This is a genomic window from Lentzea sp. NPDC004789, assembly GCF_053601075.1.
Map to the genome: position 1 here is coordinate 193,501 of NZ_JBSGBE010000013.1, position 52,710 is coordinate 246,210.

Below are 52,710 nucleotides of genomic sequence, written 5' to 3' on the forward strand. Positions count from 1 at the left end.
GCGCGGTCTTCACCGACGGCACGCGCGCCCAGGCCCGCGTCGTCGGCCGCGACCCGAAGACCGACCTCGCCGTCGTCAAGGTCGAGGTCACGAACCCGACCGTGCTGCAGTTCGGCAACTCCGACGAGCTCCAGGTCGGCGACAGCGTGATCGCGATCGGTTCGCCGCTGCAGCTGTCCAACACCGTCACCGAGGGCATCGTCTCCGCGCTGCACCGCCCCGTGACGGCGGCGGGCGAGAACGGCGGCCCCCAGGTCACCTACGACGCCATCCAGACCGACGCGGCCATCAACCCCGGCAACTCCGGCGGTGCGCTGGTCGACTCGCGCGGTGCCCTGGTCGGCATCAACTCGTCGATCCGCACCGAGACCGGTGGTTCGGTCGGCCTCGGGTTCGCGATCTCCGGCAACCAGGCCCGCAAGATCAGCCAGGAGCTGATCCGCAGCGGTCAGGTCAAGCACGCTGACATGAACGTCAACGTCAAGTCCGTGTCCGCGGAGACCTCGGAAGGCGCGCAGGTGCAGAACGTCCCCGCCGGAGGTGCCGCGGCCGCCGCGGGCATCCAGGAGGGCGACGTGATCACCAAGGTCGGCAACCGGATGGTCCGCAACGCCGCCGAGCTGGTGGTGGCGGTTCGCGAGCACGAGATCGGCCAGACGGTCCAGGTCGTACTCGCCCGTCAGGGCCGGGAACTGAAGCTAGACGTCACCCTGAAGAGCGACTGAGCGAAGTAGGCTGGGACCCGTGTTCGAGAACATCGGATGGGTGGAGATCCTCATCATCGTCGTAGCGGGTCTCTTCATCCTGGGACCCGAACGCCTGCCGTCCGCCGCGGCGTGGCTCGGCAAGACCGTGCGCCAGGTCCGCGAGTACGCGACGGGCGCGCGCGAGCAGCTCAAGCAGGAGATGGGGCCGGAGTTCGAGCAGCTCCGCAAGCCGCTGGAGGACCTGCGGGAGCTGCGCAACTTCGACCCGAAGCGCGCGGTCGCCAAGCACCTCTTCGACGACCCCGAGCCGGTCACCAAGACGAACGGCTACCCGACGCCGTCGACGCCGTCCGCTCCCGAGCAGCGGCCGCTGGCGCCGGGCGAGCGTCCGCCGTACGACCCGGACGCGACCTGAGCTTCCGCCGCCCGGCGCAGCTCGGCGGCGATCGCGGAGAGGTCCACCGGGCCGGTGGTGTCGACCTCCACCAGTGGACCGGCGCCCAACGGGCGCACCGGTTCTCCCCACAGCTCGGCCTCGGCGCGTTCCAGGTCCAGATGGCCTTCGTGCCGGCCCGCGGCCCTGACGTAGTAGCGCGACCTGGCCACCTCCAGCGGCACGACGCAGCGCAGCTCCACCACCGGGCCCGGCAACGCCGCCACCAGGGGCCGGGTGTAGTCGAACCACGTGCTGTCCACCACCGCGCCCGGACACCGCTGCGCGATCCGCAGCACCGCGAGGACCGCCGCCCGGCCCAACCGCTGTGACTCGCTCACCGTGCCGGGCCGGCCGAGCGCGTCGGCCAGGGCCTCCTTGACGTCGTCCTTGGCCAGCACGGACAGCCCGAGCAGCGGACCGAGCGCCGTCGCCAGCGTGGTCTTGCCCGCCCCCGGCCAGCCTCCGACCAGCACGAACACCGTGCTGCTAGCGACCGGCGGGGGAGACGTTCAGCAGCCGGCCCGCGAGGCCGCGCGACTTCACGGTCAGCTTCTTCGCCACCTCGCTGAGCACCTGAGCCGCGGCCGAGTCCGGCACCGCCTGCACGATCGGCGTGCCCGAGTCGCCGTTCTCGCGCAACCGCGGGTCCAGCGGCACCTGGCCGAGCAGCGGCACCTCGGAACCGATGGCCTTGGACAGCGACTCCGCGACGGCCTCGCCGCCACCGGACCCGAAGACCTCCATGCGCGAACCGTCGGGCATCTCCAGCCACGACATGTTCTCGATGACGCCCGCGACCCGCTGGCGCGTCTGCAGGGCGATCGACCCGGCCCGTTCGGCCACCTCGGCGGCGGCCTGCTGCGGCGTGGTGACGACCAGGATCTCGGCGTTCGGCACCAGCTGCGCCACCGAGATCGCCACGTCACCGGTGCCGGGCGGCAGGTCGAGCAGCAGCACGTCCAGGTCGCCCCAGAACACGTCCGCGAGGAACTGCTGCAACGCGCGGTGCAGCATCGGGCCGCGCCACACGACCGGCGTGTTGCCCGGCGTGAACATGCCGATCGAGATGACCTTCACGCCGTGCGCCTGCGGCGGCATGATCATCTTCTCGACCTGGGTGGGCTTGCCGTCGGCGCCCAGCATGCGGGGGATCGAGTGGCCGTAGATGTCCGCGTCGACGATGCCGACCGACAGCCCACGCGCGGCCATCGCCACGGCGAGGTTCACGGTGACCGAGGACTTGCCGACGCCGCCCTTGCCGGACGCGACGCAGTACACGCGCGTCAGCGAGCCCGGCTGGGCGAACGGGATGACCGGCTCCTCGGTGCCGCCGCGCAGGGTCTTGCGCAGCTCGGTGCGCTGGGCGTCGCTCATGACGTCGAGGTCGACGCGCACGGACGACACGCCGTCCAGCGCGGACACCGCCGCGGTGACGTCCTTGGTGATCTTGTCCCGCATCGGGCAGCCCGCGACGGTCAGGTACACGCCGACCACGACGACGCCGTCGGCGCCCACCTCGACGTCCTTGACCATGCCGATCTCGGTGATCGGACGGCGGATCTCGGGGTCCTGCACACCGGCGAGCGCCTTGCGGACGTCCTCGACGGTGGGGAGGGGCTGCGTGGTGGTCACCCGGCCATGCTACGTCCGGTTCGCGCCTGTCCTACCGGCTGGTCACTTTCGAGCACAGGCCCAGGTCGTAGCTGGGTGGGAGCTGTCCGTAACATCGACGTCCGTGCCGGAATCGGGTAGTTCCCGGTTGCCCACCCGTGTCGAGCTAGGGGTGTGGCGATCGTTCCTCCGCGCGCATGCACGGATCACGAGGGTCCTCGAGGCCGAACTGATTGCTGAGCAGCGCCTTTCGCTCGCGGCGTACGACGTGCTGGTTCAACTGGCCGAGACGCCTTCCATGCGCATGCGCATGACAGAACTGGCCGATGCCGTCCTGCTGTCCCGCTCTGGCGTGACCCGCCTCGTGGACCGTTTGGAACGGGCTGGTCTGGTAGGGCGCGAACGCGCCGACGGTGACGGACGCGGCATCGTGGCCGTGCTCACACCGCTCGGTGCCGAGCGTCTGCGCAGTGCCTCCACCACCCACCTCGCCGGCGTCGCCGAGCACTTCGGGGAGAGCTTCGGGCCAGGTGAGCTCGAGGCCTTCGGCCGCACGTGCGACCGCCTGGCCGCGGACGACGTGTATCCGTGATCACGGTAGTGGGACTTGTGCACGTCGAGGCTGGCCGCCTCCTCGTTGTGCGCTCACGCAACAAGAAGGCCTTCTACCTCCCCGGCGGCAAGATCGAGCCGGGCGAGTCGCCCGCCGACGCCCTGCGCCGGGAGGTGTGGGAGGAGCTCGGGGTCGAGTTGGAGAGCCCGGTCGTGCTCAAGCGCTACGTCGCCCCCGCGTACGGCGAGGGCGAGGGCGCGATGGTCGACATGACCTGTTTCACGGCCTCGCTGCTGGGCACGCCGCGGCCCACGAGCGAGATCGCCGAGCTGACCTACGTGAACCGCGACGAGTACCGCGCGCACGCCGAGACGGCGCCCGCGATCCACGAGGTCCTGTCGGACCTGGTCGCCAGTGGACGGATCAGCGCGTGATCGGGCTCACGGCCGCACCTTGCGGGCGTTGTTCTGCTCCTTCACCAGCTTCTCCAGCTCACCGCGGATGAAGTCGCGCGTCGCCACCTCGCCGACGGCGAGCCGCAGCGCCGCCAGCTCACGGGCCAGGAACTCCGTGTCCGCCTTGGTCTGCGCCGCCCGCGCCCGGTCCTCCTCCAGCGACACGCGGTCCCGGTCGTCCTGCCGGTTCTGCGCCAGCAGGATCAACGGCGCCGCATAGGCGGCCTGGGTGGAGAACGCCAGGTTCAGCAGGATGAACGGGTACGGGTCCCACTGCAGCGACAGCGCGAACAGGTTCAGCGCGATCCAGACGGCGACGAACAGCGTCTGCCAGAACAGGAACTTGCCCGTGCCGAGGAAGCGGGCGAGCCGCTCGGAGAACTGGCCGAACGCGTCCGGGTCGATCGACAGGCGGAAGCCCCGCGGCCCGCGCGGCTGGTCGAGGCGCCGCCGTGGCAGCAGTTCAGGCATGGCTCAGTCCCGTCTCGCGCCAGTTGTCCGGCAGCAGGTGGTCCAGCACGTCGTCCACGGTGACGGCGCCGAGCAGGTGCTCGGTCTCGTCGAGCACCGGGGCGCACACCAGGTTGTACGTCGCGAAGTAGCGGGTGACGTCGCTCAGCGACGCGTTCGGTGACAGGCGCGCCATGCTCGTGTCGACCACGCCGGCGACGAGGTCGAACGGTGGTTCGCGCAGCAGCCGCTGGATGTGCACGCAGCCGAGATAACGGCCGGTCGGGGTCGCGGACGGCGAGCGGCACACGAACACCATCGAGGCCAGCGCGGGCGTCAGATCGGGATTTCGCACTCGTGCCAACGCTTCCGCGATCGTCGCGTCCGGCGTGAGGATGATCGGTTCCGGGGTCATCAGACCGCCGGCGGTGTCGAACGAGTACTCCAGCAGGCGCCGGACGGGTTCGGACTCCTCCGGTTCCATCAGCTCCAGCAGCCGGTCCTTGGTGCCCTCGGCCAGCTCGGCCAGCAGGTCCGCCGCGTCGTCCGGGTTCATCGCCTCCAGGACGTCCGCGGCGCGTTCCTCGTCCAGGTGCGACAGGACGTCCTTCTGGTCCTCTTCGGACAGTTCCTCGATGACGTCCGCGAGCCGTTCGTCGTCCAGCGCGTCGGCGACCTCGTAGCGGCGCTTGGGCGGCAGTTCGTGCAACGCGTTCGCCACGTCCGCCGCGCGCATGCCCTCGAACACCGCGACCAGTTGCTGTGCGCCCTGCGGCTGGCCCGCGATCTCGTTCACGCTCAGGCCGCCGACCTCCTCCCACCGCCACACCTGCACCGGTCCCTTGAGACCGAACCTGCCGGTGCGCTGCCGGGCGGCGACGCGGACCATCCGCCAGTCACGGGTGCGGGTGAGCTCCATCGCGGCGTCCACCACGACCGCGGTGCTGCCGTCCTCCAGCCCGATCTTGGCGTCGAGCAGCTCGCCGATCACCAGCACCTCGTTGACGCGCTGGTGGAACGGCCGCAGGCTCACCGACCCGGTCGCGAGCGTCACGGCGTTCGGCTCGATCGAGGTGAGGCGCAGCATCGGCACGAAGATCCGCCGGCGGGTCGCCAGCTCGACGACCATGCCGAGCACCCGCGGCGGTTGCCGGTCGATGCGAAGACTGATCACGACGTCGCGGGCCTTGCCGATGGGTTCGCCGTCGGGGCCGAACACGGGGAGTCCGGCCAGCTGAGCGATGTAGACCCGGTTCACAGCCACCACGAGAACCAGGCTAGATCAGGTTCTGATCGACCACCCGGCGATCTCGGCGCAGATCACCGCCAGGTCCGGCAGGTCCTCCTCCAGACACCACGCCCAGTTCACAACCGCTCGATAAAATGTCCAGTCCCGCGCCTTCGCCACGTCGAGCTCGCCCGCGTCGCACAGCGCGAGGAACCGGTCGTTCAGCCCCCTGCGGCCGTCCAGCTCGTCGAACCTGTTCCACAGCAACGGAATCATGCTGTACTCGCGGTCGCCCGACAGCGGTTTCGGGTCGATCATCAGCCACGGTTCGCGGTCGCCGCGCAGCACGTTCTCGTAGTGCAGGTCCTCGTTCACCAGCGTGCTGCCCATCGACCTCGTGTCGGCAACATCACGTGCGGCGTCGAGCATTTTGCGCGGTATCGCCGGATGTTCGCGCACCGTGCCGGCGAACCGGCGAATCTCCGCCGGCGCTTCGAGGTCGCGATGGCGGCGCAGCAGCGAACCGATCACCTCGACGGCCTTCTCGATCGGCTCGTCGAGCAGCGAATGCGTGTGGTCCAGGCGTTCCAGGAGCAGTGCGCCGAGCTCCTCGTCGTGATCGAGCAGTTGTACGGCGCCGTTGCCGTCGTAGAGCTTGAGGGCGAGCGGTTCGTGCTCGGTCTCCTGGTCGACCCAGGTCAGCTTGAGCACCGCCGGATGCCCGTCGGCCCGGCGCACCGGCAGCACCACCGCGCAGAACCCGCTCATCAACGCGCCGTCCGGGGTCAGCCGCCATCGCGAACAGGCCTTCGTGGCCAGTCTTGGCAGGGTGGCCGCCCACTGCTCGGCGCCTTCTCCGAGACCCTCGCCGAAGCCCGCCGGGACGGTGATCATGCGCTGAACTCCAGCCGGTACACCGCTTCCCACTCCGGTTTCGTGTTGAGCCGCGCGGTTTTCAGGGCCTGCGCCGTCTCCTCGTCGGGTTCGGTCAGCCGCGCGACGGCCTCGGCGTCGACGAGGTGCGAGTGCGTGCTGGGGGAGCGCACGGTGACGGTGACCTGGGCTCCGTCGGTCAGACCCGGCACCGTTTGTTCGGTGCCGCCGGTGATGACCCACAACGCGTCGTCACGCCAATGCGCGTGCACGAGACGCGGTTCGTGGCCGGGTGAGGTGATCCACACCGCCGCCGCTTTCCGCAACGCCGCGTCCAGGATTCGAGTGATCTCCACCGGTTCAGCCTGCCAGTGTTGGATGGCCGCTGCTCCGCAGACGGCGGCGAGTTCGCCTGCAAGTCGGCCGTCCGGCCGAATCGCTCACGCCGGATTGGGCTTCGCCGAATCCGGCGTGAGCGGTTGACCGGACGACCGACGCGAACTCGCGTTTGTGAAACGGGACTCAGCGAATATGCGCTCGGAGATGATGCGTGCCACTGTGGCGCACATAGTTACCGGCCGGTACGAGGAGGTACTCCAGTGGTCGATCAGCAGCGTCCCCGTCGCTCGTGTCTGGCGGTTCCAGGTTCGAGCCAGAAGATGATCGACAAGGCGCGCACGCTGCCGGCGGACCAGGTGTTCCTGGACCTGGAGGACGCCTGCGCCCCGCTGGCCAAGCCGGACGCCCGCAAGACGATCGTCGCCTCCCTGAACGAGGGCGGCTGGGGCTCGAAGGCCCGTGTCGTGCGCGTCAACGACTGGACGACGGAGTGGACCTACCGCGACGTCACCGAGGTCGTCGAGGGCGCCGGCGCGAACCTCGACTGCATCATGCTGCCGAAGGTCCAGACGCCCGAGCAGATCGTCGCGCTCGACTTCCTGATCACGCAGATCGAGAAGACCATGGGCTACGAGGTCGGCAGGATCGGCATCGAGGCGCAGATCGAGAACGCCCTGGGCCTCAACAACGTCAACGCGATCGCCACCGCGTCCCCGCGCGTCGAGACGATCATCTTCGGCCCGGCGGACTTCATGGCGTCGATCAACATGAAGTCGCTGGTCGTCGGCGAGCAGCCGCCCGGCTACGACGTCGGCGACGCCTATCACTACATCCTGATGCGGATCCTGATGGCCGCGCGAGCCCACGACAAGCAGGCCATCGACGGTCCCTACCTGCAGATTCGCGACGTCGAGGGCTACAAGCGCGTCGCCGGTCGTTCCGCGGCGCTGGGCTTCGACGGCAAGTGGGTGCTGCACCCCGGCCAGATCGACGCGGCCAACGAGGTCTTCAGCCCGAAGCAGGACGACTACGACCACGCCGAGAACATCCTCGACGCGTACGAGTACTACACCTCCGAGGCGGGCGGTAAGCGCGGCGCGGTGATGCTCGGCGACGAGATGATCGACGAGGCGTCCCGGAAGATGGCGTTGGTGATCTCCGGCAAGGGCCGTGCCGCGGGCATGTCGCGGTCGAACGTGTGGACTCCGCCGGAGGATTGATCTCGTTACGGATTGTGCGCTATTTCACCCCGATCGTTACTGGACGTGTTCGACCGTCACAGGTTGCGTTCAAAACGGGTGAAGTGGCGCACAATCCGTCACCGAGGTTTGCGATCTTGCCCTGTTGCGGGTGCATGCTCATGGGCATGTCACGTTCGAATAACGGTAAGGCGGGCAGACGGCTGCGGCTCTTCAAGCGCCGCGAAGACGACCTGCTCGAGCGCAGCTTCCGCAGCTGCCCGGGATGCGATGCCGACGTCCACGTGTTCGCCGACGTCTGCCGCCACTGCGGTGGCGTTCTGGAGATCGCCCTCGCGGGCTGAGCCCTCCGGCGGCCCGTCAGCGGATCGAGCCGCCCTTGGCCGCCGCGATCACGGCGATGATGATGACCGCCCAGTAGACCAGCCAGCCGACGATGACGAAGTAGCCGATGATCAGGCCGGCGATGGCCATGCCACGCCCGTCCTCCTCGCCCCTCGCCGTCTTCTTCAGCGCGATGTGGCCGAAGATGACGCCACCGATGGCGGTCAGACCGCAGGTGACGAACCCGACGCACGACAGCACCAGCGCGAGGATCGCGTTCTGCTGCGGCTTCGGCTGGGGCGGCGGGTAGCCGTAGCCGTAGTTGGGCTGCTGGCCGTACATCGGCTGGCCGTAGGGCTGGCCCGGCTGCTGGCCGTAGGGCTGTCCCTGGCCGTACGGGTCACTCGGCTGCTTCGGGTTGTACGGGTCGTACGTCATTGCGGCTCCCCCTAGAAGTGGTGAGCCGGGATCTTAAGGTCCTGCGGCGCAGTTCGTCGTACGTGGGTGCGCGATTCCACCAGTCAGGGATGCTGTTTCGGTACAGCGGACGTGCCTGTGTTGCGGAGAGCACAACGCGGTCGCAAACGGGCGTTAACCGGTCCATACTCGCCGGTAACTCAAGCCTTGGAAGGGAAGTGCGATGGCGCGCCTCGCCCAGACCGCGGGTCTCACGGACATCCAGGAAGAAATCCTCGCGACCGTTCGCACGTTCGTGGACAAGGAAATCATTCCGCACGCCCAGACGCTGGAGCACGGCGACACCTACCCCGCCGACATCGTCGAGGGCATGAAGGAAATGGGCCTCTTCGGCCTGACGATCCCGGAGGAGTACGGCGGTCTCGGCGAGTCCCTGCTGACCTACGCGCTGGTCGTCGAGCAGATCGCGCGCGGCTGGATGAGCGTCTCCGGCGTCATCAACACGCACTTCATCGTGGCGCACATGCTCAAGCAGCACGGCACGCCCGAGCAGAAGCAGAAGTACCTGCCGCGCATGGCCGCCGGCGAGGTGCGCGGCTCGTTCTCCATGTCCGAGCCGGAACTCGGCTCCGACGTCGCGGCGATCCGCACCCGCGCGGTCAAGGGCGAGTCCGGTTACACCATCAACGGCCAGAAGATGTGGCTGACCAACGGCGGCACGTCGAACCTGACCGCGGTGCTGGTGAAGACCGACGAGGGCGCCGAGAGGCCGCACCAGAACCTCACGACGTTCCTGGTCGAGAAGCCGGAGGGCTACGGAGAGGTCCTGCCGGGCCTCACGATCCCCGGCAAGATCGACAAGATGGGCTACAAGGGCGTCGACACCACCGAGATGGTGTTCGACGGCTTCGAGATCGCCGCCGACCAGATCCTGGGCGGCGTCTCCGGCCAGGGCTTCCGCCACATGATGGACGGCGTCGAGGTGGGCCGCGTGAACGTGGCCGCCCGCGCGTGCGGCATCGCGATCCGCGCCTTCGAGCTCGCCATCGAGTACTCCCAGCAGCGCAAGACGTTCGGCAAGGCCATCGTCGAGCACCAGGCCATCGCCTTCAAGCTCGCCGAGATGGCCACCAAGGTCGAGGCGGCGCACCTGATGATGGTCAACGCCGCGCGCCTGAAGGACTCGGGTCAGCGCAACGACGTCGAGGCCGGCATGGCCAAGCTCATCGCGTCCGAGTACTGCGCCGAGGTGACGCAGGAGGCGTTCCGCATCCACGGCGGCTACGGCTACTCCAAGGAGTACGAGATCGAGCGCCTGATGCGCGAGGCCCCGTTCCTGCTGATCGGCGAGGGCACCTCGGAGATCCAGAAGACGATCATCTCCCGCGGCCTGCTCCGCGACTACCAGTCGCGCGGCTAGAGGTTCGTCCGTTAGGGGTCATTCTTTCACGGGAGTGGCCCCTAACGATTTCTGCCTGGGAGCCATAGGGTTCGCTCACTTTGAGCACAGATCTGACGCTTCCGAGACCTGTGTCGCCGCCGCACGTGATCCGCCTGGAGCTGGACACGTTCTCCGGTGTCGACCGTCCGGCGCTGGCCACGTGGTTCGGCACCGTCTTCGCCGACCTGCTGGCGCCGCTCTGCCCCGCCTCGGTGGCGGAGCTGGTCGCCGTCGCCCGCGACTACCGGCCATCCGATACAACTCCGTGGGGCCCACCCGGTTACGCCCGTCTGCTGCTCTCTTCGGGTGACTTCACCGTTCCGTCGTGGGAATCGGCGCTGGCGGACCTGCCGTCCTTCCTGCGCGTGCAACTGGTCCAGCTCGACTCGCAGGGCCTGCCGCTGGTCGACGGCGGCTGGTGCGCGGAGATCCTGCTGAAGGACGACCCGGCGTTCCCGCACCAGATCGTGGTCACCGCGTCCCGCTCCCTGTTCCGCGGCTGGATTTCTCATGCCACGCAACAGGATTGGCTGTCGATGTTCCGTTCAGGGGCGTCACTGGTGCGCGCGTCGGGCGGCTGGATCACCCTCGACCGCGTCGGCGTCCGAACCGCACACGAGATCTCCGCCGGCGTCGGCCTCGACGAATCCCTTTTCACCGCAGCGGAGTTCGCCCGCGGCCCGCACTGGGCAACGCTGCTCGGTCCACGTCAAGTCGCCGCTTTGGGTGGTGTGCAAGAGGTTTGCGCCACCGCACCCTGCGTCTGGGTCGAACACCTCGGCGGCGGCCGAATCCTGTTGCAGCTCACCGAACACCTCGACGACGTGCCCGCGGACGCGGTGCAGAAGCTGACCGAGTTCCTCACGCCCGTCCTGCACTGACCGGCCATCGGTGGGACTCTGTCGTCCGTGAGGCCATCTCCCAAAACCGACGTGCTGGTAGCCGTGGACACCGCCCTGCGCGGGACGGGTTTCGTCCGGCGCGGCCACGTCTGGCTCCAGGACCGGGAGGACGGCTGCTCCGGCTGGCTCGGCTTCGGCATCACCGCCGCCCTCGACCTCACCCCGCTGGTAGGCGTGTGCTTCCGCCGCTACGACGAGGTCTGCCGCGCCCTCGGCGTGGGAATCCCCGGCACCCCGCTCGTGTCGACGCCGCTGGGTCACCTGATGGGGGAGAAGCCGGTCTGGCGGTGGACGTTCGAGCCGGGCGGCGACCACGCACCCGTCGCCGCGTCGCTGGTGGACGCGTTCTCGAAGCACGGCGTGCCGTACATCGACAAGCACGCGAAGTGGGACGCGCTGGCGCGTGAGCTCGTCGCGAAGCCCGAGTCGTTGCTCGACTTCGAACGGGCGCGCAAGCTCTCGATCATCCACGTGCTCAACGGTGACGCGCGGGCGGCCGGTGAGGTGCTGACGAAGGAGCGGGAGCGGGTGGCGGACAGCACGGACGTCTACGCGCGGTCCTATCGGGCCTTCGCGCACAGGTTTTCTCTGGTGTTCTCCACGCCGGGATGACCTAGAGTTGCGCTCCTGACCGCTCTGCCTGGGGGATTCTGATGCGTGCAATTCTTGCGATGACGGCTGCCGTCATGTCGCTCTGCTTCACGACGAGCGCCGTCCACGCCGACGCGCCGCTCGCGAGCCACTGGCGGCTCGACGAGGCATCCGGCACGACCACCACCGACGCGGTGACGGGCGCGACCGGCACGTTGTCGGGCAACGTCGCGTTCGGGCCCGGCAAGTCGGGCAACGGCGTGGCGTTGACCGGTGGCACGGTCACCGGGCCGCTGCCGGTCGACACGGCGAACAGCTTCACCGTGTCGGCGTGGGTCAACCTCTCGGCGAAGTGCCCCGAGCGAGCCTGCAAGTACACCGCGGTGAGCGGCGACGGTGTCCGCAGCAGCCGTTTCTCGCTCGGTTACACGAAGAGCCGGGACCTCCCCGGCGACTGGTCGTTCGAGGTGACGGAGTCCGACACGGACCGCGCCCCGGTCACCGTGCTGGCCGCCGGCCCGGAAATGGACGAGGTCGGCCAGTGGACGTACCTCGCGGGTGTCTACAACGCCGAGGAGCACCGGACCTACCTGTACGTCATGGGCACCTTGGTCGGCGGAGGCGTGACCAACACGCAGTGGAGCGGCACGGGCGGCTTCACCATCGGCGCGGCGCGCAAGGCGGGTGCCACGACCGCGTTCTTCCCCGGTTCGGTCGACGAGGTCCGCTTCTACGACACCGCCTTCACCATGGACGAGGTCTTCCAGCTCTACGCCGGCGAGCGGGGATGATGGCGCTTCGCAGCCATGACCGGGTCATTGCGCCGGGGGACGGCAGGGTCGTGGCGATGGTGGGTCGTGATGTTCTGGAGGAGCTGAAATGCAGGTTCGGCGACTTGATACGACCCAAGAGATGGAATTGACGGGGACCGCCGAAGAACTGACTGACCTGGCGGGTCAGCTGATCTCCGGCCACGGGTCCGTGGATCTCGATCATGTCGGCGAACCTTCGCCTCATGGTCGATGTCTGTCGCGTGTCGATGTCGTCCGGGCATCGGCTGGACATCCGGGGAGGTTCTGCTCAGCTCGTTCTGCACGTCGACTGCTTCCCCGAGCACGACTACCTGGACGAGTCCGCGGAACCGTTGGTCATCGCACTCACACGCTGACCTCGAACGGTGAACCCGGCAAACCACCCGTAGGCGTCTCAGCACACCGGACCGGGCTTTGGCAGGATGGAACGATCAGCGCGTCGCGACAGAGGTGGTCCCTGTGACGAGTCCGTTCGCCAACCCGAACCGGCCCGGCGTCCCGCCCCGCCTGCCCACCCCGCCCACGGGGTGGCCGATCGGCTCGTACGCCACGTACGAGGAGGCCCAGCGCGCGGTCGACTTCCTCGCCGTCGAGGACTTCCCGGTGCAGGACATCACCGTGGTCGGGGTCGACCTGATGCTGGTCGAACGGGTCACGGGCAAGCTGACCTGGGGCCGCGTCCTGGCGACCGGGGCGGCGTCAGGAGCCTGGTTCGGTCTGTTCGTGGGGCTGCTGCTCACCCTGTTCAGCCCTGAGCCGGGGGTCACGGTCGGGCCGGTGCTGACCGGTCTGGTCACCGGTGTGTTCTTCGGGCTCGTGTTCGCGGCGGTCGGGTACGGGTCCGCGCGCGGCAAGCGGGACTTCCAGTCGGCCAGTCAGCTGGTTGCGGGCAGGTATGACGTGCTGTGTCAGCCGAAGTCGGCCGAGCAGGGGCGTGACCTGCTCGCGAAGCTCGCGATGCGGCCTGCGGGTCCCGGCAATTGAGACGCGAAGACGTTGATTGGTTCTGAATCGTTGCTACTGCTGGTTGCGGCTCCTGATCACCGGGCCTAGGTTCGGTTGACCGGTCCGCCGGGTGCGGCCGGTGGCACGACGAGGTGCCGGGCGCACCGGTCTGGCTCCTCCGTGCAGTCGGGAAGGAGGCAGGGCCGATGGGTGCGACACGGCGCTATCGACTCGCCGTCGGGGCAGGGGCCGCGATGATCGCGGCATCAACTCTCACGGCGTGCGGGTCTGGCGGCCAGGGCATCACCGTGAACGTCTACAAGTACAACCAGGAGAACTTCCAGGCGATCGTCGACAACTGCAACGCGAAGGCCAACGGGCGCTATCACATCGTCTACAACAAGCTGCCGCGTGAGGCGGACGGTCAGCGCGAGCAGATGGTGCGCAGACTCGCCGCCGAGGACGACAGCATGGACGTCCTCGCGCTCGACGTCACCTGGACGGCGGAGCTGGCGAAAGCGGGCTGGATCAAGGAGTTCACCGGCTCGGTCAAGTCGCAGGTGGAGACCGGCACGCTGCAGACGCCGCTCGACACGGCCACCTACGAGGGCAAGCTGTACGGCGCTCCGGACAACACCAACGTTCAGCTCCTGTGGTACCGCTCGGACCTCGTGCCCACGCCGCCCAAGACGTGGGACGAGATGATCTCGATGGCCGAATCCCTGGTCGCACAGGGAAAGCCCGGCCTGATCGTGGGACAGGGCAAGCAGTACGAGGGGCTCGTCGTGCTGTTCAACACCCTCGTCAACTCCAGCGGCGGCACGATCCTCGACGAGAACGGCACCAAGGCGATCGTCGACGACAAGGCCGTGCAGGGGTTGGCAGCGTTGAAGAAGCTCGCCACCTCGAAGGCGATCGACCCGTCGTTCTCGAACTCCACCGAGGACCCCGCACGCCTCCTGATGGAGTCCGGCAAGGCGGCGTTCGAGCTCAACTGGCCGTACGTCTACGCGGCCGCGCAGAAGAAGCCGGACTTCGCGAAGAACTTCAAGTGGGCTCCGTACCCCACCGTGAGCGGTGACGCCGCGAAGGTCACCGTCGGCGGCATCAACTACGCCGTCAGCAACTACACGACCCACCCGGACGAGTCCTTCGACGCCGTGTTGTGCCTGCGCGGCGCGGAAAGCCAGAAGCTCGCCGCCCTCAAGGACGGCGTGCCGCCGACCATCAAGTCCGTCTACGACGAGCCCGAGATGGTCGACGCGTACCCGATGAAGGACGACATCCTCAAGACCCTGGAGAACGCCAGCGTGCGGCCGCGCACGCCCGCGTACCAGAACGTCTCCACCGTCATCTCCACCATCCTCTCGCCGCCCGCGAACATCGACCCGCAGAAGACCGCGGACGAGCTGCGGCAGGAGCTCCAGAACGCACTCGACTCCAAGGGGGTGCTGCCGTGAGCCACGCGACGGCCGAGAAGACCGAGGCGACAGCGGACGAACCTGTCGCCCCCAAGAAGAAAGCGGCGCTGAGCGAGGGAAAGAAGGCCGAGCGCAGGCTCGGCTGGCTGCTCTGCGCGCCGGCCGCGATCACCATGGTCGCGGTCACCGGCTGGCCGATCCTCTACTCGATCCTGCTGTCGATGCAGCGGTTCGACCTGAAGTTCCCCGACCGCACCGAGTGGATCTGGTTCGACAACTACGTCACGGTGCTGAGCAGCAAGTACTGGTGGGACGCCGTGCTCGTGACGGTGATCCTGACCGTGGTGACCGTCGCGGTGGAGCTGGTGCTCGGCATGTCGCTCGCGCTGATCATGCACCGCACGCTCGTCGGTCGCGGGATCGTGCGGACGTCGTCGCTGATCCCGTACGGCATCGTCACGGTCGTGGCCGCGTTCTCCTGGCGCTTCGCCTGGACGCCCGGCACCGGCTACCTGGCCGAGGCGCTCGGCGGTGATCCGGTGCTCACCGAGCGGATTCCCGCGCTGATGGTCGTGAGCCTCGCGGAGATCTGGAAGACCACGCCGTTCATGGCGCTGCTGCTGATGGCCGGTCTCGCCCTCGTGCCGGACGACCTGCTCAAGGCCGCCGCGATGGACGGTGCCGGCGCGTGGCAGCGGTTCATCAAGGTCACCGTGCCGATCATGAAGCCGGCGATCCTGGTGGCACTGCTGTTCCGCACGCTGGACGCGTTCCGCATCTTCGACAACCTCTTCGTGCTCACCGCGGGTTCGCAGGGCACGTCGTCGGTGTCGATGCTGACCTACAACAACCTCATCAAGGGCCTGAACCTCGGCATCGGATCCACGATGTCGGTGCTCATCTTCCTGATGGTGGCGGCGATCGCGTTCATCTTCATCAAGCTCTTCGGCACTGCCGCGCCCGGCAGCGACAACGGCGGGAGGCGCTGAGATGGCAGGCATCGGTGGAGCCGACACCACCGGCAAGAAGGTCGGCTGGGGTCTGCTCAACGCGGTCGTCGTGATCTACGCGCTGTTCCCGGTGCTGTGGATCGTGTCGCTGTCGTTCAAGTCGTCCAAGACGCTGGCGGACGGCAACTTCATCCCGCGCGAGTGGAGTCTGGAGAACTACCAGAACATCTTCTCCACCTCCGAGTTCACGCGGGCGCTGATCAACTCGATCGGCATCGCGATCATCGCCACGGCGATCGCCGTGGTGTTCGGCACGATGGCCGCCTACGCCATCGCCAGGCTCGACTTCCCCGGCAAGAACCTGCTGGTCGGCGTCTCGCTGCTGATCGCGATGTTCCCGCAGGTGTCGCTGGTGTCGCCGTTGTTCGAGATCGAGCGCTCGCTCGGCCTGTTCGACACGTGGCCCGGCCTGATCCTGCCGTACATCACGTTCGCGCTGCCGCTCGCGATCTACACCCTGTCGGCGTTCTTCCGCGAGATCCCCTGGGAGCTCGAGAAGGCGGCGAAGATGGACGGTGCGACGCCGGGGCAGGCGTTCCGTCGCGTCATCGCGCCGCTGGCCGCGCCCGGTGTGTTCACGACGGCGATCCTGGTGTTCATCTTCTGCTGGAACGACTTCCTGTTCGCGATCTCGCTCACCTCGACCGAGCAGTCGCGGACCGTGCCGGTGGCGCTGTCGTTCTTCACCGGCAGCTCGCAGTTCGAGGACCCGGCCGGGTCGATCGCGGCGGCCGCCGTCGTGATCACCATCCCGATCATCCTCTTCGTGTTGTTCTTCCAGCGCCGCATCGTCGCGGGCCTGACCTCCGGCGCCGTCAAGGGGTGAGCTGACAAATGGCAGAGATCGTTCTGGACAAGGTGAGCAAGAGGTATCCCGACGGCGCGCTCGCCGTGCAGGAGGTCAACCTCGAGATCGCCGACGGTGAGTTCATCATCCTGGTCGGGCCGTCGGGCTGCGGGAAGTCCACCACCCTCAACATGATCGCGGGCCTGGAGGACATCACCGAGGGCGAGCTGCGCATCGGCGGGCAGCGCGTCAACGAGAAGGCGCCGAAGGACCGCGACATCGCGATGGTGTTCCAGTCCTACGCGCTCTACCCGCACATGACGGTGAAGGAGAACATGGCCTTCCCGTTGCGGCTGGCCAAGGTCGACAACGCGACGGTCGAGCGCAAGGTGCGCGAGGCCGCCGAGATCCTGGACCTGACGCAACATCTCGAGCGCAAGCCGTCGAACCTGTCCGGTGGCCAGCGGCAGCGCGTGGCGATGGGCCGCGCGATCGTGCGCAGCCCCAAGGCGTTCCTCATGGACGAACCACTGTCCAATCTGGACGCCAAGCTGCGCGTGCAGATGCGCACCTCGGTGTCGCGCCTGCAGAAGCAGCTCGGCACGACGACCGTCTACGTGACGCACGACCAGACCGAGGCGATGACCCTCGGCGACCGGGTCGTGGTCATGCGCGGCGGTGTCGTGCAGCAGATCGGCGCGCCGCAGTTCCTCTACGACCACCCGGCCAACCTCTTCGTGGCAGGCTTCATCGGCTCGCCGTCGATGAACTTCGTGCCGGCGTCGCTGGAGAACGGCGCGTTGCGGTCGGTGCTGGGCGACGTGACCCTCACGGACCGCGTGCGGCAGCTGCTGGAGGGTGCCGACGCGCCCCGCGAGGTGATCATGGGCATCCGTCCTGAGCACTTCGAGGACGCGGCACTGGTCGACGCGGCGGCGCTGTCGTCCGGCGGCAAGTTCACCTCGCAGGTGGACGTGCTGGAGTCGATGGGCTCGGACAAGTACGCCTACTTCACCCTCACGGGAGAGCAGGCGGCCTCGGCCGAGCTGCAGGAGCTGGCGGCGGACGCGGGATCGGACGACGTGCCGGGTGACGGCATCTCGCTGGTGACGCGGTTGTCGTCGGCGTCGGCCGCGGTGGAGGGAGCCTCGGCGGACATCTGGTTCGACGCGGACAAGGTGCAGCTCTTCGACCCGTCCACCGGCCGGAACCTGACTTACGCGGAACGGTGAATTCTCGTTTTTGCGGCCGCCTTCCCCTCGTGGGAAGGCGGCCTTCTTTTGTCACTCGTTCGGGTTAGGGCCAAAGCCCCGGGTCGGATGGGGCCGATTAGTCGGGGCCATCTGCCGGGCCGAACTCGGTTCGCCATTGGGCGCTCGGCAGCGACTTCTCATCGAAACATGTACTTCGCCGCTTCGGATCGTCCGCACGCTTGTCGAAGGCGGGTAACAGGACCAGCAGGGGGGTTCGGGGAACCGCCGCCGAGTGATGAAAGAGAGCGTGCAATGGGGATCCTGGACGGAAAAGCTGTCGTCATCACGGGGGCGGGTCGCGGCCTGGGCGAGGCCTACGCGATGCATGCTGCCCTCGCGGGTGCATCGGTGGTGGTCAACGACAACGACGGTGACCTGGCAGAGCGGGTCGCGGAGCACATCAGGGGCTACGGCGGCCGCGCCGTGGCCTCCACCCACACCGTCGCCGACCCGAGCGAGGCGGCCAAGATCGTCGAGCTGTGCGTCGACGAATTCGGCCGGGTCGACGGTCTGGTGAACAACGCGGGACTGAACTACGAGACCGCCCCGTGGGAAGACGATCCCGAGACGATCAAGCACGTCGTGGAGGTGAACGTCCTCGGCGTCATCTATGTCGGAATCGCGGCGATGCGCGCGATGCGCACCACCGGTGGTGGCTCCATCATCAACATTTCTTCCGGTGCCTCCTTCGGCCAGCGCAAACTCGCCACCTATTCGGCGACCAAGGGCGCCGTGGCGTCGTTGAGCTACTCGTGGGCGCTCGACCTGGAGTCGGAAGGCATCCGCGTGAACGCCGTGTGCCCGGTCGCGCACACGCGGATGGTGTGGAAGTCGGAGCGTTCTCTGCGCGCAATTCCCGCCGACCGGACGCCGGGCAAGGTGGCGCCGCTCGTGCTGTTCCTGCTCTCGGACCGTGCCGAGGGCATCACCGGTCAGGTCATCCGCTGCAACGGGCGTCAGCTCCACATCGTGGGGCAGCCGTACTTCAAGCAGCCGATCCTGGAGAGCGACAACTGGGACACCGCTTCGGTGGAGCGGGCGTTCACGGGCGTGCTGCAGGCCCACCTCGAACCGTACGGGTTGGAGAAGAGGATGCCTCCCCGGCTTCGTGCGCTGGTGGAGCCCTCGCAGACCGCCTAGCTCAGTGGATAGAAGTGTTGCCAGATCGGTCCAACCTGGCAACACTTCTATCCATGGAAGCTCTCCGGGCCTTGCCCAACACGTTCACCACGAGCGGGGCGAACAGGGCAGGCCTGCACTTTCGGGATCTTTATCGCCTCCGCGACGAGGGCGACCTGGTCGAGCTCTCCAGGGGTGTCTTCCGCAAGGCGGACGCGCCGGCTCCCACGTGGCCCGACCTCCTCGCGGTGTCGGTGCGGGCGCCGCTCGCGGTCGTGTGCTGCGTGTCGGCCGCCGAGGTCCACGATCTCACCGACGAGATCCCCAGGGAGATCCAGATCGCGGTGCCGCGTGGACGGCGGCCGCCTCGCATCGACTACCCGCCGACCGAGGCCTTCCGCTTCAGCGCCCCGACCTTCGACCTCGGACTCGCCGCGGTGGAGGCAGCGCCAGGCGAGAACGTCCGCATCTACGACGCGGAAAGGACAGTCGTCGATCTCATGAGGTTGAGAGGCAGGCTCGGTGAGCCGCTGGCTCTCTCCGCGTTGCGCCGGTATCTGCAGCGGCGAGGCGCACGCCCGGGTCAGGTGATCGCGTTCGCCCGGGAACTGGGTGTTCTAGGGCCGGTGCGCACGGCCGTGGATGCGGTGATCGCCGAGTGAGCCGACCGACCAAGGCCACGCCCGGCGGCCGTGCCTACCTGGACCTGCAGAACCGGGCGCGTCGTGAGCGGCGCCCGACCCAGGAACTGCAGACGTTGTACGTCGTTGGCGAGGTTCCGAGCGAGCAGGTCCGCGTCGGCGGTCGGCCGCCGTGCGTCGAAGACGGCGAGGAGCACGCCTCCCTTCAACACGAAGTCGCCGGCGCGAGAGGAAGCCGCCAGACGAGCGAGCCACCGTTCCAACACGTGCTGTCCGAGGTGATCGGTGATCTGGCGGAGCTGCGTCAGCAGGCCTATTCGGCGTTCAAGAAACGTCTCGGCCCCGACGGCGGGCATCTGCCTGACAGGTTCGGGGACGTCGTCGCCGCCGTGGTCGAGTTCGTCGATCCGCTGACCGAGCGAAGCCCCTGGGAAGCATGGGATCCGGACGCTCGGAAGTGGACGTGAGCGGTCACTTCCAGGCCGGGTACGCCGGCGCGACCTCGTCGTAGCGCTGCTGCCAGTTCGGCGGCACCTCGCCGTTCAGATGTGCCCGCATCCGGTCGAGGAGCGCGTGCGTGCCGGGGACGAACCCGCGCGCGTTGCGCTCGGACAGGCCGCGGTGGGTGAACGTCAGCACCGTCTCGTCGCCCTCGCTGTGGAGCTCGTAGCGGACCACGCTGTCCTCCACGATTCGTTGCCGCCACTCGTGTTCGAAGACCGCGTGGCCGTCCTGCGGCGGCTGCCAGGTGAGGACGCGGCCGGTGACGCGCTTGGCCTCCGGTGGGGCGGGCGGGTCCTCGGGCTCGATGACGATCTGGCCGTCCGCGATGTGCGTGGTGCCGAACCACTGCGCGCGCTCGGCGGGGCTGGTGATGGCCGCCCAGACGCGGTCGATCGGGAACTTGAGCCTGCGGTGGAACGTCAGCGTCGCGTGGTCGCCGTCCGCGGTCACGGTGCCGTAGTCGGTCATTGGTTCTCCAGGTGCTGTTCCAGTGCGTCGAGGTGGTTGCGCCAGTAGCGGCGGTACGGCGTTATCCAGTCGTCGATGCGTTGCAGGCCATCAGGTTTCAGTGCGTAGATGCGGCGCTGGCCGTCCGGGCGGACCTCGACCAGGCCCACCTCGCGCAGCACGCGCAGGTGGCGGGAGACGGCGGGCTGGGTGAGCGTCGGCAGGCTGTCGACGAGCTCGCCCGCGGTGCGGTCGCGTTCGGACAGCAGGCTCAGCAGGCGACGGCGGTTCGGTTCGGCCACGGCCTCGAAGACGTCCACGCGACCGAACATAACCAGAAGCGTATATAAGCGCAAGTATATATTGATTACCGTGGGTCTGACCTGCCGTTACGGTTCGGACCATGTCATCTGCGCTGCCCTCCTACGTCGACACCTCGTTCGACGACGACGAGCTCATGCAGGCTGCGCTCGCGCTCGTGTCCGGCGATCTCGGCCCCGCTCTCGGCTTCCTCGCCGCGACACGTGACCAGCCGTACCGCCGTGAGCTCGCGGTCGACGTCCTGGGTGCGGCGGGCAACGTCGTGCTGCCCGCGTTGCTCGACGCGGAGGAGGAGCGGCCGGACGACGTCAACCTGTTGCTGCTGCTCGGCAGCGCGCAGTCGACGGCGGGCTGGCAGGAACGCGGTGCGGCGTGGGCGAAGGACACGAGCGAGGACCAGTTCCGCGGGCTGGTGAACTTCACCCGGCGGGCCCGCGCGACCTTGCGCCGCGCGGCATCGCTCGACCCGGACGACGTGGCGCCGTGGGCCGCGCTGCTGGGGGTGGCGCTGGGCGCGCCGACGCATCGCGGCGAGGCGGCGGAGGTCTACGAAGAGGTCGTGAAGCGGAAGCCGGACCTGGTCACCGCGAACTTGCGGAGGCTGCAGTCGGTGGCCGCGAAGTGGTACGGCAGCCACGAAGAGATGTTCGCGTTCGCCCGTGCCGGCATCGCGGGACTGCCGGACGGGCATCCGTTGCTGGCGTTGATCCCCATCGCGCACATCGAGAGGTACCTCAACAAGCTGTCGAGCGGCAACATCATCCCGCGGGTGTGGCAGTTGCTGACGTCGTCCTACCTCAAGAAGCAGCGCAAGGAGACGGACGCCGCGTCCGACCGGTTGCTCGCCGGCGCCGGCGGCCACCCGCATTCGTTATACGCACACCAGATCTTCGCGATGTACTACTACGAGGCCAATGCGAACGACCGGCTCGCACTGCACATCGCGCGCAGCGGCCCGCGTGCGGCGACGTGGCCGTGGGGCTACTTCGGCGACCACAACGAGCGGTTCCGCCTGGCTCGTGAACGGGCCGCGACGGCGTGATCGGCTGCTGATCGCGTTTCCGCACGTCACACGGATGGCTGCGGAAATTGTCAGACCCTGGTGTCACCATCGGGACATGGCCGAGCGCAAACCCAGAGTCACCGACTGGCGACTCGTCGTGCAGTCCCGGTTGGACCGGGTCCGCGCGGATCTGGCTGCGCTCGGACCGTCCGATCCGGTCGATCCCGAGGGCGACGTGTGGCGGCGCACGGCCGTGGAGCAGGCGGCGGTGGTGGACGCCATGCTCAGCGACCGGGAGCCGTGGTGGCGGATGGTGCCGTCGTGGTGGTCGGGCTGGCACATCGAACGGGCCTGGCGAGCCCTGCACGAGGCCGAGGTGGCGACGATCTCGGCGGAGCGCGGGTTCATGGGCCGCCTGCCCGGTCTGCAGGCGCGGGTGGCGCAGTACCTGGACGACGACGATCCGCGCCGCCGCGCCCTGGAGGCGTTGCGGCCGGGGGAGTTCACGCCGGCGGTCGAGCGCGCGATCGTGGTGGACGCGTTGCGTGCGGCCTACGACAACTCGGACTTCGCGCATGCCGGCTCACGAGCCTTGCGCAACAAGCTGATCGCGGCGTCGCTGGTGCTGTTCGTGATCAACACCGTGATGGGCGTCGTCGGCATCGTGAAGCCCGGGATCATCCCGCTCTGCGTCGACCCCAAGGAGACCGCGTTGCCGACGGTGTGCCCGGGTGGCACCACCAAGGCCACGGGCGTGGACGTGTGGCTGGTGCAGGTGCTCGGCTCGTTCGGCGCGGTGCTGGCCGCGGTGGTGCTGCTCTTACGCCGCCGGCCATCGCTCTCGCCGTACGTCATGATCGGCTACCAGGCCCTGATCAAGATCATGCTCGGTGCGGCGCTGGCGGTGGTCGGGATCCTCGCACTGGGCGCCGGTGTCACGAGCGGGCTGATCGGCATACCGTCGGCGGCGGCTTTGCTGCTGTGGGCCGTGATCTTCGGGTACGCGCAGCAGATCGGCACCCGGTTGCTCGACAAGTACACGGACGAGGTGCTCGACCAGGCCCGGCCGCTGCCGGACACCCCGGACGGTCCGCGCGTGGCGCCGCGGTGAACGCCGTCTCGGACCGGATCGCCGCGCGGGTGCGCACGGACTTCCACCCGCCGCTGGTCAGGCAGGCGTTGCAGGAGCTCGCCACCACCGAGACCGGCAACCAGGACGCCGAACGCGTTCAGGCTGCCGTGGTGCTGTCCGCGAACGGCGACCTGCGACGGCTCCAGGGCCTGGTCCGGCTCAGCCACGTGGACTGGCGTGACGTGCTCATGGGCAGCGGCCTGGAGCACGGCGACTGGCGCGTGGTGCTTGAGCGCGAGTTCGGGCCGGTCGGCGGCGCCGGCGGCTGAGCAGACGGTCGGGACGGGTTCCGCGCGGAACGTCGCGCCGTTCGCGGTGGCTGGCTCGGGCTGTCGCAGGTGTTCGCGTCGGACATGGCGTGGCGCTCGGCGGCAGGTGGCGCCGGACCGGTCCCGGCCACGGGCTTCCAGCGCGCCCACCTGCGCTCGTGCCGATGCTCAGCCGCGGGTCCGCTCCCGCACGGCGTTGATCACGTCCGGGTCCCACCGGTGCGTGCGGATGAGCCGGTACCGCTCCGCCGCCACCCACATGTAGGCCTCGGTCTCGGTCCGGTCGCCGATCATGTCGGCCTGCCGCAGCATGCCCACGACCGGCGTGTACTCGTCGGCGTACCAGCGGCGGGCCACCTCCTGCCGGTCCAGGAGCTGGCCCGTGTCCTGCATGAGCCGGAAGCCCCACGCCTCGACGTGCTCGCCGAGCTGGGCGTAGTCCCAGGGGTCGGACAGGACCACGGCGGCGCGGGCCTCGCCGGTCAGCGGCACGCGTTCCAGGAACAGCCGCCGGTAGTCCTTCACGATCAGGTCGCCGCGGTAGCGGATGCCGGCGGCGTTCACGCGCGTGATCACCTGCGTCACGTACGCGTCGATCACCGACAAGCCGAGGGCGTGGGCGACGGAGACCCGGTGGTGGCCGTCGATGATGAAGTGCAGCTCGCCGATCCGGTACACCTCGATCGGCGGCACGTTCTCGCCTCGGCGGGTGGCCAGCGCGAGTCGTTGCCAGCGCTCGCGGACGCGGCCGGAGGTCGGGCGGAAGCGGCGGTCGAAGTCGCGGGTGCGGTCGACGCTGCCCACGATCGAGTCCAGCCGGACGGACTGCAGGCCGAGGCGCTTCTCGGACACCATGCCGAGCGCGTCCACGACCTCGTGGAACGGCAGCATGATGTTGACGTCGTCGGGCTCGCGCCGCAGCCAGGCCGCGAGGCGCGACATCACCTGGCGGCGGCGGGCGCGCAGGAAGTCGTTCTCGGCGTCGGCGACGGGAAAGCCGGTGTCACGTCTCATCGCGAACCCCCGAGATGTCCAGGACCTTCTGCGGTACGACGTTGATCACGCGCGTGGTGCCCAGGACGCGGTCCGGGCGTGGCACGCCGTGCGGATGGATGTGGCCGTGCAGCAGGACCGTCGGCTGCAGTCGCGAGACCAGCCCGCGCAGGCAGTCGAAGCCGCGGTGCGGCGCGTCCGGTTCGTCGCCGCAGTCGCGAGGAGGCGAGTGGGTCAGCAGTACGTCCACGCCACGTCCGTCCCGCAGCCTGCGCCACCCGGCCAGCCGGGACACCCGGCGGGCGCGGCGGGCCTGCTGCCGTTCCGTCCACTGGTTCGGGCCCTTGTTGTACCGGATCGAACCACCGAGACCCGCGATGCGCAGGCCGGCGACGTCGACCACGCGTTCGTCCGCGTTCACCGCACCGGTTGGACCTGGCCACCGGACCGGGACGCCCGCCTTGGTCCACAGACCGCGCACGTTCGAGTAACCGGAGAGGTCCACGTCGTGGTTGCCCGGGACGAACACCAGCGGCTTGTCCAGGGCGTTCGCGAGGAACTCCAGGTAGTCGAAGGGCAGGTCACCTGCCGCCACGATCAGGTCGACACCGTCGTGCTGGTGCACCTGCGAGGACCACAGTCCCTCCACGACCTCGTCCGCCACCGCGAGCACCCGAACCATTCCAGCAGCGTAATGAGCCGTCGTCGGGATGACGCGGGACAGCGCGCCCACTAGCGTCAACACCGTGCTTGCCGAGCTGTTCGCCGCGGACGCCGGGGCGCCCCGCGACCGCAGTCCGCTGACCAGACGACTCATCGAGGACGCCGCGGAAGACCTCAGACGAGGCGGCGTCACCACCAGGATCATGGCGGGCTCCCTGCGCGACCGGGACGGCACGATGCCCGGGCTGCGGTTCGCGGGCGCCGTGCACCGCCTCGTGCTCGAAGGGCGCGCGCCGAGCCTGGCGAAGCACTACCCGTCCGTCGGCGGCCAGCCGGACCTCGAGAAGCTCTGGGAGGACGCGCTGCCCGTCCTCACCGAGCACACCGACCTGCTGAGACAGCGGATCAGCGCCACGACCGTGCAGACCAACGAACCCGCCCGCAGCGCTCCCCTCTACGGCGGGCTGATGGTCGCCGCGCAGGAGGCGGCGATCGCCGCCGGACGCTCGGTGCCGTTCAGCGTGCGGCTGCTGGAGGTGGGCGCGAGCGGCGGGCTCAACCTGCGGCCGCACCACGTCGGCTACCGGCTCGACGACGGCACGGTGCTCGGCGACCCGGACAGCCTCCTCGTCTTCGACCCCCAGTGGACCGGCAGGCCGCCCGCGGACCTCAGCCACCGCCTGCGCGTCGTCGGCAGGGCCGGCTGCGACCTCACCCCGGTCGACGTGTCCACAGAGGACGGACGGCTGCACCTCTGCTCGTTCGTCTGGGCGGACCAGGTCGAGCGGTTGAACCGGCTCAGGGACGCGCTCGACCTCGCCGCGACGGACCCGGTGAAGGTCGAGAAGTCGCCAGGGCCGGAATGGCTCGCGAAACAGCTCGCCCGCGCCGAACGCGACGTGCTCACCGTGGTGTGGCATTCCGTGGTGTGGCAGTACGTCTCACCCGCGGACCGGGCGATGGGCCGAGCGGTGCTGGCCGACGCCGCCACGAAGGCGACGCCCACGACACCGTTGGCTCTGCTGGTGTTCGAGTCGCGCCGTTCGGACGACGCGCCGGAGGGCTACCGGTTCGAGCTGCTGCTCAAGCTCTGGCCGGCGGGGATCTCGCTGAACCTCGGGTACGGCAGCGGTCACGGCGCGCCGTTCACCTGGAACGTCACGCCTTGGGAGTGACCACCGCGTTCACGAGGTAGCGCCCGTCCCGTTCCTCGACGGGCAGCTTGAACTCCGAACCGGTGCCGTCGCGCGTGTACTGCACGACGACGTCGCCGTCGCGGTAGAAACCGTCCTGCACCCGAGCGGTCGCGAAGTGCTCGGTGGTCGACTTGGCGACGTCCTCGCCGCCGACCGCCAGCAGCGGCTGCAACTTGTGGAAGTCGTGCGTGCGCAACGCGTTCGTCACTTCGACGGCCAGCTCGTCCGGCGACTGGGCGCCGGCGGCCGGCCAGCTCGCGATGCAGATGACGACCATCGTGAGCCAGCCGACGGCGAAGACCACGATCCAGGGTCGCAGACTGCTCAGCCGGCGCGGCACGTCAGGGCGTTCCGCTGATCAGCACGAACACGGTGGTGATCCAGCAGAGCAGGAAAGCGAGCATCCAGAACCGGATGTTGGTCAGCAGTCTGGTCATGACAAAGCCCTTCTACAGAACAAAAAGCGAGCGAAACCGGGACTCACAGCCAGCGATTTCGGCGCAATATTCGGTAGAGCGTCAGGCAGGCGACGAGGACCAGGCTCATCACCAGGGGATAGCCGAACTTCCACTTCAGCTCGGGCATGTAGTCGAAGTTCATGCCGTAGACACCGACGACCATCGTGGGCACGGAGATGATCGCGACCCACGCGGTGATCTTGCGCATGTCGGTGTTCTGCTGCAGCGTGATCTTCGCGAGGGTCGCGTCGACCAGCGTGGTCAGCAGCTCGTCGAACGCGGTCACGCGCTCGGAGACCTCGGTGAGGTGGTCGTCGACGTCGCGGAAGAACGCCCGCACCTGCTCGGGGATGAGCGGCGTGTAGCCCTCGGCCAAGCGGCGCAACGGGTTCGCGAGCGGCATGACCGCGCGGCGCAGCTCCACCACCTCGCGCTTGAACATGTAGATCTGCTCCGCGCTCACCTCGGTGCGCGGCGCGAAGACCCGCTCCTCCATGCGGTCGATGTCGTCCTCGATGTGGTCGGTGACATCGAGGTAGTTGTCGACGACGTGGTCCGAGATGGCGTGCAGCACCGCCGAGGGGCCGATCTCCAGCCGCTCCGGGTCGTCCTCCATCTCGTGGCGCAGCTTGGACAGACCGGAGTGGTTGCCGTGCCGCACGGTGATGACGAAGTCCTTGCCCAGGAACACCATGATCTCGCCGGACTCGACGATCTCGTTGGCGGTGTCGGGGGACTCGTTGGTCACGTAGCGGACGGTCTTGAAGACCATGAAGAGCGTGTTGTCGTACCGCTCCAGCTTCGGGCGCTGGTGCGCGTGCACCGCGTCCTCGACGGCGAGCTCGTGCAGCCCGAACGTCTCCGCGATGCCCTCGATCTGCTCGGCGTCGGGCTCGTGCAGGCCGATCCAGACGAAACCGTCCTTGCGCTTGCGCACCTCTTTGACGGCGTCGGTGTGCGTCCAGCGGCCTGGCAAGCGCTTGCCGTCGATGTAGACCGCGCAGTCGACCACGTAGTGCGACAACGGCACGGTGATGTGCGGCGCAGGGCGCTGCTGGGCGCCGCGTCCGCGAATCGAGGGCAAGCTGGGCATGGTGAGTTCCTCCAGGGCCACACGTCGTTGCAGGTGAAAATCACGACGGGCGTCCTGACCGGGGAAAACTCAGCTAACTAGAACGATCTAGCCGGCCACCTCGGTGAGGACGCGCTTGGTACTGGCAGGGTGGGGGTCCTTGCTCATTTAGGGGTCCTCACCTCCTCGGGGCGAAGTTCGCGGGTGGTGGAAATCCTCACACACCGGTTGCCGAGGGTACTCCCTCCGCGTAAAGACTGTCTCCCCACCTGAGTCAGATCTCGATCACACGTAGTTGGAGGCGCGGTGCAGTTCGGTCGGTACTACGAGGAGTTCGAGGTCGGAGCGATCTACAAGCACTGGCCGGGCAAAACGGTCACCGAGTACGACGACCACCTGTTCTGCCTGCTCACCATGAACCACCACCCGCTTCACATGGACGTGAACTACGCGGAGAACACGACCGACTTCAAGAAGAACGTCGTGGTCGGCAACTACATCTACTCGTTGCTGCTGGGCATGTCCGTGCCCGACGTCTCCGGCAAGGCGATCGCCAACCTGGAGATCGAGTCGCTGCGGCACGTGAAGCCGACGTTCCACGGTGACACGATCTACGGCGAGACCGAGGTGCTCGACAAGACGCCGTCCAAGTCGAAGGACGACAGGGGCGTGGTCTACGTGGAGACTCGCGGCTACAAGCAGGACGGCACGGTCGTGTGCATCTTCCGCCGCAAGGTCATGGTGCCGAAGAAGTCCTACGGTGAAGCTCGCGGCGGCGAGCAGCCGGGGCGCCCCGAACCGAAGGAGTGAAGTGACTTCTCTGGATCTGGCACAGCAACGTTTGCGGGCGTTCGCCGTTGAGGCCGCAGGAACTTCGCCCCTCTACGAACACCTCGCGTCGCGTGCTGCGGAGGATCCGGAGGTCGCCGATCTGCTGACCGCCGCCGGTGAGGACAGCGCCACGGGCGAGCTCCTGCTGGCGGCGGCGCATCGGCTCGTGCAGGCCGAACCGTTCCACCAGCTCTCGAACTACTACCCGTCGCTCGGCGGAACCTATGGCGCGGACGAGAGCACGTGGCCGTTGTTCCGCGACTTCGTGCTGGAGCGCGCCGAACGCGTGCGCGCGCTCGTCAGCTCGCAGGTGATCCAGACCAACGAGGTGCGCAGGGCCGCGCTGCTGTACCCGGCGGTGGCCGCCGCGGCGAAGCAGGCGGGCGGGCCGATCGGGCTCGTCGAGGCCGCCACGACCGCGGGCCTGCTGCTCGGGCTCGACCAGTACTCGTACCGCTACCAGACCGCGGAGGCCGGCCAGCTCGTCGCCGGGCCCGCCAAGGCCGCGCTGGGCCTGCACTGCGCGCTGGAGCTCGCGCCGGGCGCGGTGCTGCCGAAGCTGCCCAAGACGGTCAAAGTGGCCGCGAAGGCGGGCATCGGCGTGGCGACCGCCGATCTGACCGACGAGGACGCCTACGCCTGGCTCGAGGCGTGCGTGTGGGCCGACCAGCCGGAGCGGTTGCGGCTGTTCGGGGTGGCGTGCGGGGTGCTGCGCAAGAACCCGCCGCGGCTCGTGACCGGTGACCCCGTGGCGGACCTGGCCAAGGCCGTCGAGGGGATCGACGCCCCGGTCGTGGTGATGTCGAGCGGCTCCGGACTCGACCTCCTGCCCGCCTTGTCCTCTTTGGCCTCTTCCTCGGGCAGACCGGCGTGGTGGGCGGCGCACGAGAACGGCGAGCTGCGGCTTGTCCGTGTGAGTGACGCGGGCGTCGAGACGACCACTCTGGCGACCACCGAGGCCCACGGGCAACGTCTCGTTTGGCGGTGAGCGCCGTCCCCGATCGCGTGAACCCTGATCAGGCCCTGGGCAGGCAGTTCCAGTCAGAAAGCGTTTCCAGGAGGCCTTCCGTCGTCGGAAGTGTGGCCAACGTCGCACTGTCCGTCCACCCGACATCCGATGCGTCGTCGCCCGCTCGGAGCACACCCGACGTGACCTGGCATTCGTAGTCGAAGATCGAATAAACCCCGTTCGGGGCCGGTCGCTCGACGCTGCCGACGAGGCGGCCAACGGTAACGGAGAGTCCCGTTTCTTCGGCGACTTCCCTCGTCACGGCAGCCTCGTCCGTCTCGCCCGGCTCCACGCGTCCCCCTGGTATCGACCACCTGCCCTCACCTGGAGGATTGGCGCGTCGCACGAGCAGTAGTCGCCCGTTCGAGTCATGCACGACCGCACCGACACAACGGATCGTGCGCTCACTGCTGACCGTCACGAACACGAAGCGTAGTCACCCCTCAACGGCGGTGCAACGCGCTACCCCGGCTGCGGTACAAATCTCCCAAGGCGCTGAATCGTGCTGTACAACGGTCACGAACGGCGCCAAACGGGTGCGGAACGCGGACGGGGTGGACACCGTGAACCTGAAGAAGATCCTCACTTTCGCCGGAATCGCCTTGCTGCTGTTCTTCCTGATCGCGGAGCCGCAGCAGGCCGCACAGCTGGTCACGAACATCCTCAACTCGCTGCGAACTGCGGCTGAGGCCCTGATCACCTTCGTGCGACAATTGTTCTAGTTCGCCCGGACTTTCCGGGAGAGCAGGGACAGGCACTGGCTGGTACCAGGAAGGGCTGGTAGCGCATGTTCGCACCACGTGATCCGGACGACTACCTGCTGTCGAGCGAGCGTCGGGTCATCCGGGTGCGCAGGCACTGGTCCTACCTGATCTGGGACGTCCTCGAAGCGGCTGCGCTGCTCGCCGGCTTCATGATGATCTCGTACCTGCTGCCGTCGAACGCGGGCGTGATCCAGAACGTGCTGTGGTACGGCGGGCTGCTCGTGCTGCTGCGGCTCGCCTACTTCATCATCGAGTGGTGGGTCGAGCGCATCGTCGTCACCGACAAGCGGTTCATGCTGACGTCGGGCGTCTTCGAGACCAAGGTCGCGATGATGCCCATCAGCAAGGTCACCGACCTCACCTACGAGCGGACCGTGGGCGGGCGCATGCTCGGCTACGGCACGCTGATCGTGGAGTCGGCCGGTCAGATCCAGGCGCTGAACCGCCTGGAGTTCCTGCCGGACCCCGAAGAGGTGTACGACGCCATCTCGGAGCTGACCTTCGGCGACAAGAAGGCACAGGCCGAGCGGTTCTCGATGATCAAGGCTCAGCGCGCCGCGCGCGGGAAGAAGATGGTCCCGTAACACGGACCGAGCGGGGCGTCGTCCACACTGGACGACGTGGTCATCGATCTGCACACCCATTCGTCCGAGTCCGACGGCACCGACAGCCCTGCCGAACTGGTGAAGGCGGCCGCGCTGGCCGGACTCGACGCGGTGGCGATCACCGATCACGACACCGCGGCCGGTTGGGCCGAGGCGGCGGCCGCGTTGCCTCCTGGCCTGCGGCTGGTCCGCGGTGCCGAGCTGTCGTGCGCGTGCCCTGACGGCCGTGGCCGCACGATCACCGTTCATCTGCTGGCGTATCTCTACGACCCGACGCACGCGGCGTTGATGGCGGAGCAGTCCCGGCTGCGTCTTGAGCGGCGGCACCGGCTGCAGAAGATGGCCGAGATGATGCGGGCCGACGGCTTCCCGATCGACCCGGCCGACCTGATGAAGCGGCTGCCGTTCGACGCGCCCGCCGGTCGCCCGCACCTCGCGCAGGCGTTGATCCGCGGCGGCGTGGTCTCCTCGGTCGACGAGGCCTTCGCGACCTACCTGACCGGCGGCCGTTATTACGTGGGGCGGACCGACACGCCCGTCGAGCGCGCCATCGAGATGATCACCGAGGCCGGTGGCGTGACGGTGCTGGCGCATCCGTTCGCGGTGTCGCGCGGGCCGATCGTGACGCCGGACGTCGTGCGTTCGCTCGCCTCCGCCGGCCTGGCCGGGGTCGAGGTCGACCACCCCGACCACGATGTCGCGACGCGCCGGTCGTTGCGCTCGCTCGCCGACGAACTGGGCTTGATCGTCACCGGGTCGAGTGACTACCACGGCACGAACAAGACCGTGCGGCTCGGCGCGGAGACCACGGCGCCGGAGATGCTGGATGCTCTGGCTTCGAGGGCGACGGGCGGCAAGATCCTCGTGGGATAGGGCGGTTTCTCGTGTTCAACCTGCGGCTCTTCATCGAAGCCACGATCACGCTGCTGGTGATCATGGACCCGCCGGGCACCGTGCCGGTGTTCCTCGGCCTGGTCGGCCGCAAGTCGCGCGACGCGCGCAAACGGGCGGCGCGGCAGGGCGTGCTGGTGTCGTTCCTGGTGATCACGCTGTTCGCGGTCGCCGGCAACTCGATCCTGGCGTACATGCACATCGGCATCCCCGCCCTGCAGGGCGCGGGCGGGTTGCTGCTGTTGCTGATCGCGCTGGACCTGCTGACCGGCAAGGGCGCCACCAACCACCCCGAGGTCGAGGACGTGAACATCGCGCTCGTGCCGTTGGGAACGCCGCTGCTGGCCGGACCCGGTGCCATCGCCGCGACGATCGTGTTCGTGCGTCAGGCGGATGGCGCTGTCGGTTCCTACGTGGCGCTGGCCGCGGCGATCGTGGCCGTGCACCTGGTGCTGCTGGGGACGCTGCGGTCCGCCGGCCTGCTGATCAAGGTGTTCAAGGAGAGCGGGATCCTGCTGATGGCCAAGATCGCCGGTCTGCTGCTGGCCGCGATCGCCGTGCAGCTCGTCGCGTCCTCGGTGCAGGGCTTCATCTCGTCCGGCGTCTAGCGCTCGATGTGCGCGCTGTCCCCGTCGATGATGATGGGCCGCTCGATCAGGCTCGGGTTCGCGACCATGTGCGCGATCCACTTGGCGCGGTCGTGTTCGAGGAGCTTCGGGTACGCGGGTTCCTTGGCGCGCGCGATCTCCCACGGCTGTTTGCCGAGGAGCGTGAGGACGTGGTCCAGCTCCTCCTCGGTGGGGGCGTCGTCGAGGTAGCGGCGTTCGGTGTACTCGACGCCCTCGTCGTCGAGGCGTTGCTTGGCGGCGCGGCTCTTGGAGCAGCGCGGGTTGTGCCAGATCTCCATGCGCTTCATTTTCTGTCAGGGATGCTGAGTAACTTGGGGCGGGTGGAACAACTCGGCTTCGACTTCGGTGTTCAGCCCCGGCGGCTGGTGCGCGTGACGCCCGCGAAGCTCGCGACGTGGACGGACTGCCCACGCCGTTTCCGGATGACGTACCTGGACCGCCCGAGCCCGCCCCGCGGCGGCGCCTGGGCGCACAACACGCTGGGCGCGGTGGTGCACAACGCCCTGAAAGCCCTGTTCGACCTGCCCGCCGACCGCCGCACTCCCGACCAGGCCGTGGCCCTGGTGAACCGGCAGTGGAAGTCCGAGGGCTTCCGCGACGTCGACCAGGCCGCCGAATACCGCGCGCGGGCGGGCGGCTGGGTGCACGACTACGTGTCGTCGCTCGACGTCGACTTCGAACCGCTCGGGGTGGAGCGCTGGGTGTCGTCGCCGACCGAGCGGATCGTGGCCGAGGGCCGCGTCGACCGCATCGACTACCGCGACGGCGAACTGGTGATCGTCGACTACAAGACCGGCCGCCACGTCCTGACCTCCGACGACGCGCGCGGCTCGCAGGCACTGGCCCTGTACGCGCTCGCGGCCAGGCGCACCCTCCGCAAACCGTGCCGGCGGGTGGAGCTGCACCACCTGCCGTCCGGGTCGGTGGCGGTGTGGGAGCACACGGAGGAGTCGCTGGCCCGGCACGTCCGGCGGGCCGAGGAGGCGGCCGACGAGATCGACCTGGCCACGGAGACGTTGAAGGCCGGTGGGGATCAGGAGGTGTTGTTCCCGCCGGTCACCGGGCGGCAGTGCCAGTGGTGCGATTTTCGGCGCAGTTGTCCTGAGGGGCAGGCGGCGGCTCCCGAGATCGAGCCTTGGTCGCTGTTGGCGCCGTGACCGGGTGGGGCCTTCCGGACCCTGAAGGCACCCGCATCGGCCGCCCCGTAGGGTGGCGGGAGTGGACGTGGAAGCAGCAAAGCGGCCGTCGCGGACCTACGGAATCCTGCGCGCCGTGAGCGGTGTGCTCGCGGTGGGCGTGGTGCTGCTCGCGCTCGGCAACATCGGCGTCCAGTTCTACGCGAACTCGCGTGACCTGCCTGGGCCTGGGACGTTGTCGGTCGTGGCGCACGTTGTGGCGGCGTTGCTCGTCGTCGCCGGGCAGATCGTGGCTGACCGGTACGCGGACTGGAAGGCGCCGATCGCGTCGCTCGCGGTGCTGGCCGTGACCGGGGCGACGTTGTGGACGTTCTGGTGGGCTTAGGGCCGGTGCGAGGTTGCGGTTCCGCTGTGAAGCTGGGACTAGGCGGTTGCCGCGTCGTTGCGGATCAGGCCGTTGCGCAGTGCCGCCATCAACGCCTGGGCCCGGTTCGAGGCGCCGAGCTTCTCGTAGAGGCGTGAGACGTAGGTCTTGGCCGTCGACGGCGACACGTACAGGGTGCGGGCGATCGCCGGGATCGACACGCCGTCCTGCAGCAGGGCGAGCACCTCGCGTTCGCGGGGCGACAGGGCCAGGCGGGCGGTGGTGGACTGGCGGCGGGCCATGGCCATGGCCAGGCCTGCCGCGGTGAACGACGAGGCGGCCACGGACGCGTGCCGGATGGCGCAGAGGATCTCCTCCACCGGGGCCGTCTTGCCGACGAAGGCCGAGGCGCCGGTTTCCAGGGCGCGGAACAGGACGTCGTCCTCGCCGTGGGCGGTCAGGACGACGATGCCCAGTGACGGGTAGCGGTCGCGCAGGTCGCGGGCCAGGCGCAGGCCGTCGGCGTCGGGGAGGCCCACGGCCACGGTGACCACGTCGGGGGCGGACGCGGCGATGACGGCCGGGGCCTCGGCCGCCGTGCTCGCCTCCGCGACCACCTCTAGGTCGGGGTGCGCGGCGGCGAGCGTCGTCAGGCCGAAACGGGTGAGCGTGTGTCCGTCCACGACAACGACTCTGATCGCCATGAGTTGACCCCTCTCGGTTGAAGGTTCAACCCGCATGTCGTTCGATCCGTCTCGAATGGTTACACCGAAGGGACTAATAGAGCATTTGGTCCCACTCGGCCAGGGTCCGTCAGAGGTGCATGAGGACGCGGGCGATGCTGATGGCGCCGGGGCCGATGATCACCACGAACATCGCCGGGAACAGGCACACGATCAGCGGAAACAGGATTTTGACCGGCACTTTCTGGGCCTGTTCCTCCGCGCGCTGGCGGCGGCGGATGCGCATCTCGCGGGCCTGTTCGCGCAGCACGGACGCGATGGGCACGCCAAGTTCACCCGCTTGGGCGAGGGCCGAGACGAACGCGCGGAGCTCGGCGACGGTGGTGCGGTCGGTCAGGGAGCGCAGGGCCTCGTTGCGGGACTTGCCGATCTGCATCTCCTGCAGGACGCGGGCGCACTCCTGGGCCAGCGGGCCCGTGGTGTTGCGGGCGACCTGGGCCAGCGCCGCGTCGAAGCCCAGGCCGGCCTCGACGCACACGGTCAGCATGTCGAGGGCGTCCGGCAGCGCCCGGCGGATCTTCTCCTGGCGCTTCTGGCCCGCGTTCAGCAGCAGCAGGTCGGGCAGGAAGAAGCCGAACACCGCGCCCAGCGCGAGGGCCGGTACCAGCCAGCCCACCGAGCGGAAGGTCAGGAGTGCTCCCAGGCCCGCGCCGAGGAACAGGCCCAGGCCCTTGGCGGCGAGGATCCGGTCGGTGGTCCACGACGGCGGGTTGCCCGCCAGGTCCAGGCGGCGCTGCAGCCGCCCGGCCACGCCCGCGGGGGACAGCCGCAGGGCGATGGACCGCAGCCAGCTCGGCGACGCGCCCACCTCGGTCCTCGAGACGACCGCGGCCGAGTAGCTGGTCTCGATCAGGGCCAGCGAACCGGCGGCTGTCACCGGTGGCTTGAACACGAGCGCGACGACGCCCAGTGCCAGCGCGAGCAGAAGGCAGCCGAGCCCAACGACGAGCACCATGTCACACCTCCACGCGCACGAGCTTGCGCATCCACAACGAGCCGAGCACGACCAGCACAGCCGCGCCCGAGAGCATCACGAGACCGATCAACGTGGTGTAGAGCGGCCGCATGTAGTCCGCGCGGAACCAGAACAGGAAGCCCGCCAGGAAGACCGGCAGACCGACCAGGACGTAGGCGGACAGACGGCCCTCCGCGGACAGCGCACGGACGTGCCGGCGCGTCTGCGAACGGTCGCGCATGGTGGCGACGGTGTTCAACAGGACTTCGGCGAGGTTGCCGCCCACTTGGCGTTGGATGCGCACGGCCATCACGACCCATGCCAGGTCCGCGCTCTTCATCCGCACCGACACGCGTTCCAGGGCGTCCTCCAGCTCGGCGCCGATGCGGGTGGCGGCCAGGGCGCGGGAGAACTCGCCCGCGGTCGGCTGGGTGTCGTCCCGCACCACGGCGTCGACCGACTGGGCCAGCGAGAAACCCGAGCGCAACGAGCTCGCGATCAGCTGCAGCACGTCGGGGAGCTGGTCGGCGAACGCCGCACGTCGCTTGGACCTCCGCATCCGGACGTACAGCGCGGTGACCAGCCAGCCGCAGAGCACGCCCAGCGGAATGCCGATCCACCACGTCGTCACCAGCGTGAGCAGCGCGGCGAGCGCGACCGACGCGCAGACCCGCAGCAACGTCCACTCCGCCGGGCTCGCCTTGATCCCCGCGAGGTCGAGGCGGTCGGAGAGCCGGGCGGCGCTGACGTCGCTCAGCACCCGGCTGGTCCACACGACGGCGGTCTGCGCCGCCTGGCTCTCCTCCTGCACCGCGGGTTCCTGCGTGCCGTAGTGCTCGAGGTGCCGTTCGAGCTTGCGGCCCGCGCCGGACCGGCGTGGCGTCAGCAGCACCATCACGGCCAGGAACACCACCAGGAACGTGCCGGCGATCAGCACGCCGGCCTGCCAGTTGTGACCGGGCGCCACGACAGGAGGTGCGACGGCGACGGGCGCGGGAGCGGCCACCGACACCGGCGGCGGAGGCGGCGGCGTGACCACCGACGAAGGCACGGCCAGCGCCGCGAAGGCCGCGGCCAGCGCGCCCGCGTCGGAGGCGGTCAGCAGCCGTCCACCGGCCGCCGCCGCGATCCGGCGCAGGGCCTCGTCGCTGTACTGGAAGCCGATCACGTCGGTGGGCACACCGGCGGCGGCGATGGCGCCGACGGCAGCGTCCAAAGTGGACTTGCTGAGCGTGTCCTCGCCGTCCGAGATGATGACCATCCGCCGCTCGGAGAAGCCCTGCAGCGCCGACAGCCCCACGGGAACCGCGTCGAACAACGACGTGTCACCCTTGGCCTGCAACCGGTCCAGCGCACCCACCAGCGCACCGCGGTCCGCGGTGGGAGGTACGACCAGCGACGGTTTCGACGAGAACTCCACCAGTCCGGCCTGCACGTCCTCGGGCAGCGAACCGACGTAGGTCGCGATCGCCTGCCGGGCGACCGCGATCCGGTCCGGCGCCATGGACCCGCTGGTGTCGAGCAGCACCATCACCCCGCGAGACGGTGCGGCAAAGGCAGAGGCGAAACCGAAGGCGCTGATCAGGAACGTGAGCAGGGCGCCGAGCACGACGCCCACGAGCACTCTGGTCATCGCACACCACCACCCACGAACAGGTGCGGCGGGACGTCGACGCCGCGGTCCTTCAGACGCTCGACGAAGTGCGGCCGCAGCCCGGTCGACCGCAACGAGCCGCGGTAGAAGCCGCGCTCGTCGACGCCCGCGTGGAAGTCGAACTGGAAGATGTCCTGCAACGTCACGACTTCTCCCTCCATCCCGATGACCTCGGTGATGTGGGTGATCCGCCGCGTGCCGTCCTTGAGCCGCGACTGGTGCACGATCAGGTCGATCGCGGACGCCATCTGCTCGCGGATCGCCCGCGCCGGCAGGTCCACGCCCGCCATGAGCACCATGGTCTCCAGCCGGGCCAGCGAGTCGCGCGGCGAGTTCGAGTGGACGGTCGTGATCGAGCCGTCGTGGCCGGTGTTCATGGCCTGCAACATGTCCAGCGCGGCGCCGTCGCGGACCTCGCCGACGATGATCCGGTCCGGCCGCATGCGCAGCGCGTTGCGCACGAGGTCCCGCACGGCCACCTCGCCGCGCGACTCCACGTTCGGTGGCCTGGCCTCCAGGCGCAGCACGTGGTCCTGGCGCAGCTGCAGCTCGGCGGCGTCCTCGATGGTGACGATGCGCTCGTCGGCGGGCACGAACGACGACAGCACGTTCAGCGACGTCGTCTTGCCGGAGCCGGTGCCGCCACCGATCAGGATGTTCATCCGCCCGTGCACGCACGCCTGCAGGAGGTAGGCCGTCGCGGGCGTCAACGTGCCGAACCCGACGAGGTCGTCGACGGTGAACGGGTCGGTGGCGAACTTGCGGATCGTCAGCACCGAACCGTCCAGCGCGATCGGCGGCACGACGGCGTTGACGCGGCTGCCGTCGGGCAGCCGGGCGTCGACCATGGGCGACGCCTCGTCGACGCGCCGGCCGACCTTGGCGACGATCTTGTCGATCGTGCGGCGCAGGTGCGACTCGTCGGCGAACGCCACCGGAACCGGCTCCAACCGGCCCGCGCGTTCGACGTAGACCTGGTCGTGGCCGTTGACCATGATCTCGGAGATGCTCGGGTCGCGCAGGTAGGGCTCCAGCGGGCCGTGGCCGAGGATCTCGTCGAGGACCTCGGACGCGATGCGGGCGCGGTCGGCGTTGGTCAGCGGCGTCTCGTCGCGTTCCAGCACGGCCTGCAACGTCTGGCGCACCCTGGTTTCGAGCTCGCGCTGGTCGAGGTGCGCGTCGTAGAGCTTGGGGCCCAGCACGTCCAGCAGCCCCGCGTGCACGCTGCGCTTGACCTCGGCGAACGGGTCGGCCGCGCGGGCGTGCCTGCGCAGCTGCGGAGTCGGCGAGGCGGACTCCCGTTGCGCGGCGATGCGGTTGGCCAGGCTCATCGGAACCACCTCTTCGACTTCGCGGCGACGACCTCGGGCTCGGCCAGCACGTGTTCACGGGCGAACCGCGTGATGGCCTCGCTCACCGGGTGCTTCGGCAGGTCGAGGACGATCGGGTTGCCCTTGTTGACCGAGATCGGCACGTCCCGGCTGGACGGCACGTGCGCGCGGATGTCGCTGCGCACCACGCGTTCGATGTCGTCCATGGTCAGGCCGACCTTGGCGTCGGACCGGTTCAGCACGACCGACCGGATGTCGTGCGCGTAGGACAACAGGTCCAGCATGTCCAGCGTCACCCGCAGGTTCTTCAGCGCGGGCACGTCCGGTGTGGTGAGCAGGACGTGGTGGTGCGAGGCGTCCATCGCGGCCAGCACGTGCTCGCTGAACGCCGAGGGCGTGTCGACCACGACGAAGTCGAACATCGTGGGCAGCACCTCCAGCAGCTCAGCGACCAGCGCGGCCGGAATCCGTTCCGCGTCACCGGGTTCGACCGGCGCGAGCAACGCGCTGAGGCCGGGGCGGCACGCCGTGAGCAACGACGACGCGCCCGCGACGTCGACGTGGCCGAGCATCCCGAGCCCGTGCACGATCGTGCGGACGGGCTCGGCGCGCAGGCAGATGCCGACGTCGCCGAACGCGAGGTCGAGGTCCACCAGGCAGACCGACCGCTCGCCACCGGCGGCGAGCACCGCGGCGAGGTTCACCGCGAGCGTCGTCTTGCCGCACCCGCCCTTCGCTGCGAACACGGTGAGCACCTGGCCCTGCCTGCGTTCGTCGGCCCGGGGCTGCGGAACACCTGTCACCTGCGCGGACAGTGCGCGTGACCGCGTGCAGGCGTCGACCAGGGCGGCGAGGTCGTCCCGCGCGACGACCTCCCGCACACCGGCGCGCAACGCCCTGGTCAGCACCGCGATGTCGAGCACGTCGCGGACCAGCACCACGCCGACCGCCGGTCGTTCGATCCGCAGGGCCGCGGCGAACGCGAGGGCCTGGTCGAGGTCGGCGGCCGAGCCGACGACGACCAGTGTCTCGCTCGGGTCGGAGGCGAGCAGTCCGCTGGTCTCGTCCAGTGTCTCCGCGGTGCGGACGTCACCGCCGAGCGCGGGGGAGAGCTGGCCGGCGCGGAAGGCCGGCTCGCAGAGGATCGTCATGGCACGCCTCAGTTTCCGAACAGGGAGCGGTTGTCGACGCCGTTGCCCGGCGCGATCTCGGACTTGCCGCCGAGCAGCGCGAAGTAGAGCGTTCCGGTCTGCTGGCCGTGGATGAGCTTCTCGGCGTCCGCCTGCTTCACCGCGACCGTGACGATGGCCTTGCCGACGTCGCCGTCCTCCGCGGCCTTCTTCTCGTCGACGACGGACAGGACCTCCAGCCCGGTCAGCAGCAGGCGGGTGGACTGGTTGCGTTCGTACTGCTTGGAAAGCCCGTCACCGGACGGGGTGTTGCCCTTGCCGTCCATCACGGTGAAGGTGTCGAAGACCGCGACCTTCGAGCCCTTCTGGATGAGCCCGCCCGCTCGTTGCCACGCCTCCGTCGGCACGGTCACCGCGATCATCCCGTCCGGGATCGAGATGCCCTTGGCGAGCGAGGCGGCCTCGGTGAACAGCGACTTGGTGACCAGCTGGCCCTCGGCGATCTCGGACGACGTCACGAGGCTGACCACCGAGGAGTCCACAGCGGACATCGCGTTCTCCGGCACGCTGCTCTTGGGCATCTGCTCCTGTTTCACGAGGTCTCCCAACGATCCGGCGCTCGTGCCGGCGGGGATTCGCTCCTTCGCGACGAGCACGGTGACGGCCTGCTGGCCCGCGATGGCCCGCGAGTCGGCGCTGCGGACGTAGAGGAACACCCCGGCGCTGCCGCAGACGGCCAGCAACACCGCCAGGATGATGATGAGTGCGCGGTTCTTCATGACGACTCCTGGAGTTTCAGCCGGTGAGCTGGACGATGCGGGCACCGAGATCGGGACCGCCGATGGTGCCGGTGGACGGGATGAGACCCTGGATGAAGTAACCGGCGACGCACTTGTCCGAGCCGGTGCACTCGTTCTTGCCGGTCAGCCAGTCCTTCTGCGACGCGCCGGGGATCCAGTAACCGGTGATCACGAAGCCGGCGAAGCCCGACAGCGTGTAGGTGCCGCCGGTGCCGGTGCCGGTGACCTTGGTGTAGACGGGCAGCCAGACGGGCTGGTGCGAGGACCAGGACGCCTGCAGCGCGGCTTTGCAGTCCTTGCCGGCCGAGGTGCCGGTGTTCGCGCTGTAGGTGTTGTTGTTGATCAACACCGAGCAGTCGGTGTCGGCGTCGTCGACCCAGCCGAACTCGCCGGGACCGTCCGCTCCGGCAGGAGCGCCGGGGCAGCCGGTGCCACTGGTCGTGTGCAGCTTGAGCACCTGGTGCGCGGACAACGGCGGTGTGGTGGGCGGTGGCGGCCCGAAGACCGTGCCGCCGGCGGTCGCCGTCGACCACTCGCACCACGAGATCGTGAGCGCGATGGTGGTCGCGGTCTTCGGCGCACCCCACGCGGCACGGGCACAGGCGAGGACGCGGCTGCCGTCGTAGGAACCGTTGCCCGCCAGCGTTCTCGCGAACACCGGTGGCAGCAGCGTGCCGCCTCCCGAGGTCTGCGTCGAGGTGTGCACGTCCACGTACTTGGTGCCGGACGCGGGCTTGGCGGGGCAGTCGGTGATCTTGCCCGTCGACGACGAGCACGTGGACAGCACGCCGATGCCGTCGAAGCCGCAGACCTTGTCCACAGTGGACACGCCATCCTTCGCGTTGCGGTTGGCGTAGTAGTTCGCCTTGTTCACCAGGCACGTCGTGATGCCGGTCGCGCAGCCGCGGGCGACGGCGAGCGCACCCGCGTCTGCACCGTTCTGCAGCTCGGCGCGCTCCTGGTAGATGAAGCCGGTGTCGATGACGATGGCGCCCATGCCGAGCAGCACCCCGAACCCGAGCAGGATGGCGATCAGCACGCCGAGTGCGCCGCGGTCGTCGCCGCGGCGGTCACGCCTCAGCCTTCGCATGGCATGACTCCCTTGGCGCTCAAGGTGATCGGGGAACCGAAGCCGCCGCCGCCGAACATCCCGGCGAGGCCACCGATGGGCGTGACGAAGTTGAACGTGTAGGTGGCCCGCACCTCGGCGCTGGCGCTGCCGGCGGAACCGGAGGGGCAGGCGGTGACCGAGACCCCGACCCCGGACAGGCCGGTGGCGGCGTTCTGCGTGCGGGTGGCGGGACCTGGTTGCTTCAGCGCGGCGACGCGGACGCCTTCCCGTGCCGCCTGGGTGAGGGTGATCTGGGCGTGCAGCGCGCGCCCGAAGTCGACGATGCCCATCACCAGGATCAGCAGGATCGGCATCAGCAGCGCGACTTCGACAGCGGTCGCGCCGCGATCGCGAGCATCGGTTTTCATGACCGCTCCGAAGAAAGGCGCGTGGCCGGCGGAGGGGAACGCCGGCCACGCGGGACAGGAGACTTCAGCCGTCGAGGACGTCGGCGATGAACTCGAACATCGCGGCCATGTTGTCGCCGACGGCGGTGATGGCCACCATTGCGGTAACGACGATCAACGCCAGCATCAGGCCGTACTCGACGGCCGTGGCGCCGCGGTCCACGCCTCGCCGACGTGTGATCACCCGAGCTCGCCCGCGATCTCGTTGAACAGCGCGAGCAGGTTGGTGCCGACCAGCGCGACACCGGCGATGATCACGATGGCGATGAGGGCGACCATGAGGCCGTACTCGACGGCCGTCGCGCCGCGGTCGTCGGTCTCGCGCTGGATGTGCTTGAGGAACGTCTGCACGTAGCTGAGGAACGTGAGCATGACGGTCTCCTGGGGATTGGGATCCGATTCGGGACGCCGCAACTCTGCGTGACGACCGAACGGGTTCGGTATCGGACGAAGAGGTGTAACGAACGTGCACTTGGGGGACAGTGTCGGTCGATCGGGGGACACGGTGTCGGCCCGTCGGCCGGACTTGTCGTCGTGACGTTCCGTTGACATCGCGAGCGACCTACCGTCGGCCGCATGACACTTCTCTGGGCCGCGGGCGGTGCTGTCGGCGGGCTCGCCTCCGGCTTCGCGCTGCGCGACCTGGTCAACCGGTTCACGCGCGCGGGCATCGCGCTGCCGCTGGTGTCGGCGGCCGTGCTGGCCGTGCTCGCGATCAGGTTCGCGGGCTCGGTGGAGGTCCTCGCGTTCGCCTGTCTGGGTGCGGTCGGGGTCGCGCTGGCGTTCATCGACACGGCTGTGCGCCGGTTGCCGGACGTGCTGACGTTGCCCGCGTACCCCGCGGTGCTGATCCTGCTGACCGTGGCCGCGTTGACCGGTGGCACGATCGGCGCGCTCGGCCGGGCCGTGCTCGGCGGGCTCACGCTCGCGTTCGTGTACCGGGTGCTGGAGTTCCTGAACCCCGCCGGGATGGGCTACGGCGACGTGAAGCTGTCCGGGGTGGTCGGCATGGCGCTGGCGTGGCTCGGCTGGCCGGTGCTCCTGCTCGGGGCCGCGCTCGCGTTCGTCCTGTCGGCTGTGGTGTCGCTGGTCCTGTTGCTCCTGCGGAAGGTCACGCTCAAGAGCACGCTGCCGTTCGGGCCGTTCATGTTGCTCGGCGCGTTCACCGCGGTGTTGCTGAGCTGATCTGAGTTTCGCACTTCCGCTGCGACCTCGAAGACCCTTACAGTGCACTCGATCCGCCTGGGGAGGCGGGTCCGAAGGCTGGGGGAGCCGGTATGGCCGTGGGGGAAGTCGTTGGCGCACGCCGGGAATCGGTGGCGTTGCCGATGCCGAGCTTGTTCGTGGTCGCCGCGTTCGCCGCGGCCGTCGTCGCGCAGGGCGGGTACTACCTGCCGGGCCGCGTCATGTCCGGGTTGCTGGTCGGGGTGGCCCTCGTCCTCGCCCGGCCGCGGCCGAACCTCCTCGCGGTACTGGGAGGAGTGTTCGCGCTGTGGGCCGCGGCACGCGGGCTGCTCGAAGGTGACGTGCTCTCCTCGCTGTCCACCGTGGCCGCCATCGGGGTGTTCCTCGGAGCGGTTCTCGTTGCGGCACAGGCTGATCGCGCCCAACGCGAGCTGCTCGCCGCGGTCGTCACCGGCGTGGCGGCGCTGGTCGCGTTCACCGGCTGGGTGGCCGTGGTGTTCCGGATCCCGTCCTGGACCACGGTCGCGGAAGGACTGCTGCGCGCCGCGTCCACGCTGACCTACCCGAACGCCGCCGCCGCCGTGATGGCCGCCGCCGCGATGTTGTCGCTGGTCCTGAAGCCGACGCCGTTGACGGCAGTGACGGGTTTCCTGCTGTGCACGGGGATCGGCGCCACGATGAGCCGCGCCGGCGTGATCGCGCTGGCCGCCGGGCTGCTGGTGCTGTGCGTGTGCTGGGGCTGGAAGAAGACGGTGGTGGCCGCGGTGCCGCCGCTGCTCGGGGCCGTGGTCGCGGTCGGCGCGCTGCTGCCGTCGGCTCGGGTGGCGGACGAGCCGCGGCCGTTGGTCGCGGTCGCCGGGCTGGTCGTGGGCGGTCTGGTGGCGGTGGGTTTGCCGAGGCTGCAACGGTTCGCGGTGCCGGTGGCGGTCCTGCTGGCCGTCAGTGGCGCGGTGACGGCCTGCGGGTTCGCGGACCGCCTGGCCACGCGGATCTCATTCAGCTCACCCGACCGCAGTGGGGCCACCGCAGCGGCGCTCGAACTGGTGTCCCGCTCGCCGATGTTCGGCACCGGGCCGGGGAACGCGTCCTTTTTCTTCGATGCGGGCAACCAAGGCACCCGTGTCATGCGTTACGTGCACAACGAGTACCTCCAGGTGCTCGTGGAACTGGGGGCCGTCGGGCTGTTGCTGGTGCTGGGAGTGGTGGCTGCCGTGCTCGTCGCCCTGTGGCGAGGGCGCGGGAACTCGTTGCAGGCCGGGGCGACGGCGGCGGTCGTCGTCGTGCTGGTGCACAGCGGCTTCGACTTCCTCTGGCACCTGCCCGTCGTGCTGATCGTCGCCGGCCTGTGCGCCGGTCTGGGGTTTCCGTCCACAAGGGACGGAATGGTCAAGGGGGTTGAAGGATGAGGAAGTTGTCCGGGGGCAAGACGCTGGCGGTCGTCGCCGTCGCGGGTGGTGCGCTCCTCGCGTCCATCGCGCCGGTCATGGCGGACGTGAGCGCGCAGTCGCCGTCGCAGGGCGCCATCAGAGTCGAGTCGCCCGCGAAGTGGAAGGCGTGGGGTGCCGCGGTCGAGGTCGCGGTGACCTACTCGTGCCCGGTCGGCACCCAGTCCCCCTACCTGAGCGTGACGCTCACGCAGTCCGTGTTCGGCGGTGTGGCTTCCGGTTCCGGCTACAAGGAGAACCTCAACTGCACCGGCGGGTTCGAGACCACCACGCTGAACGTGACGGCGACCGAGCGCGCCTTCCAGTTCTGGTCCACCGCGTTCGCGAGGGCCGACCTGCGCGGCTACCCGAACGCCAACGCCAGGGACGAGCGCGAGATCCAGATCAACCCGTGAGCTAGTTCGTCCGTCACGAGGTCAGCCACGCCCGCCACGTCGGCAGCAGCGTGGCGATGAGCTCGTGCGGCGCCTCGGTGTTCGGCGAGTGCATCACGCCGGGCAGCACCGCGAAGTCGGCGTCCAGCCGCTCAGCCATGTCGCGCTGGGCGGCTGGGCTCCACGCGTCGTCCGCGTCACCGCACACCACCAGTGCCGGCGTGCCCGACGACCGCAGCGCGCGGGCGAGCTTCGCCACCTGGTCCGGTTCGTAGCGCAGGCCGTTGCCCATGCCGAGCAGCGCGGCGGCCGGCGACTTCAGGAACCGGTTGCGGTAGAAGTCCTTCAGCTCCTGCGGCAGCGCGGCCCACGCCGGGTTCTGCGCCGACCTGAGCTCGTTCAGCTTCTGCGTGCCCTCGACGCCCTGCTCGGCCAGCACGTGCTCGCCGACCTCCAGCACCGTGCGGCGTTCACCCGCGGGCAGCTCGGACGGACCGGACGACATCAGCGTCAGCCCCGCGATCGGAGCACCCGCGAACACCGCCGCCCGCGCCACCAGTCCGCCGTAGGAGTGGCCCAGCAGCAGCACCTTCCGGCCGTCCGCGGCGATCTTCTCGATCAGCTCGGCGAGCACCGACCCCAGCGGACCCGGCCGGTACAGCGCCTCGTCGTCCGGGCCCGGCGAGTCCTGCTGGCCCGGCAGGTCGATCGCGAGCACCTCGAAACCCGCGTCCGCGATCGGGTCGACCATCGGCGCGAAGTCCTCTTTGGAACCCGTGTAGCCGGGCACGAGCAGCGCCGTCGTCCGCAACGCGTCGTCGCCCACGGCGGGCGCGCGCAGCGCCGCGATCACGCCGTAGCGGCCGGGGAGGTCGACGCGTTGTGCCCGGTGCGGGCTGAGCTGCGAGTACACGAGGGAACTATCGCAGCGCGACCAGGGTTTCGCCACGCTGCTCCAGCACCACTGGACCGGCTGTGGCGAGTTGCACAGGCCCGTCGTAGCCGTCGCGCTTCACCCGGATCGTGCCGACGACGGCACCGGTGGCCTGCTCGTAGACCCGCAGGCCGTCCTTCACCGGGATGAGCGCGCGGCCCGCGAGCGTCGTGCCGGCACCGAGCGTGCCCTCCGCCGTCCACAGTGGAGTGAGCGTGTCCTGCGAAAGGGCGATGGTCCTCGACCCGGTGAACCAGAAGACGTTGGTCTTGGTGGCGAAACTGCGGGCCACGTGGTTCGGCGGCTCGGTGAAGTCGCCGGCCGGCACGTCGACCGGAGTCTCGGTGATCTGGTTGCCGGTCTCGGCGTCGAACACGACGATGCGGCCGGGGTCGGGCATCGCGACCGCGACGAGCTTGTCCGTCACGGCCACGATCTGCGCGTTCTTGCCGCCGGTCAGCACGCTCGCGAAGACCTTCGGCTCGTCGGACTTGTCGGGGTTCGGCTTGAGCACCGTGACGCGGTCGGAGTTGTCGTCCGGGCAGCGCTCGATGATCGCGAACCTGCCGGACGTCACCGCGACCGAGCCGTACGTGCAGCCGACGCGCGGCTGCTTGTTCGGGTTCACGATCGCGCGCAGGCTGCCGTACTCCAGCGACTTCACCAGGTCGTCGCGCCGGTAGACCTCCAGGTACTTCGACCCGGTGGTGATGAGGTGCGAGCCCTCGTTGAGCAGCGCCGTGCCCGGTTCCGCGTCGCCGTTGCGCTGCGCCCGCCGCTCGCCGGTGACGCCGTCGAGCGAGGTGAGCTCCGAGCAGTTGGTGCCCTTGGAGTACAGCGCCATCGCGCGGCCCCACGCGGTGCTCGCCACGCACAGCGGCAGGTCGCGCTTGTAGGTCCACCGCACGTCACCGGTCAGCGGGTCGCGGCCGTTGACCTCGCCACCGTCACCGGTGACGACGGTCGACGGCTTCTCCTCGCCGGTGTCCTTCGCCGGGGTCTGCACGACCACGGGGGACTGCGTCGCGCCGCTGCGCGCCCGCCACACCTCGGCGAGCGTCGGAGGCAGCGCGACGACCTCGGGCAGAGGCTCCCACGAGGACGGCCCGGTGATCGACGTCGTGGCCCGGGCATCGCTGAACGCCCAGGTCAGCACGGTCGCGGTGACCGAGACCACGGCGATCAGCGCGACCGCGACGAAGTCGGCGCGGGTGCGCCACGACCGGGCGGGCGGACGTTCGTCGACGGGCGGCTGCTCGTGAGCGGGCTCGTCGAGGACGTCCTCGATGTCGGTGACGTCGGAACCGGGGGACGACATGGCGATCAGTCTGCCGAAGGAGCGGCCTGTTCGGCAGAGCTTCGGCGACGACGGCGCCTGCGGGGCTTGTCCGAGGCGGGCTTGTCGGCCGCTTCCGGAGCAGCCGTCTCCGCCTGCTGGCCCTCCACCGGCACGCCACCGCGGCTGCGCGTGCGCGACCGGGTGCGCTTCGGCCTGGTCTCCTCGCTCGCCTCCGGCGCCGCCTGCTCGGCGGAACCGCGGCCGGAGGCACCACGACGACGGCGCTTGCGCTTGCCGTTGTCGAGCTTCTCCTCCTCCTCGGCGTCCAGACCGGCGCGGGTGCGGTGGCTGAGCGGCAGCCTGCCCGTGGAGCCGGACGGGATGCCCAGGTCGGAGAACAGGTGGTCCGAGGTGGAGTAGGTCTCCACCGGCTCGTCGATGCCCAGGTTGAGCAGCTCGTTGACGGACTTCCAGCGCGCCGTCTCGTCCCAGTCGACGAACGTGACCGCGACGCCCTCGCGCCCGGCACGGCCCGTGCGGCCGATGCGGTGCACGTAGGTCTTCTCGTCCTCGGGGCACTGGTAGTTGATGACGTGCGTCACGTCGTCGATGTCGATGCCGCGCGCCGCGACGTCCGTGGCGACCAGCACGTCGACCTTGCCGCTGCGGAACGCCCGCAGCGCCTTCTCACGCGCGCCCTGGCCCAGGTCACCGTGCACGGCGGCCGCGGCGAACCCGCGTTCGGTCAGGTCGTCGGCGATCTTCTGCGCGGTCCGCTTGGTGCGCGCGAAGATCATCGACAGGCCGCGGTCGCGGGCCTGCAGCACGCGGGCCAGCATCTCCGTCTTGTCGAGCGAGTGCGCCCGGTAGACGAACTGCTTGGTGCGCTCGTGCGTCTGGCCGGCGTCGTTCTCCTCGGCGCGGATGTGCGTCGGCTGGTTCAGGAACGTGCGGGCCAGCGTGATGATCGGACCGGGCATGGTCGCGCTGAACAGCATCGTCTGCCGCTGGTCGGGGACCATCGTGAGGATGCGCTCGATGTCGGGCAGGAAGCCCAGGTCGAGCATCTCGTCGGCCTCGTCCAGCACCAGCATGCGGACCTTGCCGAGCACCAGGTGGCGCTGTTCGGCCAGGTCGAGCAGGCGGCCGGGCGTACCGATGACCACGTCGACGCCCTTGCGCAGCTGCGCGATCTGCCGCTCGTAGGGGATGCCGCCGTAGATGGCGGCGACCTTCACCCCGAGGTGCTTCGACGCGTCGGTGAGGTCGTGGGTCACCTGGAGACACAGCTCACGGGTGGGGACGACCACAAGGGCCTGCGGGGTGCCGTCGCCGGGCGTGTCGAGGCGGTGCAGCAGCGGCACGCCGAACCCGAGGGTCTTGCCGGTGCCGGTGCGCGCCTGGCCGATCAGGTCGTCGCCGGACAGTGCGATGGGGAGCGTCAGCTCCTGGATGGCGAACGTGCGGACGATGCCGGCCTCGCCGAGTGCCTTGACGATTTCGTCACGCACTCCCAGCTCGGCGAACGTGGGGGCGTCGGTGGCCACCGGAGCGTCTGCCAGCAGCGGGTGCGACGGGTCTTCTTCGGGAACTCCGGCCTCGCTGTGCTCCAGCAGAACCGGGTCCAGATGTGCTTCTACTTCAGCGGTCAGGGTGATCAGCCTCTCTCGTACCAAGCGCGTACGAGCCCTGGCCGGGCCTCTCGACCGCGCTTCTTTGTCAGCAGCGGGAGAGGTGTACGCGCACCATTCGTGCGCCTCGCGGCGGTTCGTCACACTCGTCACGCCGGGCGTCCGTGGCCATTCTACCTGGCGAGACCCCGTTGACCACTAGAGTTCGTTTCCATGGGTGTTGCGGAGGGTGTTGTCGATCTTCTCGGAGCGCTCGCGTACGGCGAGCTCTCGGCCTTCGACCGGATGACGGAGGACTCGCGCTCGGCGCCGACATTGGCGGGACGCGCGGCGTTGGCGCAGATGGCCGCCGCGGAGATCGGTCACTTCACGCTGTTGCAGAAGCACCTCGCGGCCGAGGGCATCGCCGTCGAGGACGCGATGGCGCCGTTCGTGAAGGGCTTCGACGCGTTCCACGAGTCGACGAGCCCCAAGTCGTGGCTCGAGTCGCTGGTGAAGGCGTACGTGGGCGACGGCCTGGCCGCCGATTTCTACCGCGAGGTCGCCGAGTGGCTGGACGAGCCGACGCGCGAGCTGGTGCTCGCCGTGCTCGCCGACACGGGCCACTCGGCGTTCGCTGAGCGCGAAGTCCTGGCCGCCGTCGAGTCGGATCCGCGCGTGCGCGACCGGCTCGCGCTGTGGGGCCGCCGGCTGCTCGGCGAGGCGTTGACGCAGGCCCAGTACGTGGTGGCGGAGCGGGACGGCCTCTCCGAGCTGATCGTGCGGGGGTCCGGCGACCTCGCCGGGATCGGTCAGCTGTTCCGCCGGCTCCAGCAGTCGCACGCGCGGCGCATGACGCAGCTGGGTCTGGGCTAGGTAGGCTCGCTTTCGGATTTTCTCTTTGAGCACGGAGGTCAGCGTGGAGGTCAGGATCGGCGTCGCGGACAGCCCGCGGGAACTCGTCGTGACCAGTGAGCTCAACCCGTCCGAGGTCGAGGCTCTGGTGGCGGACGCGGTGTCCGGCAAGTCCAGCGTGCTGTCGCTGGTGGACGCCAAGGGCGCGCGGTTCGTCGTGCCCGCTGGCCGCGTCGCGTACGTGGAGATCGGCCCGCAGGACTCGCGCAAGGTCGGGTTCGGCGCCTGAGTCGTTCGAGAGAAGAGCCCCGGTCGTTTCCGACCGGGGCTCTTCTCAGTTCTCGGCCGGTTCTTCGATCCGGTACGGCGGGGTGGAGACGCCGCCGACCCGGTAGCGGCCCCACGGGTCGGGGTCGGTCAGCGTGCCCTCGGCCTGCCCGGTGGGGGTGCGCAGCAGCGCGGTCCGCGCACCCCCTTCGACCCGGCTCGTGACCTCGTCGTTCTGCTTCACGCGCCCGTACCAGTGGTAACGGCCGTCGATCGGCTGGAAGTAGCCGCGCAGCTCGACCTCGATCGCGACCTCGGTCTCCCCGAACGTCAGGGTGGCCTCGCCGGAGTAGCCGTCTTCGTCGCTCATCAGTCCACCAATCGGAGTGGGGTGAGTGGCTTCGCCGGGTCCGCCTGGACGCCCGCCGAGCGCAGCAGCCCGTCGACGGCGTGCCAGATGATCGTGGCGAGGTAGTCGCTGAGGTTCGCGCGGGACATGGTCTGGCGGTCGAGCCACCAGTCGCCCGCGTTCTGCACCATGCCGACGAGCGCGTGCGCCCACGGTTCGGCGCCGCCGGAGTCCATGTCGAACGCCCGCAGGTAGTCGCCGAGGATGCGGGCCAGCGTGGTCGCGATGAGGTTCTTGTCCTCGGCGACGACGTCCTTCTCGACCGGGCGGTCCACGAAGGACCCCTTCACCACGAACCGGTAGAGGTTCGGGTTCTCCTCGATCACCGACAGGTAGGCGTCGACGATCCGTTCGATGCGGGCGCGGATCGGGCCGTCGGCGGCGAGCGCGGGACCCATCCGGTCCATCAGCATCTCGGTGGCCCTCTGGCCCACTGCCAGGTACAGGTCGGACTTGTCGGTGAAGTGCCGGTAGAGCACGGGCTTGCTGACGCCCGCCTCCGCGGCGACCTCCTCCATGCCGACGTCCGGGCCCTTCTTGGCCACGGCGGCGATCGTGGCCTCCACGAACTCCGCCCTGCGCTGCTCGCGGTGCCCCTTCCAGCGCTCGCGCCGCGCGTCCGGGCCCTTGACAGTGCGTCCCATGTGACGCACGCTACCAGAAGTAACCGTTACCTCAAGTAACACTTACCGAGGAGGGCAACCGATGAGGGTCGCCGATCGGGAGAAGACCGCGGAGAGGCTGCTGAAGTCGTCCGCGGAGAAGTTCTACGACCCCGAGGTGGACATCGACTGGTCCGCACCTCTGGCCGACGATCTCTTCTACATCCCTGAACAGCGCATTTCGCTCTACGGCACACCCTTGTACGAGTCGCTCTCCGTTGCGCGGCGCATCGAGCTGTCGAAGCACGAGCTGGCGTCGATCGCGTCCGTCGGCCTGTGGTTCGAGCTGCTGCTCATGCAGATGCTGGTCAAGGTCGTCTACAACACCGACCCGACGTCCCGGCACGCCCAGTACGCGCTCACCGAGGTGGCCGACGAGTGCCGGCACTCGACGATGTTCGCGCGCCTGGTCGAACGCATCGGCTGCCCGCCCTACGGACCGGTCCGCTCGACTCACCGGCTGGGCAAGCTGCTGCCCACCATCGGCTACGGCCCCGCGATGTACGGCTCGATCCTGGTCGCCGAGGAGATCCTCGACCGGCTGCAGCGCGAGGCGATGAACGACTCCTCGATTCAGCCGATCGTGCGAATGGTGAACCGCATCCACGTGCTGGAGGAGGCGCGGCACGTGCGGTTCGCGCGCGAGGAGCTGACCCGCGGCATGGCCGACTTGAAGGCCTTCGAGCTGCCGTACCAGAAGTGGCTCATCGGGTACGTGTCGATGATGATCACCCGCACGCTGATCAACCCCGCCGTGTACGCCGCCGTCGGGCTGGACGTGCGCGAGGCCCGCCGGCAGGCGCTGGCCAACCCGCGGTTCCAGGAGACCATTCGCTGGTCGGGGGAACGGATCATGTCGTTCCTGGACGAGGCCGGCCTGATCGGAAAGCCGGGGATGCGCTCATGGCGCCGCTCGTTCTTGATCGGCTGAACGTCGTCACGTCGGGGTCCTCCTCCTCTGACGTGACCGCCGTCCTGCTGCACGGCTGGACGATGGACCTGACCACCTGGGACCGAGTGGCCGCGGCGTTGCCGGGGCGCGTGGTCCGGTACGACGTGCGCGGCCACGGCAGGTCGACCGGCGTGGGCACGATCTCCGAGCTGGCCGACGACCTGGCGGCCGTGCTGGAGGAGTGCGCCCCGGCCGGGCGGATCGTGCTGGCCGGTCACTCGCTGGGCGGCATGACGATCATGGCGCTGGCCGAGCAGCGCCCCGAGTTGTTCTCGCGCGTCACGGGGGTGGCCCTCGTGGCCACGTCGTGCGGGGACCTGCCCGGGTTGAGCGGCGTTGAGCGGCTCGCCGGGCGATGGCTGGTCAAGCGGCCGAAGGTCGGGTTCGGCCGCTTGATCACGCCTGGTCTGCGCGTCACGTTCGGCCGTCGTCCGAAGTGGAGCGACGTGCGGGCGGCCGCGGCGATGGCGGGCAACACCACCGGTGCCGCGTTCGTCGGGCTGCGGGAGGAGCTGACGTTGCACCGGCGTCGGGAGGCGCTCGCGGTGCTGTCGGACATCCCCACCGTGGTGATGGCCGGGTCGTGGGACGTCCTCACGCCGATGCGGCACTCACGGGTGCTGGCGGACGCGCTGCCGTCGGCGGAGTTCGTGATCTACCCGAAGGCCGGGCACATGCTGCCGCTGGAACGCTCCGAGGACGTGGCTCGGCGCATAGCCGCGCTGATGTAGCGAAAAGGGCCCGCACGCGCGGGCCCTTCTTCGTGGAGGTCAGTGCTGGAGCGGGAAGCCGCCACCGATGCCGCG

Annotated in this window: 69 protein-coding genes (2 of these 69 cut by a window edge); 38 read left to right on the plus strand and 31 right to left on the minus strand. The window is 69.1% G+C overall.

The window, feature by feature from the left end; genetic code table 11:
- Positions 1–725: the end of a trypsin-like peptidase domain-containing protein gene (locus ACWEIJ_RS28115; RefSeq protein ID WP_449840235.1), read on the plus strand. The gene continues 796 nt to the left of window position 1, outside the view; only the last 725 of its 1,521 coding nucleotides appear in the window; the start codon falls outside the window, past its left edge; it ends in the stop codon at positions 723–725.
- A gap of 19 nt (positions 726–744) precedes the next feature.
- Positions 745–1,122, plus strand: coding sequence for a Sec-independent protein translocase protein TatB (tatB, locus tag ACWEIJ_RS28120; protein ID WP_449840236.1), 378 nt, complete (start codon positions 745–747; stop codon positions 1,120–1,122).
- Here the strand turns inward: tatB and ACWEIJ_RS28125 are convergent.
- Complete coding sequence (locus ACWEIJ_RS28125; RefSeq protein ID WP_449840237.1) at positions 1,035–1,622, minus strand: AAA family ATPase; 588 nt, start codon at positions 1,620–1,622, stop codon at positions 1,035–1,037. The genes tatB and ACWEIJ_RS28125 overlap by 88 nt on opposite strands.
- A 7-nt stretch (positions 1,623–1,629) precedes the next feature.
- On the minus strand, positions 1,630–2,775 hold the full coding sequence (locus tag ACWEIJ_RS28130; protein WP_449840238.1) for an Mrp/NBP35 family ATP-binding protein: 1,146 nt from the start codon (positions 2,773–2,775) through the stop codon (positions 1,630–1,632).
- Between the two features lie 103 nt (positions 2,776–2,878).
- On the opposite strand from ACWEIJ_RS28130, the gene ACWEIJ_RS28135 reads away from it, so the two are divergent.
- Together ACWEIJ_RS28135 and ACWEIJ_RS28140 are read left to right on the plus strand one after the other, a co-directional pair.
- A complete protein-coding gene (locus ACWEIJ_RS28135; RefSeq protein WP_330850454.1) occupies positions 2,879–3,346 on the plus strand; it encodes a MarR family winged helix-turn-helix transcriptional regulator in 468 nt (155 codons plus the stop codon).
- Positions 3,347–3,393: 47 nt separating this feature from the next.
- Positions 3,394–3,741 carry an NUDIX hydrolase gene (locus ACWEIJ_RS28140; RefSeq protein WP_449840239.1) on the plus strand — a complete coding sequence of 116 codons (348 nt, stop codon included), beginning with the start codon at positions 3,394–3,396 and terminating at the stop codon, positions 3,739–3,741.
- 6 nt (positions 3,742–3,747) lie between these two features.
- Here ACWEIJ_RS28140 and ACWEIJ_RS28145 read toward each other — a convergent pair whose 3' ends face one another.
- Genes ACWEIJ_RS28145 through ACWEIJ_RS28160 form a run of 4 tightly spaced genes read right to left on the minus strand, consistent with a single transcriptional unit; the run spans position 3,748 to position 6,669 of the window.
- The gene (locus ACWEIJ_RS28145; RefSeq protein WP_449840240.1) at positions 3,748–4,233 is read right to left on the minus strand and encodes a DUF1003 domain-containing protein; all 486 of its coding nucleotides are present in this window, start codon (positions 4,231–4,233) and stop codon (positions 3,748–3,750) included.
- On the minus strand, positions 4,226–5,479 hold the full coding sequence (locus tag ACWEIJ_RS28150; RefSeq protein ID WP_449840241.1) for a magnesium transporter MgtE N-terminal domain-containing protein: 1,254 nt from the start codon (positions 5,477–5,479) through the stop codon (positions 4,226–4,228). The genes ACWEIJ_RS28145 and ACWEIJ_RS28150 overlap by 8 nt, the downstream gene beginning before the upstream one ends.
- Positions 5,480–5,494: 15 nt before the next feature.
- Positions 5,495–6,334 (minus strand): aminoglycoside phosphotransferase family protein, encoded by an 840-nt coding sequence (locus ACWEIJ_RS28155; protein WP_449840242.1) that lies wholly within the window; start codon positions 6,332–6,334, stop codon positions 5,495–5,497.
- On the minus strand, positions 6,331–6,669 hold the full coding sequence (locus tag ACWEIJ_RS28160; protein ID WP_449840243.1) for a hypothetical protein: 339 nt from the start codon (positions 6,667–6,669) through the stop codon (positions 6,331–6,333). The genes ACWEIJ_RS28155 and ACWEIJ_RS28160 overlap by 4 nt, the downstream gene beginning before the upstream one ends.
- A 243-nt stretch (positions 6,670–6,912) precedes the next feature.
- Between ACWEIJ_RS28160 and ACWEIJ_RS28165 the strand changes: the two genes are divergently transcribed.
- Together ACWEIJ_RS28165 and ACWEIJ_RS28170 are read left to right on the plus strand one after the other, a co-directional pair.
- A complete protein-coding gene (locus ACWEIJ_RS28165) occupies positions 6,913–7,872 on the plus strand; it encodes an HpcH/HpaI aldolase/citrate lyase family protein (RefSeq protein ID WP_355446110.1) in 960 nt (319 codons plus the stop codon).
- 146 nt (positions 7,873–8,018) lie between these two features.
- Complete coding sequence (locus ACWEIJ_RS28170; RefSeq protein WP_449840244.1) at positions 8,019–8,195, plus strand: hypothetical protein; 177 nt, start codon at positions 8,019–8,021, stop codon at positions 8,193–8,195.
- A gap of 16 nt (positions 8,196–8,211) precedes the next feature.
- Here ACWEIJ_RS28170 and ACWEIJ_RS28175 read toward each other — a convergent pair whose 3' ends face one another.
- A complete protein-coding gene (locus ACWEIJ_RS28175) occupies positions 8,212–8,613 on the minus strand; it encodes a DUF4190 domain-containing protein (RefSeq protein ID WP_449840245.1) in 402 nt (133 codons plus the stop codon).
- Positions 8,614–8,815: 202 nt separating this feature from the next.
- Here ACWEIJ_RS28175 and ACWEIJ_RS28180 point away from each other — a divergent pair, with 202 nt between their 5' ends.
- The 13 genes from ACWEIJ_RS28180 (at position 8,816) to ACWEIJ_RS28240 (ending at position 19,981) form a co-directional block, all read left to right on the plus strand.
- Positions 8,816–10,012 (plus strand): acyl-CoA dehydrogenase family protein, encoded by a 1,197-nt coding sequence (locus ACWEIJ_RS28180; protein ID WP_449840246.1) that lies wholly within the window; start codon positions 8,816–8,818, stop codon positions 10,010–10,012.
- 80 nt (positions 10,013–10,092) lie between these two features.
- Complete coding sequence (locus ACWEIJ_RS28185) at positions 10,093–10,914, plus strand: hypothetical protein (RefSeq protein WP_449840247.1); 822 nt, start codon at positions 10,093–10,095, stop codon at positions 10,912–10,914.
- A 27-nt stretch (positions 10,915–10,941) separates the two neighbouring features.
- Complete coding sequence (locus ACWEIJ_RS28190; RefSeq protein WP_449840248.1) at positions 10,942–11,547, plus strand: hypothetical protein; 606 nt, start codon at positions 10,942–10,944, stop codon at positions 11,545–11,547.
- A 59-nt stretch (positions 11,548–11,606) separates the two neighbouring features.
- On the plus strand, positions 11,607–12,317 hold the full coding sequence (locus ACWEIJ_RS28195) for a LamG domain-containing protein (RefSeq protein WP_449840249.1): 711 nt from the start codon (positions 11,607–11,609) through the stop codon (positions 12,315–12,317).
- A 224-nt stretch (positions 12,318–12,541) separates the two neighbouring features.
- Positions 12,542–12,694, plus strand: a complete 153-nt coding sequence (locus ACWEIJ_RS28200) for a hypothetical protein (RefSeq protein WP_449840250.1) — start codon at positions 12,542–12,544, stop codon at positions 12,692–12,694.
- A gap of 94 nt (positions 12,695–12,788) precedes the next feature.
- Positions 12,789–13,322 (plus strand): general stress protein, encoded by a 534-nt coding sequence (locus ACWEIJ_RS28205; protein ID WP_449840251.1) that lies wholly within the window; start codon positions 12,789–12,791, stop codon positions 13,320–13,322.
- A 167-nt stretch (positions 13,323–13,489) separates the two neighbouring features.
- Positions 13,490–14,743, plus strand: a complete 1,254-nt coding sequence (locus ACWEIJ_RS28210; RefSeq protein WP_449840252.1) for an ABC transporter substrate-binding protein — start codon at positions 13,490–13,492, stop codon at positions 14,741–14,743.
- Positions 14,740–15,693, plus strand: a complete 954-nt coding sequence (locus tag ACWEIJ_RS28215; RefSeq protein ID WP_449840253.1) for a carbohydrate ABC transporter permease — start codon at positions 14,740–14,742, stop codon at positions 15,691–15,693. The genes ACWEIJ_RS28210 and ACWEIJ_RS28215 overlap by 4 nt, the downstream gene beginning before the upstream one ends.
- A 1-nt stretch (position 15,694) precedes the next feature.
- Entirely contained in the window at positions 15,695–16,540 is an 846-nt protein-coding gene (locus tag ACWEIJ_RS28220; protein ID WP_449840254.1) for a carbohydrate ABC transporter permease, read from the plus strand.
- Between the two features lie 8 nt (positions 16,541–16,548).
- Positions 16,549–17,733, plus strand: coding sequence for an ABC transporter ATP-binding protein (locus tag ACWEIJ_RS28225; RefSeq protein WP_449840255.1), 1,185 nt, complete (start codon positions 16,549–16,551; stop codon positions 17,731–17,733).
- Positions 17,734–18,006: 273 nt separating this feature from the next.
- Entirely contained in the window at positions 18,007–18,894 is an 888-nt protein-coding gene (locus tag ACWEIJ_RS28230; RefSeq protein ID WP_355446136.1) for an SDR family NAD(P)-dependent oxidoreductase, read from the plus strand.
- A 53-nt stretch (positions 18,895–18,947) separates the two neighbouring features.
- A complete protein-coding gene (locus tag ACWEIJ_RS28235; RefSeq protein WP_449840256.1) occupies positions 18,948–19,535 on the plus strand; it encodes a type IV toxin-antitoxin system AbiEi family antitoxin domain-containing protein in 588 nt (195 codons plus the stop codon).
- The gene (locus ACWEIJ_RS28240; RefSeq protein ID WP_449840257.1) at positions 19,532–19,981 is read left to right on the plus strand and encodes a hypothetical protein; all 450 of its coding nucleotides are present in this window, start codon (positions 19,532–19,534) and stop codon (positions 19,979–19,981) included. The genes ACWEIJ_RS28235 and ACWEIJ_RS28240 overlap by 4 nt, the downstream gene beginning before the upstream one ends.
- Before the next feature lie 4 nt (positions 19,982–19,985).
- On the opposite strand, the gene ACWEIJ_RS28245 is transcribed toward ACWEIJ_RS28240, so the two are convergent.
- Entirely contained in the window at positions 19,986–20,486 is a 501-nt protein-coding gene (locus ACWEIJ_RS28245; protein ID WP_449840258.1) for an SRPBCC domain-containing protein, read from the minus strand.
- The gene (locus tag ACWEIJ_RS28250) at positions 20,483–20,797 is read right to left on the minus strand and encodes an ArsR/SmtB family transcription factor (RefSeq protein ID WP_449840259.1); all 315 of its coding nucleotides are present in this window, start codon (positions 20,795–20,797) and stop codon (positions 20,483–20,485) included. The genes ACWEIJ_RS28245 and ACWEIJ_RS28250 overlap by 4 nt, the downstream gene beginning before the upstream one ends.
- 71 nt (positions 20,798–20,868) lie before the next feature.
- Here ACWEIJ_RS28250 and ACWEIJ_RS28255 point away from each other — a divergent pair, with 71 nt between their 5' ends.
- From ACWEIJ_RS28255 to ACWEIJ_RS28265, 3 genes are all read left to right on the plus strand, one after another.
- The gene (locus tag ACWEIJ_RS28255; protein WP_449840260.1) at positions 20,869–21,828 is read left to right on the plus strand and encodes a hypothetical protein; all 960 of its coding nucleotides are present in this window, start codon (positions 20,869–20,871) and stop codon (positions 21,826–21,828) included.
- 76 nt (positions 21,829–21,904) lie between these two features.
- The gene (locus ACWEIJ_RS28260; RefSeq protein ID WP_449840261.1) at positions 21,905–22,900 is read left to right on the plus strand and encodes a hypothetical protein; all 996 of its coding nucleotides are present in this window, start codon (positions 21,905–21,907) and stop codon (positions 22,898–22,900) included.
- Positions 22,897–23,190, plus strand: a complete 294-nt coding sequence (locus tag ACWEIJ_RS28265) for a hypothetical protein (RefSeq protein ID WP_449840262.1) — start codon at positions 22,897–22,899, stop codon at positions 23,188–23,190. The genes ACWEIJ_RS28260 and ACWEIJ_RS28265 overlap by 4 nt, the downstream gene beginning before the upstream one ends.
- Before the next feature lie 168 nt (positions 23,191–23,358).
- Here the strand turns inward: ACWEIJ_RS28265 and ACWEIJ_RS28270 are convergent, their stop codons facing one another.
- Positions 23,359–24,204 (minus strand): chromosome partitioning protein ParB, encoded by an 846-nt coding sequence (locus ACWEIJ_RS28270; protein ID WP_449840263.1) that lies wholly within the window; start codon positions 24,202–24,204, stop codon positions 23,359–23,361.
- On the minus strand, positions 24,194–24,865 hold the full coding sequence (locus ACWEIJ_RS28275; RefSeq protein ID WP_449840264.1) for a metallophosphoesterase family protein: 672 nt from the start codon (positions 24,863–24,865) through the stop codon (positions 24,194–24,196). Before ACWEIJ_RS28275 ends, ACWEIJ_RS28270 begins: the two co-directional genes overlap by 11 nt.
- Before the next feature lie 64 nt (positions 24,866–24,929).
- Between ACWEIJ_RS28275 and ACWEIJ_RS28280 the strand changes: the two genes are divergently transcribed.
- Complete coding sequence (locus ACWEIJ_RS28280) at positions 24,930–26,021, plus strand: DUF2332 domain-containing protein (protein WP_449840265.1); 1,092 nt, start codon at positions 24,930–24,932, stop codon at positions 26,019–26,021.
- Here the strand turns inward: ACWEIJ_RS28280 and ACWEIJ_RS28285 are convergent.
- Together ACWEIJ_RS28285 and corA are read right to left on the minus strand one after the other, a co-directional pair.
- On the minus strand, positions 26,005–26,346 hold the full coding sequence (locus tag ACWEIJ_RS28285) for a hypothetical protein (protein WP_449840266.1): 342 nt from the start codon (positions 26,344–26,346) through the stop codon (positions 26,005–26,007). The two genes, ACWEIJ_RS28280 and ACWEIJ_RS28285, sit on opposite strands and share 17 nt — an antisense overlap.
- 176 nt (positions 26,347–26,522) lie before the next feature.
- Complete coding sequence (corA, locus tag ACWEIJ_RS28290) at positions 26,523–27,593, minus strand: magnesium/cobalt transporter CorA (protein ID WP_449840267.1); 1,071 nt, start codon at positions 27,591–27,593, stop codon at positions 26,523–26,525.
- 285 nt (positions 27,594–27,878) lie between these two features.
- Here corA and ACWEIJ_RS28295 point away from each other — a divergent pair, with 285 nt between their 5' ends.
- Together ACWEIJ_RS28295 and ACWEIJ_RS28300 are read left to right on the plus strand one after the other, a co-directional pair.
- Positions 27,879–28,382, plus strand: a complete 504-nt coding sequence (locus tag ACWEIJ_RS28295) for a MaoC family dehydratase (protein ID WP_449840268.1) — start codon at positions 27,879–27,881, stop codon at positions 28,380–28,382.
- Position 28,383: 1 nt separating this feature from the next.
- Positions 28,384–29,391: a DUF2332 domain-containing protein gene (locus tag ACWEIJ_RS28300; RefSeq protein ID WP_449840269.1), complete on the plus strand. Its 1,008-nt coding sequence runs from the start codon at positions 28,384–28,386 to the stop codon at positions 29,389–29,391.
- Positions 29,392–29,419: 28 nt separating this feature from the next.
- Here the strand turns inward: ACWEIJ_RS28300 and ACWEIJ_RS28305 are convergent, their stop codons facing one another.
- Entirely contained in the window at positions 29,420–29,833 is a 414-nt protein-coding gene (locus ACWEIJ_RS28305) for an NUDIX hydrolase (RefSeq protein ID WP_449840270.1), read from the minus strand.
- On the opposite strand from ACWEIJ_RS28305, the gene ACWEIJ_RS28310 reads away from it, so the two are divergent.
- The 4 genes from ACWEIJ_RS28310 to ACWEIJ_RS28325 all read left to right on the plus strand — a co-directional run bounded on the left by ACWEIJ_RS28310 (position 29,811) and on the right by ACWEIJ_RS28325 (position 32,280).
- On the plus strand, positions 29,811–30,134 hold the full coding sequence (locus ACWEIJ_RS28310; RefSeq protein WP_449840320.1) for a hypothetical protein: 324 nt from the start codon (positions 29,811–29,813) through the stop codon (positions 30,132–30,134). The two genes, ACWEIJ_RS28305 and ACWEIJ_RS28310, sit on opposite strands and share 23 nt — an antisense overlap.
- 65 nt (positions 30,135–30,199) lie before the next feature.
- On the plus strand, positions 30,200–30,760 hold the full coding sequence (locus ACWEIJ_RS28315) for a PH domain-containing protein (protein ID WP_045314770.1): 561 nt from the start codon (positions 30,200–30,202) through the stop codon (positions 30,758–30,760).
- Between the two features lie 36 nt (positions 30,761–30,796).
- Entirely contained in the window at positions 30,797–31,654 is an 858-nt protein-coding gene (locus tag ACWEIJ_RS28320) for a PHP domain-containing protein (RefSeq protein ID WP_449840271.1), read from the plus strand.
- An 11-nt stretch (positions 31,655–31,665) separates the two neighbouring features.
- Entirely contained in the window at positions 31,666–32,280 is a 615-nt protein-coding gene (locus ACWEIJ_RS28325; RefSeq protein ID WP_355445456.1) for a MarC family protein, read from the plus strand.
- On the opposite strand, the gene ACWEIJ_RS28330 is transcribed toward ACWEIJ_RS28325, so the two are convergent.
- Complete coding sequence (locus ACWEIJ_RS28330; protein ID WP_449840272.1) at positions 32,277–32,579, minus strand: ArsC/Spx/MgsR family protein; 303 nt, start codon at positions 32,577–32,579, stop codon at positions 32,277–32,279. The two genes, ACWEIJ_RS28325 and ACWEIJ_RS28330, sit on opposite strands and share 4 nt — an antisense overlap.
- A gap of 21 nt (positions 32,580–32,600) precedes the next feature.
- Here ACWEIJ_RS28330 and ACWEIJ_RS28335 point away from each other — a divergent pair, with 21 nt between their 5' ends.
- Both ACWEIJ_RS28335 and ACWEIJ_RS28340 read left to right on the plus strand, forming a co-directional pair.
- Complete coding sequence (locus ACWEIJ_RS28335) at positions 32,601–33,458, plus strand: RecB family exonuclease (RefSeq protein WP_449840273.1); 858 nt, start codon at positions 32,601–32,603, stop codon at positions 33,456–33,458.
- 67 nt (positions 33,459–33,525) lie between these two features.
- Positions 33,526–33,822 (plus strand): hypothetical protein, encoded by a 297-nt coding sequence (locus ACWEIJ_RS28340; protein ID WP_449840274.1) that lies wholly within the window; start codon positions 33,526–33,528, stop codon positions 33,820–33,822.
- Positions 33,823–33,860: 38 nt separating this feature from the next.
- Here ACWEIJ_RS28340 and ACWEIJ_RS28345 read toward each other — a convergent pair whose 3' ends face one another.
- The 10 genes from ACWEIJ_RS28345 to ACWEIJ_RS28390 form a co-directional block, all read right to left on the minus strand.
- The gene (locus ACWEIJ_RS28345; protein ID WP_449840275.1) at positions 33,861–34,505 is read right to left on the minus strand and encodes a response regulator; all 645 of its coding nucleotides are present in this window, start codon (positions 34,503–34,505) and stop codon (positions 33,861–33,863) included.
- Positions 34,506–34,614: 109 nt separating this feature from the next.
- Positions 34,615–35,499, minus strand: a complete 885-nt coding sequence (locus tag ACWEIJ_RS28350) for a type II secretion system F family protein (protein WP_449840276.1) — start codon at positions 35,497–35,499, stop codon at positions 34,615–34,617.
- A 1-nt stretch (position 35,500) separates the two neighbouring features.
- Positions 35,501–37,132: a VWA domain-containing protein gene (locus tag ACWEIJ_RS28355; RefSeq protein WP_449840277.1), complete on the minus strand. Its 1,632-nt coding sequence runs from the start codon at positions 37,130–37,132 to the stop codon at positions 35,501–35,503.
- Positions 37,129–38,484, minus strand: coding sequence for a CpaF family protein (locus ACWEIJ_RS28360; protein ID WP_449840278.1), 1,356 nt, complete (start codon positions 38,482–38,484; stop codon positions 37,129–37,131). The genes ACWEIJ_RS28355 and ACWEIJ_RS28360 overlap by 4 nt, the downstream gene beginning before the upstream one ends.
- Positions 38,481–39,635 carry an AAA family ATPase gene (locus ACWEIJ_RS28365; protein WP_449840279.1) on the minus strand — a complete coding sequence of 385 codons (1,155 nt, stop codon included), beginning with the start codon at positions 39,633–39,635 and terminating at the stop codon, positions 38,481–38,483. Before ACWEIJ_RS28365 ends, ACWEIJ_RS28360 begins: the two co-directional genes overlap by 4 nt.
- A gap of 8 nt (positions 39,636–39,643) precedes the next feature.
- Positions 39,644–40,393, minus strand: coding sequence for a Flp pilus assembly protein CpaB (cpaB, locus tag ACWEIJ_RS28370; protein WP_449840280.1), 750 nt, complete (start codon positions 40,391–40,393; stop codon positions 39,644–39,646).
- Positions 40,394–40,409: 16 nt separating this feature from the next.
- Complete coding sequence (locus ACWEIJ_RS28375) at positions 40,410–41,504, minus strand: pilus assembly protein TadG-related protein (protein WP_449840281.1); 1,095 nt, start codon at positions 41,502–41,504, stop codon at positions 40,410–40,412.
- Positions 41,492–41,893 (minus strand): TadE/TadG family type IV pilus assembly protein, encoded by a 402-nt coding sequence (locus ACWEIJ_RS28380; protein WP_449840282.1) that lies wholly within the window; start codon positions 41,891–41,893, stop codon positions 41,492–41,494. The genes ACWEIJ_RS28375 and ACWEIJ_RS28380 overlap by 13 nt, the downstream gene beginning before the upstream one ends.
- A 64-nt stretch (positions 41,894–41,957) precedes the next feature.
- Positions 41,958–42,116, minus strand: a complete 159-nt coding sequence (locus tag ACWEIJ_RS28385; protein WP_449840283.1) for a Flp family type IVb pilin — start codon at positions 42,114–42,116, stop codon at positions 41,958–41,960.
- Positions 42,113–42,304, minus strand: coding sequence for a Flp family type IVb pilin (locus ACWEIJ_RS28390; RefSeq protein ID WP_449840284.1), 192 nt, complete (start codon positions 42,302–42,304; stop codon positions 42,113–42,115). The genes ACWEIJ_RS28385 and ACWEIJ_RS28390 overlap by 4 nt, the downstream gene beginning before the upstream one ends.
- Before the next feature lie 204 nt (positions 42,305–42,508).
- Between ACWEIJ_RS28390 and ACWEIJ_RS28395 the strand changes: the two genes are divergently transcribed.
- From ACWEIJ_RS28395 to ACWEIJ_RS28405, 3 genes are all read left to right on the plus strand, one after another.
- Positions 42,509–43,117, plus strand: coding sequence for a prepilin peptidase (locus tag ACWEIJ_RS28395; protein WP_449840285.1), 609 nt, complete (start codon positions 42,509–42,511; stop codon positions 43,115–43,117).
- A 98-nt stretch (positions 43,118–43,215) separates the two neighbouring features.
- On the plus strand, positions 43,216–44,523 hold the full coding sequence (locus tag ACWEIJ_RS28400; RefSeq protein WP_449840286.1) for an O-antigen ligase family protein: 1,308 nt from the start codon (positions 43,216–43,218) through the stop codon (positions 44,521–44,523).
- Positions 44,520–44,957 (plus strand): hypothetical protein, encoded by a 438-nt coding sequence (locus ACWEIJ_RS28405; protein WP_449840287.1) that lies wholly within the window; start codon positions 44,520–44,522, stop codon positions 44,955–44,957. The genes ACWEIJ_RS28400 and ACWEIJ_RS28405 overlap by 4 nt, the downstream gene beginning before the upstream one ends.
- A gap of 13 nt (positions 44,958–44,970) precedes the next feature.
- Here the strand turns inward: ACWEIJ_RS28405 and ACWEIJ_RS28410 are convergent, their stop codons facing one another.
- From ACWEIJ_RS28410 to ACWEIJ_RS28420, 3 genes are read right to left on the minus strand one after another with little or no spacing between them, the layout of a single operon-like run.
- On the minus strand, positions 44,971–45,849 hold the full coding sequence (locus tag ACWEIJ_RS28410) for an alpha/beta fold hydrolase (protein ID WP_449840288.1): 879 nt from the start codon (positions 45,847–45,849) through the stop codon (positions 44,971–44,973).
- 7 nt (positions 45,850–45,856) lie between these two features.
- A complete protein-coding gene (locus ACWEIJ_RS28415; RefSeq protein WP_449840289.1) occupies positions 45,857–47,188 on the minus strand; it encodes an Rv3212 family protein in 1,332 nt (443 codons plus the stop codon).
- 5 nt (positions 47,189–47,193) lie between these two features.
- Entirely contained in the window at positions 47,194–48,825 is a 1,632-nt protein-coding gene (locus tag ACWEIJ_RS28420; RefSeq protein ID WP_449840290.1) for a DEAD/DEAH box helicase, read from the minus strand.
- A gap of 168 nt (positions 48,826–48,993) precedes the next feature.
- Here ACWEIJ_RS28420 and ACWEIJ_RS28425 point away from each other — a divergent pair, with 168 nt between their 5' ends.
- Positions 48,994–49,635 carry a ferritin-like fold-containing protein gene (locus tag ACWEIJ_RS28425; protein ID WP_355445504.1) on the plus strand — a complete coding sequence of 214 codons (642 nt, stop codon included), beginning with the start codon at positions 48,994–48,996 and terminating at the stop codon, positions 49,633–49,635.
- 43 nt (positions 49,636–49,678) lie between these two features.
- Complete coding sequence (locus tag ACWEIJ_RS28430; protein ID WP_053739329.1) at positions 49,679–49,903, plus strand: DUF3107 domain-containing protein; 225 nt, start codon at positions 49,679–49,681, stop codon at positions 49,901–49,903.
- A 45-nt stretch (positions 49,904–49,948) separates the two neighbouring features.
- Here ACWEIJ_RS28430 and ACWEIJ_RS28435 read toward each other — a convergent pair whose 3' ends face one another.
- Both ACWEIJ_RS28435 and ACWEIJ_RS28440 read right to left on the minus strand, forming a co-directional pair.
- Positions 49,949–50,251, minus strand: coding sequence for a DUF4873 domain-containing protein (locus ACWEIJ_RS28435; protein ID WP_449840291.1), 303 nt, complete (start codon positions 50,249–50,251; stop codon positions 49,949–49,951).
- Entirely contained in the window at positions 50,251–50,934 is a 684-nt protein-coding gene (locus ACWEIJ_RS28440) for a TetR/AcrR family transcriptional regulator (RefSeq protein ID WP_449840292.1), read from the minus strand. The genes ACWEIJ_RS28435 and ACWEIJ_RS28440 overlap by 1 nt, the downstream gene beginning before the upstream one ends.
- 61 nt (positions 50,935–50,995) lie before the next feature.
- On the opposite strand from ACWEIJ_RS28440, the gene ACWEIJ_RS28445 reads away from it, so the two are divergent.
- Together ACWEIJ_RS28445 and ACWEIJ_RS28450 are read left to right on the plus strand one after the other, a co-directional pair.
- Positions 50,996–51,883, plus strand: a complete 888-nt coding sequence (locus tag ACWEIJ_RS28445; RefSeq protein WP_449840293.1) for an AurF N-oxygenase family protein — start codon at positions 50,996–50,998, stop codon at positions 51,881–51,883.
- Positions 51,856–52,635 (plus strand): alpha/beta fold hydrolase, encoded by a 780-nt coding sequence (locus ACWEIJ_RS28450; protein ID WP_449840294.1) that lies wholly within the window; start codon positions 51,856–51,858, stop codon positions 52,633–52,635. Before ACWEIJ_RS28445 ends, ACWEIJ_RS28450 begins: the two co-directional genes overlap by 28 nt.
- A gap of 39 nt (positions 52,636–52,674) precedes the next feature.
- Here ACWEIJ_RS28450 and ACWEIJ_RS28455 read toward each other — a convergent pair whose 3' ends face one another.
- A protein-coding gene (locus ACWEIJ_RS28455) for a TetR/AcrR family transcriptional regulator (protein WP_449840295.1) crosses the window boundary here: on the minus strand, positions 52,675–52,710 show its final stretch. 594 nt of this gene lie beyond the right edge of the window; only the last 36 of its 630 coding nucleotides appear in the window; its start codon lies beyond the right edge, outside the window; the stop codon is at positions 52,675–52,677.

What these genes read in the sequence shown, in the direction of transcription:
- ACWEIJ_RS28405 (WP_449840287.1), top strand. Translation starts at nt 44,520, where the DNA reads ATGAGGAAGTTGTCCGGGGGCAAGACGCTGGCGGTCGTCGCCGTCGCG.
- ACWEIJ_RS28155 (WP_449840242.1), bottom strand. Translation starts at nt 6,334, where the DNA reads ATGATCACCGTCCCGGCGGGCTTCGGCGAGGGTCTCGGAGAAGGCGCC.
- ACWEIJ_RS28255 (WP_449840260.1), top strand. Translation starts at nt 20,869, where the DNA reads ATGTCATCTGCGCTGCCCTCCTACGTCGACACCTCGTTCGACGACGAC.
- ACWEIJ_RS28245 (WP_449840258.1), bottom strand. Translation starts at nt 20,486, where the DNA reads ATGACCGACTACGGCACCGTGACCGCGGACGGCGACCACGCGACGCTG.
- ACWEIJ_RS28365 (WP_449840279.1), bottom strand. Translation starts at nt 39,635, where the DNA reads ATGACGATCCTCTGCGAGCCGGCCTTCCGCGCCGGCCAGCTCTCCCCC.
- ACWEIJ_RS28230 (WP_355446136.1), top strand. Translation starts at nt 18,007, where the DNA reads ATGGGGATCCTGGACGGAAAAGCTGTCGTCATCACGGGGGCGGGTCGC.
- ACWEIJ_RS28200 (WP_449840250.1), top strand. Translation starts at nt 12,542, where the DNA reads ATGGTCGATGTCTGTCGCGTGTCGATGTCGTCCGGGCATCGGCTGGAC.
- ACWEIJ_RS28345 (WP_449840275.1), bottom strand. Translation starts at nt 34,505, where the DNA reads ATGGCGATCAGAGTCGTTGTCGTGGACGGACACACGCTCACCCGTTTC.
- ACWEIJ_RS28170 (WP_449840244.1), top strand. Translation starts at nt 8,019, where the DNA reads ATGTCACGTTCGAATAACGGTAAGGCGGGCAGACGGCTGCGGCTCTTC.
- ACWEIJ_RS28450 (WP_449840294.1), top strand. Translation starts at nt 51,856, where the DNA reads ATGGCGCCGCTCGTTCTTGATCGGCTGAACGTCGTCACGTCGGGGTCC.
- ACWEIJ_RS28445 (WP_449840293.1), top strand. Translation starts at nt 50,996, where the DNA reads ATGAGGGTCGCCGATCGGGAGAAGACCGCGGAGAGGCTGCTGAAGTCG.
- ACWEIJ_RS28425 (WP_355445504.1), top strand. Translation starts at nt 48,994, where the DNA reads ATGGGTGTTGCGGAGGGTGTTGTCGATCTTCTCGGAGCGCTCGCGTAC.
- ACWEIJ_RS28435 (WP_449840291.1), bottom strand. Translation starts at nt 50,251, where the DNA reads ATGAGCGACGAAGACGGCTACTCCGGCGAGGCCACCCTGACGTTCGGG.
- ACWEIJ_RS28350 (WP_449840276.1), bottom strand. Translation starts at nt 35,499, where the DNA reads ATGGTGCTCGTCGTTGGGCTCGGCTGCCTTCTGCTCGCGCTGGCACTG.
- ACWEIJ_RS28180 (WP_449840246.1), top strand. Translation starts at nt 8,816, where the DNA reads ATGGCGCGCCTCGCCCAGACCGCGGGTCTCACGGACATCCAGGAAGAA.
- ACWEIJ_RS28415 (WP_449840289.1), bottom strand. Translation starts at nt 47,188, where the DNA reads ATGTCGTCCCCCGGTTCCGACGTCACCGACATCGAGGACGTCCTCGAC.
- ACWEIJ_RS28260 (WP_449840261.1), top strand. Translation starts at nt 21,905, where the DNA reads ATGGCCGAGCGCAAACCCAGAGTCACCGACTGGCGACTCGTCGTGCAG.
- ACWEIJ_RS28355 (WP_449840277.1), bottom strand. Translation starts at nt 37,132, where the DNA reads ATGACCAGAGTGCTCGTGGGCGTCGTGCTCGGCGCCCTGCTCACGTTC.
- ACWEIJ_RS28440 (WP_449840292.1), bottom strand. Translation starts at nt 50,934, where the DNA reads ATGGGACGCACTGTCAAGGGCCCGGACGCGCGGCGCGAGCGCTGGAAG.
- ACWEIJ_RS28195 (WP_449840249.1), top strand. Translation starts at nt 11,607, where the DNA reads ATGACGGCTGCCGTCATGTCGCTCTGCTTCACGACGAGCGCCGTCCAC.
- corA (WP_449840267.1), bottom strand. Translation starts at nt 27,593, where the DNA reads ATGCCCAGCTTGCCCTCGATTCGCGGACGCGGCGCCCAGCAGCGCCCT.
- ACWEIJ_RS28395 (WP_449840285.1), top strand. Translation starts at nt 42,509, where the DNA reads ATGACACTTCTCTGGGCCGCGGGCGGTGCTGTCGGCGGGCTCGCCTCC.
- ACWEIJ_RS28270 (WP_449840263.1), bottom strand. Translation starts at nt 24,204, where the DNA reads ATGAGACGTGACACCGGCTTTCCCGTCGCCGACGCCGAGAACGACTTC.
- ACWEIJ_RS28375 (WP_449840281.1), bottom strand. Translation starts at nt 41,504, where the DNA reads ATGCGAAGGCTGAGGCGTGACCGCCGCGGCGACGACCGCGGCGCACTC.
- ACWEIJ_RS28380 (WP_449840282.1), bottom strand. Translation starts at nt 41,893, where the DNA reads ATGAAAACCGATGCTCGCGATCGCGGCGCGACCGCTGTCGAAGTCGCG.
- ACWEIJ_RS28220 (WP_449840254.1), top strand. Translation starts at nt 15,695, where the DNA reads ATGGCAGGCATCGGTGGAGCCGACACCACCGGCAAGAAGGTCGGCTGG.
- ACWEIJ_RS28390 (WP_449840284.1), bottom strand. Translation starts at nt 42,304, where the DNA reads ATGCTCACGTTCCTCAGCTACGTGCAGACGTTCCTCAAGCACATCCAG.
- ACWEIJ_RS28275 (WP_449840264.1), bottom strand. Translation starts at nt 24,865, where the DNA reads ATGGTTCGGGTGCTCGCGGTGGCGGACGAGGTCGTGGAGGGACTGTGG.
- ACWEIJ_RS28335 (WP_449840273.1), top strand. Translation starts at nt 32,601, where the DNA reads ATGCTGAGTAACTTGGGGCGGGTGGAACAACTCGGCTTCGACTTCGGT.
- ACWEIJ_RS28330 (WP_449840272.1), bottom strand. Translation starts at nt 32,579, where the DNA reads ATGGAGATCTGGCACAACCCGCGCTGCTCCAAGAGCCGCGCCGCCAAG.
- ACWEIJ_RS28250 (WP_449840259.1), bottom strand. Translation starts at nt 20,797, where the DNA reads ATGTTCGGTCGCGTGGACGTCTTCGAGGCCGTGGCCGAACCGAACCGC.
- ACWEIJ_RS28210 (WP_449840252.1), top strand. Translation starts at nt 13,490, where the DNA reads ATGGGTGCGACACGGCGCTATCGACTCGCCGTCGGGGCAGGGGCCGCG.
- ACWEIJ_RS28360 (WP_449840278.1), bottom strand. Translation starts at nt 38,484, where the DNA reads ATGAGCCTGGCCAACCGCATCGCCGCGCAACGGGAGTCCGCCTCGCCG.
- ACWEIJ_RS28315 (WP_045314770.1), top strand. Translation starts at nt 30,200, where the DNA reads ATGTTCGCACCACGTGATCCGGACGACTACCTGCTGTCGAGCGAGCGT.
- ACWEIJ_RS28175 (WP_449840245.1), bottom strand. Translation starts at nt 8,613, where the DNA reads ATGACGTACGACCCGTACAACCCGAAGCAGCCGAGTGACCCGTACGGC.
- ACWEIJ_RS28225 (WP_449840255.1), top strand. Translation starts at nt 16,549, where the DNA reads ATGGCAGAGATCGTTCTGGACAAGGTGAGCAAGAGGTATCCCGACGGC.
- ACWEIJ_RS28235 (WP_449840256.1), top strand. Translation starts at nt 18,948, where the DNA reads ATGGAAGCTCTCCGGGCCTTGCCCAACACGTTCACCACGAGCGGGGCG.
- ACWEIJ_RS28145 (WP_449840240.1), bottom strand. Translation starts at nt 4,233, where the DNA reads ATGCCTGAACTGCTGCCACGGCGGCGCCTCGACCAGCCGCGCGGGCCG.
- cpaB (WP_449840280.1), bottom strand. Translation starts at nt 40,393, where the DNA reads ATGAAGAACCGCGCACTCATCATCATCCTGGCGGTGTTGCTGGCCGTC.